The organism is Actinomadura rifamycini DSM 43936 (genome assembly GCF_000425065.1).
GTDB lineage: Bacteria > Actinomycetota > Actinomycetes > Streptosporangiales > Streptosporangiaceae > Spirillospora > Spirillospora rifamycini.
Map to the genome: position 1 here is coordinate 603,803 of NZ_KE384300.1, position 57,467 is coordinate 661,269.

General features: G+C 72.9%; 50 protein-coding genes and 1 tRNA gene (2 of these 51 running past the window's edge). 40 read left to right on the plus strand and 11 right to left on the minus strand.

Annotation, left to right across the window (positions count from 1 at the left end):
• The 3 genes from H505_RS0136230 to H505_RS0136240 form a co-directional block, all read right to left on the minus strand.
• Positions 1-843 carry the 5' portion of a hypothetical protein gene (locus H505_RS0136230; protein WP_245592720.1) on the minus strand. It extends 480 nt beyond the left edge of the window, so 843 of the gene's 1,323 nt are visible here — the first part of the coding sequence; it begins with the start codon at positions 841-843; its stop codon lies beyond the left edge, outside the window.
• Between the two features lie 63 nt (positions 844-906).
• A complete protein-coding gene (locus H505_RS0136235; protein WP_026405865.1) occupies positions 907-2,724 on the minus strand; it encodes an ABC transporter ATP-binding protein in 1,818 nt (605 codons plus the stop codon).
• Positions 2,721-4,613: an ABC transporter ATP-binding protein gene (locus tag H505_RS0136240; protein ID WP_051301539.1), complete on the minus strand. Its 1,893-nt coding sequence runs from the start codon at positions 4,611-4,613 to the stop codon at positions 2,721-2,723. Before H505_RS0136240 ends, H505_RS0136235 begins: the two co-directional genes overlap by 4 nt.
• 186 nt (positions 4,614-4,799) lie before the next feature.
• Here H505_RS0136240 and H505_RS0136245 point away from each other — a divergent pair, with 186 nt between their 5' ends.
• The 19 genes from H505_RS0136245 to H505_RS0136335 all read left to right on the plus strand — a co-directional run bounded on the left by H505_RS0136245 (position 4,800) and on the right by H505_RS0136335 (position 26,068).
• On the plus strand, positions 4,800-5,501 hold the full coding sequence (locus tag H505_RS0136245; protein ID WP_026405867.1) for a TIGR03085 family metal-binding protein: 702 nt from the start codon (positions 4,800-4,802) through the stop codon (positions 5,499-5,501).
• 251 nt (positions 5,502-5,752) lie between these two features.
• Positions 5,753-5,959 carry a cold-shock protein gene (locus H505_RS0136250; RefSeq protein WP_026405868.1) on the plus strand — a complete coding sequence of 69 codons (207 nt, stop codon included), beginning with the start codon at positions 5,753-5,755 and terminating at the stop codon, positions 5,957-5,959.
• A gap of 132 nt (positions 5,960-6,091) precedes the next feature.
• Positions 6,092-6,475: a phosphoribosyl-AMP cyclohydrolase gene (gene hisI / locus H505_RS0136255; protein ID WP_157433255.1), complete on the plus strand. Its 384-nt coding sequence runs from the start codon at positions 6,092-6,094 to the stop codon at positions 6,473-6,475.
• Entirely contained in the window at positions 6,472-7,176 is a 705-nt protein-coding gene (locus tag H505_RS46620) for a TIGR02234 family membrane protein (protein ID WP_064743775.1), read from the plus strand. Before hisI ends, H505_RS46620 begins: the two co-directional genes overlap by 4 nt.
• Positions 7,173-7,886 carry a winged helix-turn-helix domain-containing protein gene (locus H505_RS0136265; protein ID WP_051301540.1) on the plus strand — a complete coding sequence of 238 codons (714 nt, stop codon included), beginning with the start codon at positions 7,173-7,175 and terminating at the stop codon, positions 7,884-7,886. The genes H505_RS46620 and H505_RS0136265 overlap by 4 nt, the downstream gene beginning before the upstream one ends.
• A 90-nt stretch (positions 7,887-7,976) precedes the next feature.
• Positions 7,977-8,411, plus strand: coding sequence for a DUF2752 domain-containing protein (locus H505_RS0136270; RefSeq protein ID WP_026405871.1), 435 nt, complete (start codon positions 7,977-7,979; stop codon positions 8,409-8,411).
• Positions 8,412-8,500: 89 nt separating this feature from the next.
• Positions 8,501-9,307, plus strand: coding sequence for an indole-3-glycerol phosphate synthase TrpC (gene trpC, locus H505_RS0136275; protein WP_026405872.1), 807 nt, complete (start codon positions 8,501-8,503; stop codon positions 9,305-9,307).
• 117 nt (positions 9,308-9,424) lie between these two features.
• Positions 9,425-10,663 carry a tryptophan synthase subunit beta gene (gene trpB / locus H505_RS0136280; RefSeq protein WP_026405873.1) on the plus strand — a complete coding sequence of 413 codons (1,239 nt, stop codon included), beginning with the start codon at positions 9,425-9,427 and terminating at the stop codon, positions 10,661-10,663.
• Complete coding sequence (gene trpA / locus H505_RS0136285; RefSeq protein ID WP_026405874.1) at positions 10,660-11,472, plus strand: tryptophan synthase subunit alpha; 813 nt, start codon at positions 10,660-10,662, stop codon at positions 11,470-11,472. Before trpB ends, trpA begins: the two co-directional genes overlap by 4 nt.
• Before the next feature lie 186 nt (positions 11,473-11,658).
• Entirely contained in the window at positions 11,659-12,153 is a 495-nt protein-coding gene (locus H505_RS0136290; protein WP_051301541.1) for a vitamin K epoxide reductase family protein, read from the plus strand.
• A 133-nt stretch (positions 12,154-12,286) separates the two neighbouring features.
• Positions 12,287-13,138, plus strand: coding sequence for a DsbA family protein (locus tag H505_RS46625; protein ID WP_064743776.1), 852 nt, complete (start codon positions 12,287-12,289; stop codon positions 13,136-13,138).
• 144 nt (positions 13,139-13,282) lie between these two features.
• Positions 13,283-14,134: a DsbA family protein gene (locus H505_RS46630; RefSeq protein ID WP_064743777.1), complete on the plus strand. Its 852-nt coding sequence runs from the start codon at positions 13,283-13,285 to the stop codon at positions 14,132-14,134.
• 41 nt (positions 14,135-14,175) lie between these two features.
• A complete protein-coding gene (gene lgt / locus H505_RS46635; RefSeq protein WP_084551194.1) occupies positions 14,176-15,441 on the plus strand; it encodes a prolipoprotein diacylglyceryl transferase in 1,266 nt (421 codons plus the stop codon).
• A gap of 14 nt (positions 15,442-15,455) precedes the next feature.
• A complete protein-coding gene (locus H505_RS0136310) occupies positions 15,456-16,154 on the plus strand; it encodes a VIT1/CCC1 transporter family protein (RefSeq protein WP_026405876.1) in 699 nt (232 codons plus the stop codon).
• 109 nt (positions 16,155-16,263) lie between these two features.
• The gene (locus H505_RS0136315) at positions 16,264-17,061 is read left to right on the plus strand and encodes a hypothetical protein (protein WP_026405877.1); all 798 of its coding nucleotides are present in this window, start codon (positions 16,264-16,266) and stop codon (positions 17,059-17,061) included.
• 82 nt (positions 17,062-17,143) lie between these two features.
• Positions 17,144-18,643, plus strand: a complete 1,500-nt coding sequence (locus tag H505_RS52595; protein ID WP_157433256.1) for a hypothetical protein — start codon at positions 17,144-17,146, stop codon at positions 18,641-18,643.
• 346 nt (positions 18,644-18,989) lie between these two features.
• A complete protein-coding gene (gltB, locus tag H505_RS0136325; RefSeq protein ID WP_026405879.1) occupies positions 18,990-23,552 on the plus strand; it encodes a glutamate synthase large subunit in 4,563 nt (1,520 codons plus the stop codon).
• 14 nt (positions 23,553-23,566) lie between these two features.
• A complete protein-coding gene (locus H505_RS0136330; protein WP_026405880.1) occupies positions 23,567-25,033 on the plus strand; it encodes a glutamate synthase subunit beta in 1,467 nt (488 codons plus the stop codon).
• Between the two features lie 177 nt (positions 25,034-25,210).
• On the plus strand, positions 25,211-26,068 hold the full coding sequence (locus H505_RS0136335; protein WP_026405881.1) for a hypothetical protein: 858 nt from the start codon (positions 25,211-25,213) through the stop codon (positions 26,066-26,068).
• On the opposite strand, the gene H505_RS0136340 is transcribed toward H505_RS0136335, so the two are convergent.
• The gene (locus H505_RS0136340) at positions 26,065-26,769 is read right to left on the minus strand and encodes a helix-turn-helix transcriptional regulator (RefSeq protein WP_245592721.1); all 705 of its coding nucleotides are present in this window, start codon (positions 26,767-26,769) and stop codon (positions 26,065-26,067) included. The genes H505_RS0136335 and H505_RS0136340 overlap by 4 nt on opposite strands.
• 69 nt (positions 26,770-26,838) lie before the next feature.
• Here H505_RS0136340 and H505_RS0136345 point away from each other — a divergent pair, with 69 nt between their 5' ends.
• Together H505_RS0136345 and pyk are read left to right on the plus strand one after the other, a co-directional pair.
• Positions 26,839-27,399 (plus strand): type 1 glutamine amidotransferase domain-containing protein, encoded by a 561-nt coding sequence (locus tag H505_RS0136345; protein WP_026405883.1) that lies wholly within the window; start codon positions 26,839-26,841, stop codon positions 27,397-27,399.
• A gap of 88 nt (positions 27,400-27,487) precedes the next feature.
• Positions 27,488-28,918 carry a pyruvate kinase gene (gene pyk / locus H505_RS0136350; RefSeq protein ID WP_026405884.1) on the plus strand — a complete coding sequence of 477 codons (1,431 nt, stop codon included), beginning with the start codon at positions 27,488-27,490 and terminating at the stop codon, positions 28,916-28,918.
• 75 nt (positions 28,919-28,993) lie between these two features.
• On the opposite strand, the gene H505_RS0136355 is transcribed toward pyk, so the two are convergent.
• Together H505_RS0136355 and H505_RS0136360 are read right to left on the minus strand one after the other, a co-directional pair.
• Positions 28,994-29,779: a helix-turn-helix domain-containing protein gene (locus tag H505_RS0136355; RefSeq protein WP_026405885.1), complete on the minus strand. Its 786-nt coding sequence runs from the start codon at positions 29,777-29,779 to the stop codon at positions 28,994-28,996.
• Positions 29,780-29,965: 186 nt separating this feature from the next.
• Positions 29,966-30,048 (minus strand) — tRNA-Leu (locus H505_RS0136360).
• A 65-nt stretch (positions 30,049-30,113) separates the two neighbouring features.
• Between H505_RS0136360 and H505_RS0136365 the strand changes: the two genes are divergently transcribed.
• The 6 genes from H505_RS0136365 to H505_RS46645 all read left to right on the plus strand — a co-directional run bounded on the left by H505_RS0136365 (position 30,114) and on the right by H505_RS46645 (position 36,019).
• Positions 30,114-30,740 (plus strand): ANTAR domain-containing response regulator, encoded by a 627-nt coding sequence (locus H505_RS0136365; RefSeq protein ID WP_051301542.1) that lies wholly within the window; start codon positions 30,114-30,116, stop codon positions 30,738-30,740.
• Positions 30,741-31,048: 308 nt separating this feature from the next.
• A complete protein-coding gene (locus H505_RS0136370; RefSeq protein ID WP_026405887.1) occupies positions 31,049-32,206 on the plus strand; it encodes a branched-chain amino acid ABC transporter substrate-binding protein in 1,158 nt (385 codons plus the stop codon).
• A 91-nt stretch (positions 32,207-32,297) separates the two neighbouring features.
• Positions 32,298-33,263: a branched-chain amino acid ABC transporter permease gene (locus H505_RS0136375; RefSeq protein WP_026405888.1), complete on the plus strand. Its 966-nt coding sequence runs from the start codon at positions 32,298-32,300 to the stop codon at positions 33,261-33,263.
• Positions 33,260-34,414 carry a branched-chain amino acid ABC transporter permease gene (locus H505_RS46640; RefSeq protein ID WP_034521383.1) on the plus strand — a complete coding sequence of 385 codons (1,155 nt, stop codon included), beginning with the start codon at positions 33,260-33,262 and terminating at the stop codon, positions 34,412-34,414. Before H505_RS0136375 ends, H505_RS46640 begins: the two co-directional genes overlap by 4 nt.
• A 47-nt stretch (positions 34,415-34,461) precedes the next feature.
• Positions 34,462-35,202, plus strand: coding sequence for an ABC transporter ATP-binding protein (locus tag H505_RS0136385; protein ID WP_051301580.1), 741 nt, complete (start codon positions 34,462-34,464; stop codon positions 35,200-35,202).
• A complete protein-coding gene (locus tag H505_RS46645) occupies positions 35,192-36,019 on the plus strand; it encodes an ABC transporter ATP-binding protein (protein WP_084551196.1) in 828 nt (275 codons plus the stop codon). The genes H505_RS0136385 and H505_RS46645 overlap by 11 nt, the downstream gene beginning before the upstream one ends.
• Before the next feature lie 233 nt (positions 36,020-36,252).
• Here H505_RS46645 and H505_RS46650 read toward each other — a convergent pair whose 3' ends face one another.
• The gene (locus tag H505_RS46650; protein WP_034521680.1) at positions 36,253-36,606 is read right to left on the minus strand and encodes a PaaI family thioesterase; all 354 of its coding nucleotides are present in this window, start codon (positions 36,604-36,606) and stop codon (positions 36,253-36,255) included.
• A 165-nt stretch (positions 36,607-36,771) separates the two neighbouring features.
• Here H505_RS46650 and polA point away from each other — a divergent pair, with 165 nt between their 5' ends.
• The 8 genes from polA to uvrB all read left to right on the plus strand — a co-directional run bounded on the left by polA (position 36,772) and on the right by uvrB (position 49,741).
• Positions 36,772-39,462, plus strand: coding sequence for a DNA polymerase I (gene polA, locus H505_RS0136400; RefSeq protein ID WP_026405890.1), 2,691 nt, complete (start codon positions 36,772-36,774; stop codon positions 39,460-39,462).
• Positions 39,463-39,871: 409 nt separating this feature from the next.
• Positions 39,872-41,005 (plus strand): polysaccharide deacetylase family protein, encoded by a 1,134-nt coding sequence (locus H505_RS0136405; protein WP_026405891.1) that lies wholly within the window; start codon positions 39,872-39,874, stop codon positions 41,003-41,005.
• 363 nt (positions 41,006-41,368) lie between these two features.
• Positions 41,369-42,853: a 30S ribosomal protein S1 gene (rpsA, locus tag H505_RS0136415; RefSeq protein ID WP_026405892.1), complete on the plus strand. Its 1,485-nt coding sequence runs from the start codon at positions 41,369-41,371 to the stop codon at positions 42,851-42,853.
• A gap of 202 nt (positions 42,854-43,055) precedes the next feature.
• Positions 43,056-45,008 carry an endonuclease/exonuclease/phosphatase family protein gene (locus H505_RS0136420; RefSeq protein ID WP_051301544.1) on the plus strand — a complete coding sequence of 651 codons (1,953 nt, stop codon included), beginning with the start codon at positions 43,056-43,058 and terminating at the stop codon, positions 45,006-45,008.
• A gap of 30 nt (positions 45,009-45,038) precedes the next feature.
• On the plus strand, positions 45,039-45,629 hold the full coding sequence (locus tag H505_RS46655; RefSeq protein WP_084551238.1) for a GNAT family N-acetyltransferase: 591 nt from the start codon (positions 45,039-45,041) through the stop codon (positions 45,627-45,629).
• Positions 45,630-45,639: 10 nt separating this feature from the next.
• Positions 45,640-46,242 carry a dephospho-CoA kinase gene (gene coaE / locus H505_RS0136430; RefSeq protein ID WP_026405894.1) on the plus strand — a complete coding sequence of 201 codons (603 nt, stop codon included), beginning with the start codon at positions 45,640-45,642 and terminating at the stop codon, positions 46,240-46,242.
• 114 nt (positions 46,243-46,356) lie between these two features.
• Positions 46,357-47,511, plus strand: a complete 1,155-nt coding sequence (locus H505_RS0136435) for a sensor histidine kinase (protein WP_026405895.1) — start codon at positions 46,357-46,359, stop codon at positions 47,509-47,511.
• Between the two features lie 112 nt (positions 47,512-47,623).
• Positions 47,624-49,741: an excinuclease ABC subunit UvrB gene (gene uvrB / locus H505_RS0136440; RefSeq protein WP_026405896.1), complete on the plus strand. Its 2,118-nt coding sequence runs from the start codon at positions 47,624-47,626 to the stop codon at positions 49,739-49,741.
• Positions 49,742-49,788: 47 nt separating this feature from the next.
• On the opposite strand, the gene H505_RS0136445 is transcribed toward uvrB, so the two are convergent.
• On the minus strand, positions 49,789-50,559 hold the full coding sequence (locus H505_RS0136445; RefSeq protein WP_026405897.1) for an SDR family NAD(P)-dependent oxidoreductase: 771 nt from the start codon (positions 50,557-50,559) through the stop codon (positions 49,789-49,791).
• Between the two features lie 74 nt (positions 50,560-50,633).
• Between H505_RS0136445 and H505_RS0136450 the strand changes: the two genes are divergently transcribed.
• Positions 50,634-51,257 (plus strand): TetR/AcrR family transcriptional regulator, encoded by a 624-nt coding sequence (locus H505_RS0136450; protein WP_026405898.1) that lies wholly within the window; start codon positions 50,634-50,636, stop codon positions 51,255-51,257.
• A 106-nt stretch (positions 51,258-51,363) separates the two neighbouring features.
• Here the strand turns inward: H505_RS0136450 and H505_RS52220 are convergent, their stop codons facing one another.
• A complete protein-coding gene (locus H505_RS52220; RefSeq protein WP_026405899.1) occupies positions 51,364-52,194 on the minus strand; it encodes a GNAT family N-acetyltransferase in 831 nt (276 codons plus the stop codon).
• Between the two features lie 84 nt (positions 52,195-52,278).
• Here H505_RS52220 and H505_RS0136460 point away from each other — a divergent pair, with 84 nt between their 5' ends.
• Entirely contained in the window at positions 52,279-52,776 is a 498-nt protein-coding gene (locus H505_RS0136460; RefSeq protein WP_026405900.1) for a GNAT family N-acetyltransferase, read from the plus strand.
• Here the strand turns inward: H505_RS0136460 and H505_RS0136465 are convergent.
• The gene (locus H505_RS0136465) at positions 52,754-53,353 is read right to left on the minus strand and encodes a DUF4126 domain-containing protein (RefSeq protein WP_026405901.1); all 600 of its coding nucleotides are present in this window, start codon (positions 53,351-53,353) and stop codon (positions 52,754-52,756) included. The two genes, H505_RS0136460 and H505_RS0136465, sit on opposite strands and share 23 nt — an antisense overlap.
• A 96-nt stretch (positions 53,354-53,449) precedes the next feature.
• Between H505_RS0136465 and H505_RS0136470 the strand changes: the two genes are divergently transcribed.
• Both H505_RS0136470 and H505_RS46660 read left to right on the plus strand, forming a co-directional pair.
• Positions 53,450-54,496, plus strand: coding sequence for an SGNH/GDSL hydrolase family protein (locus H505_RS0136470; protein ID WP_026405902.1), 1,047 nt, complete (start codon positions 53,450-53,452; stop codon positions 54,494-54,496).
• A 95-nt stretch (positions 54,497-54,591) separates the two neighbouring features.
• Positions 54,592-55,557, plus strand: a complete 966-nt coding sequence (locus H505_RS46660) for a CapA family protein (RefSeq protein ID WP_034521387.1) — start codon at positions 54,592-54,594, stop codon at positions 55,555-55,557.
• 64 nt (positions 55,558-55,621) lie between these two features.
• Here H505_RS46660 and H505_RS0136480 read toward each other — a convergent pair whose 3' ends face one another.
• Positions 55,622-56,023, minus strand: a complete 402-nt coding sequence (locus tag H505_RS0136480; protein WP_211238628.1) for an NUDIX hydrolase — start codon at positions 56,021-56,023, stop codon at positions 55,622-55,624.
• A gap of 306 nt (positions 56,024-56,329) precedes the next feature.
• Here H505_RS0136480 and H505_RS0136485 point away from each other — a divergent pair, with 306 nt between their 5' ends.
• Positions 56,330-57,467: the 5' portion of a cytochrome P450 gene (locus H505_RS0136485; protein WP_026405904.1), read on the plus strand. 134 nt of this gene lie beyond the right edge of the window; 1,138 of the gene's 1,272 nt are visible here — the first part of the coding sequence; its start codon is at positions 56,330-56,332; its stop codon lies off the right edge, out of view.

Sequence of the window (57,467 nt, forward strand, 5' to 3'; positions counted from 1 at the left end):
CGACAGCGCCCGGCACACCGCGGCGCCGAACCGGCCCGGACGCTCCGGCAGCATCTCCTCGGCGAGGTCGAGCAGCGCGAGCGTCCGCCGCCGCCCCAGCTCGAAGATCGCCGCAATCGTGCCGGGCCCGCGCCGCCGGGCCGCCTCGAGCAGCTCGGCCTCGGTGCGGGCCGCCGGGTCCGGCGCGTCGTCGGCCGGGCCCCGCGCCCCGCCCGCCGGCGCCGGCCGCAGCGGCGGGCCGGCCGCCCGCGCCCGCGCCCGCAGCAGCGCCCGGTTGCGGGCCCGCTCGCGGCTGCGCCCCAGCGCGTCGGCGATCCGCGGCTGCCGCGCCGCCCACGCGTCGATCACCGGGTTCTGCTCCGCCGGCACCAGCTGCTCGAGGTCGCCGTCGTCGCAGCGGGCCGCGACGACCTCGTCCAGCCCGAGCGTCAGCGCGGGGTCGCCCAGCTCGATCAGCTCCACCAGCGCGTCGAACCAGTGCGCGCCCTCCTCGGCGTACCGCCGCAGCGGCGCGGCGGCCTCCCGCCGGCTCAACCGCACCAGGTCCGACAGCACCTGCAACGCGAGCTGGACCCGCCACGGGTCCTCGTCGACATGGTCGGACGGATGGAACAGATGCTCGGCCACCGGCCCCGCCGGAAGCTCCAGATCCACCAGCAACCGGGCGTAGTACAGGCCCCGCGACTCGCATTGCGGGTCCCACCGGGGATCCCTGCGGATGCAGTCGTAGACGTACTCGCCCGAACCGGGCCTGTCCGCCGCGCGGCGCGCGGCCCTGCCGAGTCCTCGCTGCAGCTGTCCGTGCAGCGTCCTCGCCGATTCCATCACGACCTCATTGCTCACCTCAGCAGAATGCGCACTGGACCAGATAACGGGCAAGTGCTTTACCGCAGGTAGTCATGTCCGTCACAGCGCGCGCTGCGCCGCCCAGGACGCGTGCAGGTCGGCGTAGACGCCCGGCCGGGCCACCAGCTCCGCGTGCGGCCCGCGCTGCACGATCCGTCCCGCCTCGAACACGATGACCTCGTCGGCCGCCTCCGCCGTGGACAGCCGGTGCGCGATCGAGATCGCCGTGCGGCCGCGCGTCACGCCGTCCAGGGCGCGCTGGATCCGCACCTCCGTCGCCGGGTCGACCGCCGACGTCGCCTCGTCCAGCACCAGCAGGTCCGGGTCGGCGATGTAGGCGCGGGCCAGCGCGACGAGCTGCCGCTCGCCCGCCGACAGCGACTCGCCGCGCTGCCCGACGGGCGTCTCCAGGCCCTTCGGGAGCCCGTCGAGCCAGTCGGCCAGCCCCAGCTCCGCCACCGCGCGCGCCAGGTCGTCGTCCGTCGCGTCCGGACGCCCGTACCGGATGTTGTCGGCGAGCGACGCGTCGAACAGGAAGCCGTCCTGCGGCACCATCACGATCCGCTCCCGCAGCGACGAGAACCGCACCCGGTCCAGCGGCACCCCGTCCACCAGCACCCGCCCGGACGCCGGGTCCATCAGCCGGGTGAGGAGCTTCGCGAACGTCGTCTTGCCCGACCCGGTCTGCCCGACGACCGCGACGCGGCTGCGCGGCGCGATCGTCGCGTCCACCTCGTGCAGGACGGGCGGCCCGCCGGGGTACGCGAACCCCACGGACTCGAACCGCACCTCGATCGGGCCGCGCGGCAGCGTCTCGCCGTCCTCGCCCGGGTCCGCCACGTCCGGGGCGACGTCGAGCACGCCCAGCACCCGCCGCCACCCGGCGATCGCGTTCTGCGCCTGGTTGAACACCTCGGTCGCGGTCTGCATCGGGCTGACGAACAGCGTCACCAGGAACAGGAACGCCACCAGCTCCCCGGCCGTCAGGTCCCCGGCGACGCCCAGCAGCACCCCGGCCACCACGACCGCCGCCGTCGCGACCGCCGCGACCAGCTCGCTCACCGGGAACGTCAGCGCCACCATCGCCTGCGCCCGCGTCTGCGCGACGCGGTGCGCGTCCACCGTCTCCTCCACGCGCCGCCCGGTGCGCTCCTCCACCGCGTGCGCGCGGATGACCGGCGCGCCCACCACCGACTCGCTCACCGCCGCCAGCAGGTCGCCCATCCGCTCCCGCACCCGCATGTACGCCGCGGAGATGACCCGCTGGAAGCGGCGCAGCGCGAACGCCAGCGGCAGGAACGCCAGCCACACCAGCAGCGCGAGCTGCCACGAGTACACCAGCATCAGGACGCTCGCCACGACCAGCTGCCCGATCGAGACGATGAACATCAGCCCGCCCGACTGCATGAACTGGCTGATCTGGTCGACGTCGCCCGTCACCCGCGACACCAGCGACCCGCGGCGCTCCCCGCTCTGGGTGAGCATCGACAGGTCGTGCACGTGCCGGAACGCCTTCACGCGCAGCGTCGCCAGGCCGCCCTCGGACGTCCTGTACAGCCGCACGTTCATCAGGTACGACGCCACCGCCGTCACCAGCACCGCCACCGCGCACACCAGCACGGCCGTGCGGATGAACCCGATGTCCGGGCCGCCCGGGCCGCCGAGGCCCTTGTCGAGCGTCTGCTGGACGGCGATCGGCACCACCACGCGCCCCGCCGTGGACACCAGCGCCAGCAGCAGCGTCACGGTCAGGCCAGCCGTGAACTCCGGGCTGAGCCGCAGCCCGCGCCGCAGCGTGCTGAGCGCGCCCTCGTCGGTCGCGTCGTCGAGGCCCCGCGGGGCCCCGGCCGCCCTCTCGGGGGTGTTCAGAACCGTCATGCCAGGGCCTCCTCGCCGCCCTCGACGGCGGTGCCGTCCAGGCCCGGCCGCTCGCCTTCGGTCTCGTCGTAGGCGTTCACCAGGTCGCGGTAGCCCTCGGACGTCTCCAGCAGCTCGGCGTGCGCGCCGCGGGCCGTCACCCGGCCGTGCTCCAGGAAGACGACCTCGTCGGCCAGCGCGATCGTCGCCTTGCGGTACGCGACGACGACCACGCTCGAGCCGCCCCCGGCGCCCTCGCCGTCCGCGCCGTGCTCGCGCAGGTTCCGCAGGATGCGCGCCTCGACCTGCGGGTCGACCGCCGACGTCGCGTCGTCCATCACTAGCAGCCGGGGCCGCCGGATCAGCGCGCGCGCCAGCACCAGCCGCTGCCGCTGCCCGCCCGACAGCGTCGCGCCCCGCTCCCCGACCCGCGTGTCGAGGCCGTCGGGCAGCGCCGCCACGAACCCGTCGGCCTGCGCGAGCCGCAGCGCCTCCCAGACCCGCTCGTCCGGCGCGTCCAGCCCGAGCGTCACGTTGCCGCGGACGGTGTCGTCGAACAGGAACGTCTGCTGCGGGACGAGCGCGACCGTCTCGGCGACGCCGCCGCGCCGCACGTCCCGCAGGTCCACGCCGTCCAGCAGGACCGAGCCGTCCGCCGGGTCCACCAGCCGGACGAGCAGCGACGTCAGCGTCGACTTCCCGGACCCGGTCGGCCCCACCACCGCGACGGTGCGGCCCGGCCGGACCGCGAACGACACGTCGTGCAGGACGTGTCGCGGCCCGTTCCCGCTCCCGTTTCCGTTCCCGTTCGCGCCGCCGTCGGCGGGGCCGCTCCCGTTCTCGCCCAGGTCGGCGTGCTCGTCGGTCTCGTACGCGAACCGGACGCCCCGGACCTCCATCGCCGCGGCCGCCGCGCCGGCCCCGCCCGGCGCCTGGTCCCCGTACGGCAGCGACCCGCTCGCGTCCAGCACGCCCCGGACCCGCTCCCAGCCGACGACGCTGCGCGGCACCTCCGCCAGCACCCAGCCGAGCGCCCGGATCGGCCACGACAGCAGCGTGAACAGGTACGCCACGTGCACCAGGTCGCCCGCGGTCATCGCGCCCGCCTCCAGCCGCAGCGACCCGATCAGCAGGACGGCCAGCACGCCCAGGTTCGGCAGCGCCTCCAGCACGGGGTCGAACAGGCCGCGCAGCCGCCCGACGGCGACGTTGGCGTCCCGCAGCTCGCCGGCGGCCGCCGCGAACCGCTCCGTCTCGGCGGCCTCCCGGCCGAGGGTCTTGACCACCAGGCCGCCCTCGAAGCTCTCGTGCGCGACCTCGCTGACCTCGGCGCGCAGCCGCTGCGCGTGCGTCGCCACCGGCGCCAGGCGGCGCTGGTACAGCACGTTGACCAGCGCGATCGCCGGGAAGACCAGGAACCCGACGGCGGCGACCGCGACGTCGGTGAGCAGGATCGACACCGCCGAGATCAGCAGCATGAACACCACGCCGACCGCCATCGGCAGCGGCGCGATCGGCGCCCACGCCGCCTCCACGTCGGCGTTGGCGTTCGACAGGAGCTGCCCCGTCGGGTGCCGGTGGTGCCAGGCCAGCGGCAGCCGCAGGTACTGGCGGGTCACCTCGCGCCGGTACTTCGCCTGCATCCGGTACTGCATCAGCCCCGCGTAGAAGCGGCGCCCGGCCACGCCCAGGGCCTTGAGCGCCGCCACCCCGACGATCGCCGCCGAGGCGGCCGCGAGCGCCCCCGCGGCGGCCCGCCCCTCCTCGAACGCGGGCAGGACGACGTCCTGGGTCACGGTGCCGAGCACCTCGGCCGTCGCCACGGTCATCGCCGCGTACAGGGCGCTGGCGAGCACCGACACCGCGAACACCCGCGGCTCCGCCCGCACGGCGACCCACAGCACGCGCATCCCCTCCCGGAGGACGGACGGGCTGACACGTCTGGACGCAGGCGACACGGCGACTCCTCGATCACGGCGGGCGCCCGGGGATACGCCCCCGCGTGCGGACGGCGGGGGGCTGCGGGCCCGGATATTCCCTACCATGGCGGTACGCCCGTTATTCCCGACCTGTCCGGCGGGGCCTACGATCATCCAATGCGAAGCACCGCGCACGAAGGGCCCGCCCGCCGCGAGCGGCGGCTGCTGGCCGACGCGCTGGCCGCGGCCGGGCCCGGGGCCCCGACCCTCTGCGAGGGCTGGGACGCGCGGGACCTCGCCGCGCACCTGGTCGTCCGGGAGGGGCGCCCGGACGCCGCGGCCGGAATACTGCTTCCCCCGCTGTCCTTCTACGAGGAGCGCGTGCGGAGCCGGGCGGCGGACGTCCCGTTCGACCGGCTCGTCGACCGATTCCGGCACGGTCCGCCGAAGTACTCCCCGTTCGCGCTTCCCGGCATGGAGGAAAACGCCAACGCCGTCGAGTTCTTTGTCCACCATGAGGACGTCCGGCGGGCCGGGGAGGGCGCGGAGCCCCGCGAGATCTCGCCCGATCTCGAGAGAGTCCTCTGGCGACGGATAAGAATTGCCCGCTTTGTCCTAAGAAATGTTCACGTGGAGGTAACGTTCGTGCGGCCCGACGGGCAGGCCGCACGCGTCTCCCGCGGGCCCCGCGGAGCGCGCGCCGGCGCCCCGGGAGCCCCCGGCGGCGCCGCCGGCGCGGGCTCCCGCGGAGTCCGCGTGCACGGCCCGGTCGGCGAACTCGTCCTATGGGCGCTCGGCCGCCGCGACGCCGCCGACGTGCGCCTCGAAGGCGATACGGACTCTGTCAAGACCCTGACCGAGACCGGTTGGAGTCTTTAACGGGCAGGTAACGGCAAGGTTCGCCGAGAGGAGAAACACAGGGCTTGCGGCTCCTCCGCTTTACGCGGAAGCGGTGATACGGTGGGGCGGTCGGTTGCAGTCGTGGTTCTCGATCGTTTGTCAGACGCCCGCGGACTGATGGCAGCGGGCGTTTTGGCTTTTCCGGGACCGTACCGGGGGCGAGGGCGTACCGCAGCGACCGCGCCGGGCCCGCGAGGTGTGGGCCCATGTTTTGCCGCAAGGAGAAAGACATGCCCCAGCAGGGCACCGTGAAGTGGTTCAACGCCGAGAAGGGCTTCGGCTTCATCGCCGTCGACGGCGGCGGGCCGGACGTCTTCGTGCACTACTCGGCGATCCAGACCTCCGGGTACCGCACTCTGGACGAGAACCAGCGCGTCCAGTTCGAGGTGACGCAGGGTAACCGGGGTCCGCAGGCCGACCAGGTCGTCCCCCTGTAACACCCGAAGTCGTACGTCTGGGCCCGTCGCCCCGCTCCCGGGGACGGCGGGTCCTTTCGTGTCCCGACACGCCGCGCGGCGCACGGCGGGGGGCGTGCCGCGCACCGCGCCGCAGCGGGCACAATGGATCCCATGCCGGTTCCACCGTCCAACCTGGACCCCAAGATCGCCGATCGCCTCAAGCGGAGCGACGACGGTCTCGTCCCCGCCATCGCCCAGCAGTACGACACCGGCGAGGTGCTCATGCTGGCCTGGATGGACGACGAGGCCCTCCACCGCACCCTCACCACCGGCCGCTGCACCTACTGGTCGCGCAGCCGCCGGGAGTACTGGGTGAAGGGCGAGAGCTCCGGGCACCAGCAGTGGGTCAAGTCGGTCGCGCTCGACTGCGACGGCGACGCGATCCTCGTGAAGGTCGACCAGGTCGGCGCCGCCTGCCACACCGGAGACCGCACCTGCTGGGACGCCGACGTCCTGGACGCCGTCGTCGGGGAACGTCCCGCCGACGGATCATGACGCCCGCGCGGGAACGCGGGCTCACCGCCCTGCTGTGCGCCGCCGGCGCCGGGCTCGTCCTGCTCGCCGCCGGGCGTACCTGGGCGACCGTCACGGCCGACGGGGCCATCACCCCGTTCGCCCGGGAGCTGACCGGCGGCGACCTCGGCGGCGCGCCCGGCGCCCTCGGCTGGGCCGGTCTCGCCGGCCTCGCCGCCCTGTTCGCCACCCGCGGCCGCGTCCGCGCCGCCGTCGGCGCCCTCATCGCGCTGTTCGGCGTCGGCGTCGGCTACGCGGCCGCGACGTCCGCGCGCGCCTCCCACGTCGCCGCCGAAGCCCTCGACGACAGCGCCCTGCTCAAGCTCGGCGCCGACCCGTCCGTGCACGTCAACGCGTGGTGGACGGTGTCGGTCGCGGGCGGCGTCCTGCTCGTCGCCGCCGGGCTGGTCACGCTGCTGCGCGGCTCCCGCTGGCCCGGCATGTCCGCCCGCTACGAGCGCACCGGCCCCGCCGCGCCCGGGCCGCGCCGCGCACCGGCCGGCGACGACCCGTCCGCCATGTGGAAGTCGCTCGACCGCGGCGAGGACCCCACCGACGCCGACGACGTCGAAGACCCCACCGACGCCGACGACTCCACCGACGCCGACGAAGCCGGACCCGGGGACTCCCCGGCGCCCGTCCGGGACGGCGAAGGCGCGGCCGCCCGGAACGGCGGATCGTGAGCGCGGGCGGCCCGCGGCTCGTCCTGGTCGCCGAGCACGACGCCGCCGTCGCCGAACTCCAGCGCCGCTACCTCGCCCGCGAGGGCCTGCGGGTGCGGATCGAGCCCGACCCCGGCCGCCCCCGCCGCCCCCCCCCCGACCCCGGCCGCGCCCCCGCCGCGGCCGCGCGCGCCCGGCCCGACGCCGTCGTCCTCGACCTGTCCTCCGCCGCCCGCCCCGCCGACCTGTACCGCCGCACCGCCGACGCGGCGGGTCCCGCGCCCGTCGTGGTGACCGGCGGCCCCCCGGGCGGCCTCCGCACCGCCGCGCCCCGGCCGCGGCGCGTCGACCGGCCCTTCGCCCCGCGCGTCCTCGTCGCGGCCGTCACCGACGCCCTGCGCGGCGCCGCCGCCCGGCCGGGCGGCCCGCCCGGCCCGCTGCGCGCCGGACCGCTCGCCCTCGACCCGCGCCGCCGCACCGCCGCCGTCGGCGAACGCCGCGTCGTCCTCACCGGCACCGAGTCCGACCTGCTCGAGTTCCTGATGACCAATCCCGGCCGGGTCTTCACCCGCGAGCAGCTCCTCGACGCCGCCTGGGGGCCGGGCGCGGGCGCCGGGAGCCGCACCGTGGACGTCCACATCGCCCAGCTCCGCGCCAAGCTCGGTGTCGGCGCCCACCACGACGGCCCCATCCGCACCGTCCGCGGCGTCGGTTACGTCCTGGACGCCTGAACCCCGCGGCCCGCGCGGTCGCCGTGCCGGGCGGTCCCCGTGCCGCGCGGTCGCCGTGCCGGGCGGTCCGGGTGCCTCTACGCTGGGCGCATGACCGCGCACGCGCACCCGTCGGCGCCGCCGAGGCGGCGGGTCCGGGCCCTGCTGCCGCACGCCGCCGTGCTCGCCGGGGCGGCCGCCGGCGCGACGCTCGTCGCGTTCGTCGACCCGAACGAGGCGGGCCACTACCCGTCCTGCCCGTTCCTCACGCTGACCGGGCTCTACTGCCCCGGCTGCGGCATGACCCGGATGGTGCACGCCCTGACGCACGGCGACGTGGGCGCCGCCTTCGGGCTCAACCCGCTGATGTTCCTGCTGCTGCCCGTCTTCGGCTACCTGTACGGGCGGTGGGCCGTGCTCAGCGCGCGCGGCCGGCCGATGCGGTCCGCGCTGTTCCGGCCCGTGCCCGTCTTCGCGTTCCTGGGCGTGATCGTCGTGTACTGGGTGCTGCGGAACCTGCCGTTCGCGCAGGCCCTCGCGCCCTGACCGGCACCTGACCGCCCTGCTGCGAGAAGCGTCCGGAGGGGCGGCTACGATCGGTGCACGGATCGACCTGAAATAGGGGGCCTGTCACCTTGAGCGTTTTGGACGAGATCATCGAAGGCGTCCGAGCCGATCTCGCCGACAGGCAGCGCGAGGTCCCGCTCGACGCCCTCAAGGAGAAGGCGTCGACCGCCCCGCCGCCCCGGGACGCGCTGGCCGCGCTGCGCGGCCCCGGCGTCTCGGTGATCGCCGAGGTCAAGCGCAGCAGCCCGTCCAAGGGCGCGCTCGCCGCCATCGCCGACCCCGCCGCGCTGGCCCGCGACTACGCGGCCGGCGGCGCGAAGGTGATCAGCGTGCTGACCGAGCGGCGCCGGTTCGGCGGCAGCCTCGCCGACCTCGCCGAGGTCCGCGCCAACGTCGACGTGTGCGTCCTGCGGAAGGACTTCATCGTCACCTCCTACCAGCTGTGGGAGGCGCGCGCCCACGGCGCCGACATGGCGCTGCTGATCGTCGCCGCCCTCGAGCAGGACGCCCTGGTGTCGCTGATCGAGCGCGCCGAGTCCATCGGGCTCGTCCCGCTCGTCGAGGTCCACACCGAGGAGGAGGCGGAGCGGGCCGCGGCGGCCGGCGCCAAGGTCATCGGCGTCAACGCCCGCGACCTGCGCACCCTGCAGGTCGACCGCGGCGTGTTCGCCCGGGTCGCGCCGCTGCTGCCCAAGGGGGCGGTGAAGGTCGCCGAGTCCGGCGTGCGCGGCCCGCACGACCTGCTGTCCTACGCCTCCTCCGGCGCCGACGCGGTGCTGGTGGGGGAGAGCCTGGTCATCGGCCGCGACCCGCGCGCCGCCGTCGCCGACCTCGTCGCCGCCGGCGCGCACCCCGCGCTCCGGCAGAGCGGCTGACGGCGGACCGGTAGGGTACGGGCATGCAGGTCGAACCGCTGCACGAGCGATGGCGGGGCCGGTCCATCCTCTGCTGACCGGACACCTCCCACACGCCACGACAGGACACGTTCTCTCATGACCACCGATACCGCGGGCGCCGCCGTGCCCGACGCCCTGCCGGACGCGCAGGGCCGCTTCGGGCCCTTCGGCGGGCGGTTCGCCCCCGAGGCGCTGATGGCGGCGCTGGACGAACTCACCCGCGAGTTCGAGACCGCCAAGCACGACCCCGCGTTCACCGCGGAGCTCGACGGGCTCCTCGCGGACTACGCGGGCCGCCCCAGCCTGCTGACCGAGGCGAAGCGGTTCTCCGAGCACGCGGGCGGCGCCCGCGTGCTGCTCAAGCGGGAGGACCTCAACCACACCGGCTCACACAAGATCAACAACGTGCTGGGGCAGGCGCTGCTCACCCGCCGGATGGGCAAGACCCGCATCATCGCCGAGACCGGCGCGGGCCAGCACGGCGTCGCCACCGCCACCGCCGCGGCCCTGCTCGGCCTCGACTGCACCGTCTACATGGGCGAGGTCGACACCGAGCGGCAGGCCCTGAACGTCGCGCGGATGCGGATGCTCGGCGCCGAGGTCGTCCCGGTCGGCACCGGCAGCCGCACCCTCAAGGACGCCGTCAACGAGGCGTTCCGCGACTGGGTCGCCAGCGTCGACCACACCCACTACTGCATCGGCTCCACCATGGGCCCGCACCCGTTCCCGATGATGGTCCGCGAGTTCCACCGGGTCATCGGCGCGGAGGCGCGGCGGCAGTGCCTCGACCTGACCGGCGCGCTCCCGGACGCCGTCGTCGCCTGCGTCGGCGGCGGCTCCAACGCGATCGGCGCGTTCCACGCGTTCGTCCCGGACGAGTCCGTCCGGCTGTACGGGTTCGAGGCCGGCGGCGACGGCGTCGGCACCGGCCGGCACGCCGCGACCCTCACCGGCGGCTCCCTCGGCGTCATCCACGGCATGCGCACCTACCTGCTGCAGGACGACGACGGGCAGACCCTCGAGACCCACTCGATCTCCGCGGGGCTCGACTACCCCGGCGTCGGCCCCGAGCACGCCTGGCTGCACCATTCCGGCCGCGCCGAGTACCGCGAGATCACCGACGCCGAGGCGATGGACGCGTTCGCGCTGCTGTGCCGCACCGAGGGGATCATCCCCGCGATCGAGTCCGCGCACGCGCTCGCCGGCGCCCTCAAGGTCGGCGCCGAGCTCGGCCCGGACGCCACGATCGTCGTCTGCCTGTCCGGGCGCGGCGACAAGGACATGCACACGGCCGCCACCCACTTCGGCCTGATGCCCGAAGGGGAGGGCCGGTGACCGTCAAGACCGCCTACGACCGGGCCAAGGCCGAGGGACGCGCCGCGCTCGTCGGCTACCTGCCCGCCGGGTTCCCCACCTACGAGGGCGCCGTCGACGCCGCGAAGACCATGGTCGACGCCGGCTGCGACGTCATCGAGATCGGCCTGCCCTACACCGACCCGATGATGGACGGCCCCACCATCCAGGACGCCGTCCACCGCGCCCTCGTCGGCGGGATCCGCGTCGCCGACGTGTTCCGCACCGTCGAGGCCGTCGCCGCGACCGGCGCGCCGACGCTCGTCATGACCTACTGGAACCCCGTCGACCGGTACGGCGTGGACGCGTTCGCCCGCGACCTCGCGTCCGCCGGCGGGGCCGGGCTCATCACCCCGGACCTCACCCCCGAGGAGGGCGGCGACTGGCTCGCCGCGTCCGACGCGCACGGCCTCGACCGGGTGTTCCTGGTGGCGCTCAGCTCCACCGACGAGCGCATCGAGACGATCACCAGCGTGTCCCGCGGGTTCGTGTACGCCGCGTCCCTGATGGGCGTCACCGGTGCCCGCGGCGCCGTCGACACCGGCGCGCCGCGCCTCGTCGAGCGCACCCGGACGCTGATCGACAAGGGCGGCGCGGACCTGCCCATCGGGCTCGGGCTCGGGGTGAGCGACGGCGCCCAGGCCGCCGAGGTCGCCGGGTTCGCCGACGGCGTCATCGTCGGCTCGGCGTTCATCCGCCGCCTCCTCGACGCGCCCGACGCCGCCGCCGGCCTCGCGGGCGTCCGCGCCCTCACCGAGGAGCTCGCGGCGGGCGTCCGCCGCGGCGCCTGACCGCCCCGGCCGGAGCACGGCCGGACGCACCACCGGACGTCCCCGGGAACCGCCCGCGCGGCGGCGCCCGGGGACGTTCCGCATCCATCCGGGAACGAACGGGCGGCACCGATCGGTTGATGCTTGTGGGACCGCCGCACTCCCGTAAGGTGAGTTCGCCAGCGGAGGCGGTCCCGGAGGATCACGATGACGCAAGAGATGACGGCGGAGGAGCGCGGCGGCGCGGCGGCGGGAGCGCCGGCGCGCCCGTTGTGGTTCCTGGTGCCGGCCTGGCTGCTGACGATCGCCGGGCTCGGGATCTCCGGCTACCTGACCGTGACGCACTACGACGACGCGGCGCTGGTGTGCTCGGAGTCGTCGACGGTCGACTGCCACGCGGTCACGTCCAGCGAGTACGCGGCCCTGCTCGGCATCCCGATGCCGTTCCTCGGGCTGGCCTTCTTCGTCGGGTTCGCCGCGCTGATCACCCCGTGGGCGCTGCGGTCCGAGTGGCCGCCGCTGCGCTGGGGGCGGATCGCGAGCACGGCGGTCGGCGTGCTGTTCGTCGTCTATCTCGTGACCGTCGAACTCGCGGTGCTGCATAAGATCTGCCTGTGGTGCACCGGTGTGCACGTCATCGCTACCCTGCTCTTCGTCCTCGTTCTGTTCGACGAATTCCGGCGGATCGGTCAGGTCGACTGAGCAGGACGCGCCGGCCGGTCCGGCCGGCGCGAACGGCCGGCGGGACGACCGGCCGAGGCGACCGGCAGGGACGACCGAACCGCCGGGACCGCGCCGCCCCACCCGGCGCGGCCCCCCACGCATAGGAGTGTCAATGAGCAAGGCCGCACGGGAGCGGTCCGCGCGGGAGCGCCTGGCCGCCGAGCGCAAGCGGCAGGCCGCGCGGGCGAAGCAGCGGCGGCTGCTCGCCATCGTCATCGGCTCGGTGGTCGCGGTGGCCGTCGTGGTCGTCGGCACCGTTCTGATCATGGAGCAGCGGGACAAGAACAACACCGCCGTCGCGCACGAGGGCAAGCTCGCCCCGCTGACCCGGCAGGACGACGGCTCGATCGTGATGGCGCAACCGGGCGTGGAGAAGCCGGTCCTGGAGGTCTTCGAAGACTTCCAGTGCCCCATCTGCAAGGACTTCGAGGAGGCCACCGGCGAGACGATCGAGAAGCTCGCGCTCGACGGCAAGGTCAAGGTCGTCTACCGGCCGTTCCACCTGTTCGGCCAGCAGCGGGACCCGATCAAGATCAACTCGCTGCGGTCGGCGAACGCGGCGGCCTGCGCGCCCGCCGACAAGTGGGTCTCCTACCACGACGCGCTGTTCGAGTTCCAGCCGCGCGAGGGCAGCGAGGGCTTCGCGCCCGACGACCTCGTCAAGTGGGGCCGCGACATCGGCATCACGGACGCGAACTGGGAGTCGTGCGTGCGGGACATGAAGCAGGAGGCCAAGGTCCAGCAGATGACGACGTACGCGCTCGAGCAGCGCGGCGTCGAGGGCACCCCGTCGGTGTGGCTGGACGGCAAGCAGCTCGACAACGGCATCGCGATGAACCCCGCGACGCTGCGCGCCACCGTCGACGCCGCCGCCGCTGCCGCCCCCTCGCAGTCGCCGTCCGCGTCCCCGTCGGAGTCGCCGTCCGCCTCGCCCTCCGCGTCCGGCGAGGGCTCCGAGGGCTGACCGCCCGGCCCGCCCGATCGGACGACGCGCGCCGCACGCCCCGCGAACACGGAGCGTGCGGCGCGCGTCGCAGCGTGTGGGGAAGGCTCCCCGTCGGTACGCTCGGACCTGCTTTGACAGTCAGGCCGATCGGGGGATCGAAGCATGGCCGACAATGAGCGTTCCGCGCGCCGCCGGCTCGCGGACGAACGTGCACGGGACGCCGCCAGCGCGAAACGGCGCAGGGCGCTCATGGTGGTGCTCGGCGCCGTCGCGGCGGCCGCCGTCGTGGTCGCCGTCGTGGTCATGGTGACCGGCCGGCAGAGCGGCCCCGACCCCGTCGCCGAGTACGACGGCCCGCTCGCGCCCGCCGCACGCCAGCAGGACGGGTCGGTCGCGATGGCGAAGCAGGGCGTGGCCGCGCCCGTCCTGGAGATCTACGAGGACTTCCAGTGCCCCGCCTGCCGCGCCCTGGAGAACCGCCTCGGCGCGACGGTCAAGGAACTGGCCGCCGAGGGCCGCGTGAAGGTCGTCTACCGGCCGTTCCAGCTCTTCCAGCAGGACCCGCTGATGTCGAACTCGCGCCGCGCCGCGAACGCCGCCGCGTGCGCGCCCGCGGACCGCTGGGTGGCCTACCACGACAAGCTGTTCACCCACCAGCCGCCGGAGGGCGACGAAGGGTTCACCGACGACCAGCTCGTGTCCTGGGCGGCCGAGGTGGGCATCACGGGGCAGGCGTTCGACACCTGCGTCCGGCGGATGCAGAAGATCGAGGAAGTCGAGGACGCCACCGCCGCCGCCGGGCGCGCCGGCGTCGACTCGACCCCGTACCTGGCGCTGAACGGCCGCAAGCTCACCGGTGACGCGCTCACCCCGGAGGGGCTGCGCGACGCCGTCGCCGACGCGCGGGGCGGCACCCCGACACCGACCGGCAGCGCGTCCGGCGACATGTCCGGCAACGCCGCCGGAACGGGACGGGACACCGCCGGAACCGGCAACGCGGCGATGCGGGCATAGCGGGGCACGTGAGGGCGCCGGAGGCGGTAACGTCAACGCTCATGCAGCCGCTCGCCTACATCCCGAGTCCCTCGCAGGGCGTCTGGCACCTCGGGCCCGTCCCGATCCGCGCCTACGCCATCATGATCATCATCGGTATCGTCGTCGCCGTATGGCTGGGCGAGCGGCGCTGGGCGGCCAAGGGCGGCCAGCCCGGCACGGTCATCGACGTGGCGGTCTGGGCCGTGCCGTTCGGCCTGGTGGGCGGCCGGCTCTACCACGTGCTGACCGACTACCAGCGGTACTTCGGCGCGGACGGCGACCCGATGCGGGCCCTGCAGATCTGGGAGGGCGGACTCGGCATCTGGGGCGCGGTGGCGCTCGGCGGGGTCGGCGCCGCCATCGGCTGCCGGACGCGCGGCGTGTCCCCGTTCGCGATGGCCGACGCCGTCGCGCCCGGCATCGCGCTCGCGCAGGCGATCGGCCGCTGGGGCAACTACTGGAACCAGGAACTGTACGGGCGGCCGCTGGACGCCTTCTGGGCGCTGGAGATCGACCAGGACAACCGGCCCCGGCTGGCGGACGGCATCACCCTCGACCCCGAGTACGCCGACATCGCCACCTACCACCCGACGTTCCTCTACGAGTCGCTGTGGTGCCTGGGCGTCGCCGTGCTGGTCATCTGGGCGGGCCGCCGCTTCAAGCTGACCCACGGCCGCGCGTTCGCGCTGTACGTCGCCGGGTACACGGTGGGCCGGTTCTGGATCGAGTCGCTGCGCATCGACGACGCCCACGAGATCCTCGGCATGCGGCTGAACAACTGGACGTCGATCGCCGTGTTCCTGGCGGCCGTCGCCTACATGTACTTCGCCCGCAACCGCACCGGCCCGGAGAATGTCGGCGCCGAGCTCGCCGGGGACGTCCCGGGCGGGGCCCCGGAGAAGCGGGCCGACGGCGCGTCCGCGACGGCCGAGGGCGGGGACGGCGGCGCCGCGGAGCCGGAGAAGCCGGCCGAGCCGGTGGACGACGCGCCCGAGGACGACGCCCCGAAGGACTCGCCGGAGGACGACGCCCCGAAGGACGAGGCGAAGGACGACGCCCCGAAGGACGCCCCGAAGGACGAGGCGCCTCGGGACGACCGTCCCGAGGACGCGGCCCCCGCGGCGGACGGGCCCGAGGACGGCGAGCCCGAGGACGGGAAGCCCGGGGATGGGAAGGCCGAGAACGGGAAGGCCGAGGACGTCGAGGCCGCGGAGGGCGCGGCCGCGGACGAGGCGGCCGCGGACGGCGAGACCGAGGACGCCCGGTCCGTCAAGGACGGCAAGTAGGGGCGGCCTGACCGGTGACGGCGGAGAACCACCACGAGCACCGCGACGTCACCGGCGGCTGGCTGCGGCCCGCCGTGTTCGGCGCCATGGACGGCCTGGTCTCCAACTTCGCGCTGATCGCGGGCATCGCGGGCGGTTCGGGGAGCCCGCGGGTGGTGCTGCTCGCGGGCCTGGCCGGGCTCGCCGCCGGGGCGTTCTCGATGGCGGCCGGGGAGTACATCTCCGTGGCGTCCCAGTCGGAGCTGGCCGAGGCCGAGATCGAGATCGAGCGCATCGAGCTGGCCCGGCACCCGATCTCCGAGCAGCGGGAGCTGGCGCAGGTCTTCGAGGCGCGCGGGGTGGACCCCGAGACCGCCGCCGAGGTCGCGCGGCAGCTGTCGCGCGACCCCGACGACGCCCTCGAGGTGCACGCCAAGGAGGAGATCGGCGTGGTGCCCGGCGAGCTGCCGTCGCCGCTGCTGGCGGCCGGGTCGTCGTTCCTGTCGTTCGCGGTGGGCGCGCTGCTGCCCGTCCTGCCGTACCTGCTGGGCGCGGCGTCGCTGTGGCCCGCCGGGGTGGTCGCGGCGCTGGGGCTGTTCGGCGCCGGGGCGCTGGTGTCGCGGGTGACGTCGCGCGCCTGGTGGTTCGGCGGGCTGCGGCAGCTCGCGTTCGGCGCGGCCGCCGCGGCGATCACCTACGCGGTGGGCGCGCTCATCGGGACCAACGGCGTGTAGTCGGCCGCGCGAAGGCGGCGCCGCCCCCGAAACGTGACCTAGGGCCATCCAGGGGACAAAACCTCCTTTCCGGCCCGCGAGGTGCGCTCCGACCGCTAAGCTCCCGGGCGTGATCGAGGCACGTGACACTGGTTCCCCCGGGACGGCGCGCAAGGGCGGGCGGGACATCCGGCCGGAAGGCGGCGGCAAGTCCGGTTCGAAGCGTCCCGCTCCCAAGCTGCTGTTCGGTGCGGCCGCCGCGCTCGTCGTGGTGGCCGTCGCGGTCGTGGCGGTCGTCCTGGTGACGGGCGGCGGTGAGGAGAAGGCGCCGGCGGTCGCGAAGGTCGCGCCGACGGCCTACACCCCGGACTACAACGGCGCGAGCTTCGCCAAGATCGCTTCGCGGGAGGCCGACCAGCGGGCGGTCACCGAGGCCGAGGCGTTCGGCGGGTCGGCCAAGAGCCTCGCCAGCGGCCCGTACACGTTCACGCAGGCCGGCGCCGAGCTCACCGACTGCAAGAGCGTCACCTGGGGCGACCGCCTCCAGCAGGACCTGGCCGCGCACGGCTGCACGCAGATCGGCCGCGCCGCCTACGTCAGCGCCGACAAGAAGCTGCTCGGCCAGTTCATCGTGGTCAACATGAAGGACAAGGCCGGCGCCGACCAGGTCATGCGGACCCTCGACCCGGCGACGAACGCGGGTTGGATCGTCCCGCTGAACCCCGAGGGCGCCCCCGCCTTCGGGAAGGGGTTCAGCGCCGCCTACGCCCGCAACTACGGCCACTACGCCGTGATCACCTGGGTGCAGCGGGCCGGCGGCGGGCAGCCCGCGTCGCTCAACGAGATGATCGACGTGAGCCTGGCCGTCGAAAAGCCCGCCGACTTCGTGTGGGCGCGGCTCGGCCTGGCCGACGAGGCCGGCCGGTGACGCGGGCCGTGCGGGCGCGCCGGACCCCGATGCGGGCCGGGACGCGCGTGTCACCGGCCCGCGGGCAGTAGTCTGCGCCGTCGTGGAGTCCGATGAGCCAGGCCGCCGCCCCGGCGGCCCCCGCCGCGCCCCGATGAGCCGACCCGCCCGGCGCCAGCCCCCGCCGCGCCGCACGTCCGGACGGACGGGCGCGGCGCCGCGGCGACCCCGCCCGGCGGGCGGCCAGGCCCGCGGCGGCCGTCCCGGCCCCGCGCCCCGGCCGGCCCCCCGCCCGGAGGCGGGCTACGGCGATCCCGGCCACGGCGACTCCGGTCATCCCGATCAGGGCTACGCCAACCCCGGTTACGCCGCTCAGGGCTATGCCGATCAGGGGTACGCCGATCAGGGGTACGCGGACCCCGGCTATGGCAGCCCCGGCTATGGCAACCCCGGCTACGGTGATCCCGGCTACGCGGACTCCGGTTACGCGGGTCCGGGGTACGCCGACCACGGTTACGACGCGGGATACGGGGACCCCGGCGGCTACCAGGAGGGCCCGTACTCGGAGGAGCCGTACCCGGAGGAGCCGCCCCCTGCCGCGCGGCGCCGCGGCGGACGTCCCGGCAACGCACGCACCGGGGGAGGGGCGGGCAAGGCCGGCAAGGGCAAAGGCGCCGCGAAGAACGGCAGGAACGCCAAGGCCGGCAAGGGTGCGAAGGGGGCCGAGAGCGCCAAGGGGCCGAAGGGCCGCAAGCGCGGGCCGGTTCCGCGGTCCGGCGTGCCCGGGGTGCCCGGGGCGTCCGACGGGCCCGGCCCGGACGGGCGTGCGCCGCGCGCCGGTCGTCCGGTGGCGCAGCGGCTCGCGGCGCTCGGGCCGAAGGCGTACTTCGCCGCGGCCGGCGCGCTGGCCGCCGTCGTGCTGCTCGGGTTCGGCGCGCTGGCCGTCGCGAGCGGGGCCGACGGCGACGACGCCCGCGGTGCGACGCTGCCGCCGGTGGGCAACGCGGCCGAGACGGGCCTGTCGCCGACGTCGTACTCGAGTTCGCCGTCGTCCGACGCGTACGGGGGGATCGCCGCCCGCAAGGCGGACGCGAAGCCGCTGACGCTCGGCGAGGCGTTCCCGAAGAGCGCGCGGTCGCTGACCGTCCCCGGGAGCGAGGTCGAGCTGAAGCTGGCGGAGCAGAAGCTGGACGGCGACTGCGCCGCCGCCGTGTGGGGCGCGAGCGTGGCCGCCGATCTGCGCCGGGGCGGCTGCAGCCAGGCCGTCCGCGGCCTGTACGCCGACGCGGACGGCGGTTACGGCATGGCGGTCGCGGTGTTCAACCTGGCGTCGGCGGCGGACGCCGACCGGTTCGTCGCGACGCTCGGCGAGGTGCGCGGCGGCGGGTTCGTCCGGCCGCTGCCGGCCGAGGAGCCCGCGGCGGAGTTCGGCGCGGGATTCGGCATGGCGCGCGGGCTCGCGCAGGGCCACTTCGCGGTCGTGTCGTGGGCGGCGCGGCTGGACGGCAAGGGCGACGCGTCGGACGAGGTGCTGCTGTCGATGCTGATCGAGGGCGGTAAGGCCCCGGCCGTCCTGGCCCGCGCGGCCGGCGCGTCCGGCTGACCCGGCGCGGCGCGGCGGTCCGCGCCGCGGCCCGGCCGTGGAATCGGCGCCGGACGGAACGGAACCGGCCCGCACGGTGGCGCAACGCGCGCTTTCCCGGTTCAAACGTCGTGTTCCGGTGATGATCCTCACCCGGACGCGTGGAACGTCACGCCCGTGAGAAGCCGGTAATCTGGTCTAAACCAGTGAGATGTCGCGTGCCGATCCGCGCTGAGAAGTTTCGCGATCCGCCACAGTCGGGCATGATCCCGGCAGTGATGTAATGTCATCTCACCGCAGCAGGGCCAACGTCGTCCCGGCTAGCACTGACCTCACAAGCAGTGACACGACGACGACGGGAGGGTTGATGGCTGCTGCTGCCCTCACACCGGGCCGCCCCCGCCACCAGGGTCTCTACGACCCGGCCAACGAGCACGACGCCTGCGGTGTCGGAATGGTGGCGGATCTCCACGGCCGCGGAAGCCACGACATCGTTCAGAACGCCCTGACCGTCCTGAAGAACCTCGACCACCGCGGCGCCGTGGGCGCCGAACCGGACGACGGCGACGGGGTCGGCATCATGCTGCAGATCCCGGACGCGTTCTTCCGGGAGGTGTGCGGCTTCGCGCTGCCCGAGGCGGGCGCGTACGCGGCCGGCATCGCGTTCCTGCCGGTCGACGCCGGCGAGCGCGCCGCCGCGGTCGCGCACGTCGAGGCGCTGTGCGTCGAGGAGGGGCTGACCGTCCTCGGCTGGCGGGAGCTGCCGACCGACCCCGCGTTCGCCGGGCCCGCCGCGCGCCGCGCCATGCCGCACTTCGCGCAGCTGTTCCTGCGCGCCGCCGACGGCGGCCCGCACGCCGGCAAGACGGGCGTCGAGCTGGACCGCGTGGTGTTCTGCATGCGCGAGCGCGCCGAGCAGGACGTCCCCGTGTACTTCCCCAGCCTGTCCAGCCGGACGATCGTCTACAAGGGGATGCTGACGACCCCGCAGCTGGAGCCGTTCTTCCCCGACCTGTCGGACCGCCGGTTCACCAGCGCGATCGCGCTCGTCCACTCGCGGTTCTCCACCAACACGTTCCCGGCGTGGGAGCTGGCGCACCCGTTCCGGTTCATCGCGCACAACGGCGAGATCAACACGGTCAAGGGGAACCGGAACTGGATGCGGGCCCGCGAGGCGCTGCTGAAGTCCGACCTGATCCCCGGCGACCTGTCCCGCATCTACCCGGTGATCGACATCGAGGCGTCCGACACCGCCTCGTTCGACGAGTGCCTGGAGCTGCTGCACCTCGGCGGCCGGTCGCTGCCCCACGCCGTCCTGATGATGATCCCCGAGGCGTGGGAGAACCACACCGAGATGGACCCGGACCGCCGGGCCTTCTACGAGTTCCACTCCACCCTCATGGAGGCGTGGGACGGCCCCGCGAGCGTGAGCTTCACCGACGGCACCGTCGTCGGCGCCGTCCTGGACCGCAACGGGCTCCGCCCCGGCCGGTACTGGGTGACCGACGACGGCCTCGTCGTCCTCGCGAGCGAGGCCGGCGTCCTCGACATCCCCGCGAGCAAGGTCGTCCGGAAGGGCCGCCTGCAGCCCGGGAAGATCTTCCTCGTGGACACCGCCGCCGGGCGGATCGTCGAGGACGACGAGGTGAAGGCCGAACTCGCCGCCGAGCACCCCTACGCGCAGTGGCTGCACGAAGGGCTCGTCCGGTTCGAGGAGCTGCCGCGCCGCGAGCGGGAGATCCCGACGCACGACACGCTCGTCAAGCGGCAGCAGACCTTCGGGTACACCCTCGAAGAGCAGCGGATCATCCTCAGCCCGATGGCGAAGACGGGCGCGGAGCCGATCGGCTCGATGGGCACCGACACCCCCATCGCGGTGCTGTCGGAGCGCCCCCGCCTGCTGTTCGACTACTTCAAGCAGCAGTTCGCGCAGGTCACCAACCCGCCGCTGGACGCCATCCGCGAGGAGCTCGTCACCTCGCTGCAGTCCACCCTCGGCCCCGAGGGCAACCTGCTGGAGCCCGGCCCGGACTCGTGCCGCCGGCTCGTGCTGCCCACCCCGATCCTGGACAACGACGAACTCTCCAAGATCATCCACATCGACGACGAAGGGTCCCTGCCGCACCTGCAGGCCCACGTCGTCCACGGCCTCTACGACGTCGCCGGCGGGGGAGAGGCCCTCCAGGCCCGCCTGGAGGAGATCAACGGCGAGGTCAGCCGCGCCATCGGCGCGGGCGCGCGGATCATCGTGCTGTCCGACCGCGGCGCCGACTCCGCCCGCGCCGCGATCCCCTCGCTGCTGCTCACCGGCTCCGTCCACCACCACCTGATCCGGGAGAAGACCCGGACCCGGGTCGGCCTGGTCATCGAGACCGGCGAAGCCCGCGAATGCCACCACATGGCACTGCTCATCGGGTACGGCGCGTCCGCGATCAACCCCTACCTCGCCATCGAGACCGTCGAGGACCTCGTCCGCGGCGGCGTCATCGCCGGCGACGGGCTCACCGGGAACCAGGCCGTCCGCAACCTCGTCAAGGCGTACGGCAAGGGCGTCCTGAAGGTCATGTCGAAGATGGGCGTGTCCACGGTCGCGTCCTACACCGGCGCGCAGATCTTCGAGGCGATCGGGCTCGGCGCCGAGGTCGTCGACCGCTGCTTCACCGGGACCGTCTCCCGGCTCGGCGGCGTCGGCTTCGACACCCTCGCCCGCGAGGCCGCCGAACGGCACCGCCGCGCCTACCCGGCCGGCGGCAACGACCTCGCCCACCGCACCCTCGAGGTCGGCGGCGAGTACCAGTGGCGCCGCGAAGGCGAACCGCACCTGTTCAACCCCGACACGGTGTTCAAGCTCCAGCACGCCACCCGCACCCGCCGCTACGAGATCTTCAAGGAGTACACCTCCAAGGTCGACTCGCAGGCCGAGGAGCTGATGACGCTGCGCGGCCTGTTCCGGCTCAAGGAAGGCGAGCGCCCGCCGGTCCCGATCGAGGAGGTCGAGCCCGTCTCGGACATCGTCAAGCGGTTCTCCACCGGCGCGATGTCCTACGGCTCCATCTCCGCCGAGGCCCACGAGACCCTCGCGATCGCGATGAACCGCCTCGGCGGCAAGTCCAACACCGGCGAGGGCGGCGAGGACCCGGCGCGGTTCACCCCGGACGAGAACGGCGACCTGCGGCGCAGCGCCATCAAGCAGGTCGCGTCCGGCCGGTTCGGCGTCACCTCCGAGTACCTCACCAACGCCGACGACATCCAGATCAAGATGGCGCAGGGCGCCAAGCCCGGCGAGGGCGGCCAGCTGCCCGGCCACAAGGTGTACCCGTGGATCGCCAAGACCCGGCACTCCACGCCCGGCGTCGGCCTCATCTCGCCGCCGCCGCACCACGACATCTACTCGATCGAGGACCTCGCCCAGCTCATCCACGACCTCAAGAACGCCAACCCGTCCGCGCGGGTGCACGTCAAGCTCGTCGCGGAGATGGGCGTCGGCACCGTCGCGGCCGGCGTGTCGAAGGCCCACGCCGACGTCGTCCTGATCTCCGGGCACGACGGCGGCACCGGCGCGTCCCCCCTGACGTCCCTCAAGCACGCCGGGACGCCCTGGGAGCTCGGCCTCGCCGAGACGCAGCAGACGCTGCTGCTCAACGGGCTGCGCGACCGCATCGTCGTGCAGACCGACGGGCAGATGAAGACCGGCCGCGACGTCGTCGTCGCCGCCCTCCTCGGCGCCGAGGAGTACGGCTTCGCCACCGCGCCGCTGGTCGTGTCCGGCTGCATCATGATGCGGGTCTGCCACCTCGACACCTGCCCCGTCGGCGTCGCCACCCAGAACCCCGTGCTGCGGCAGCGGTTCTCCGGCAAGCCCGAATTCGTCGTCAACTTCTTCGAGTTCATCGCCGAAGAAGTCCGCGAATACCTCGCCGCGCTCGGCTTCCGCTCCCTGGACGAGGCGATCGGGCACGTCGAGATGCTCGACACCCACGACGCCGTCGAGCACTGGAAGGCGTCCGGCCTCGACCTGGCCCCGATCCTGCACGCCCCCGAAACCCCCTACGGGGACGCCCTGCGGTGCGTCGGCGAACAGGACCACGGGCTCGAGAAAGCCCTCGACAACACACTGATCCAACTCGCCGAAGGCGCCCTCGCCTACGGCGACAAAGTCACCCTCGACCTGCCGATCCGCAACGTCAACCGCACCGTCGGGACCATGCTCGGCCACGAGCTCACCCGCAAGTGGGGCGGCGCCGGACTGCCCGACGACACCATCGACGTCACCTTCACCGGCTCGGCCGGCAACTCCTTCGGCGCGTTCGTGCCGCGCGGCGTCACCCTCCGCCTCGTCGGCGACGCCAACGACTACGTCGGCAAGGGCCTTTCGGGCGGACGCCTCACCCTGCGCTCACCCGACGACGCCGCGTTCACCGCCGAAGAGCAGATCATCGGCGGCAACGTCATCCTGTACGGCGCGACGTCCGGCGAACTGTTCGCCGCCGGCGTCGTCGGCGAACGGTTCTGCGTCCGCAACTCCGGCGCCACCGCCGTCGTCGAGGGCGTCGGCGACCACGCCTGCGAGTACATGACCGGCGGCCGCGCCGTCATCCTCGGCGGCACCGGCCGCAACCTCGCGGCCGGCATGTCCGGCGGCATCGCCTACGTCCTCGACCTGGTACCCGAACGGGTCAACGGCGAGATGGTCGACCTCGAACCCCTGGACGCCGACGACGTCGCGTTCGTCCGCGGGCTCGTCGAACGGCACCTCGCCGAGACCGGCTCCGCCCTCGCCCGGCGCCTGCTGGACGACTGGGACGCCGTCGCGACCCGCTTCACCAAGATCATGCCGCGCGACTACCGCCGCGTCCTGACCGCCATGGCCGAAGCCGAGGCGCAGGGCCGCGACGTCGACGAGGCCGTCATGGCCGCCGCCCAGAGCTGAGAGGAGGAATCCCCATGGCCGACCCGAAGGGTTTCCTGACCGTCGCGCGGGAGCTCCCGAAGCGCCGCCCGGTCGACGTCCGCATCAAGAGCTGGTCCGAGGTCTACGAGGACTTCGGCACCGACCGGCTCGAGAAGCAGGCCAGCCGCTGCATGGACTGCGGCATCCCGTTCTGCCACCAGGGCTGCCCCCTCGGCAACCTCATCCCCGAGTGGAACGACCTCGTCTACCGCAAGGACTGGCACGAGGCGATCGAGCGGCTCCACGCCACCAACAACTTCCCGGAGTTCACCGGGAGGCTCTGCCCCGCCCCGTGCGAGAGCGCCTGCGTCCTCGGCATCAACCAGGACCCCGTCACCATCAAGCGCGTCGAAGTCGAGATCATCGACCGCGCCTTCGCCGAAGGCTGGGTCCGGCCGCAGCCGCCCGCCGTCAAGACCGGCAAGAAGGTCGCGATCGTCGGGTCCGGACCCGCCGGCCTCGCCGCCGCCCAGCAGCTCACCCGCGCCGGGCACGACGTCACCGTCTACGAGCGCGCCGACCGCGTCGGCGGCCTGCTCCGCTACGGCATCCCCGAATTCAAGATGGAGAAGCGGCACGTCGACCGCCGCATCGCCCAGATGCGCGCCGAAGGCACCGAGTTCCGCACCTCCGTCAACATCGGCGTCGACGTCACCGCCGACGAACTGCGCGCCGGCCACGACGCCGTCGTCCTCGCCGGCGGCGCCACCGCCTGGCGCGACCTGCCCGTCCCCGGACGCGAACTCGGCGGCGTCGTCCAGGCCATGGAGTACCTGCCGCCCGCCAACAAGGTGCAGGAGGGCGACCTCCCCGAGTCGCCCATCGACGCCAAGGGCAAGCACGTCGTCGTCATCGGCGGCGGCGACACCGGCGCCGACTGCATCGGCACCGCGATCCGGCAGGGCGCCGCGTCCGTCACCCAACTCGAGATCATGCCGCGGCCCCCGGCGACCCGCCCGGACGCCCAGCCCTGGCCGACCTACCCGATGCTGTTCAAGATGGAAAGCGCTCACGAGGAACTCGCCGACCGGGACGGCGACCGCCTCTACGCCGTCTCCACCACCGCGTTCCTGGGAGACGACGACGGCAACGTCCGCGCCCTCCGGATCGTCGAGGTGGGCGGCCCCGACACCGGCTTCCAGCCGATCGAGGGCACCGAACGCGAGATCCCCGCACAGCTCGTCACCCTCGCCATGGGCTTCCTCGGCCCGCAGCGCGAGGGCCTCCTCGAGCAGCTCGGCGTCGACCTCGACCAGCGCGGCAACGTCGTCCGCGACAAGGACTACAAGACGTCCGTCGACGGCGTCTACGCCGCCGGCGACATGGGCCGCGGCCAGTCGCTGATCGTCTGGGCGATCGCCGAAGGCCGCGCCGCCGCGCACGGCGTCGACGCGCACCTCACCGGCCGCACGTCGCCGCTGCCCTACCCGATCCCGCCCACGGCCCGTCCCATCGCCTGACCGACCCCCAGAGGCCCCGGAGCACCCGCTCCGGGGCCTCCCCATATCCGAACGGGCCCGCCCGCACGGGCACCACGACGCCCGGCCCGCACCGCGCACGGAACGGCCATGGAGAGAACCCGCCCAAGGCCGTTTCCTACAAGACCCGCCCCCCCGCCCACCTCTACGGTGGGCGCCATGAAGACCCTGACCACCGAAAACATCGAACGCGCATGGGAGTTCATGCTCCTCAACGCCCGCGTCATAGACCGCCACCGCTTCGCCCTGCACTTCCTCGACGGCGCACCCGAACCCGTCCTCGCCGCCCTCCGCCCCTACGAAAACCCCGACGGCGGCTACGGCAACGCCCTCGAACCCGACCTGCGCGGCACCGCCAGCCAACCCGTCCCCGCCCAGCACGCCCTCGAAATCCTCCACGAAGCCGGCGCCGACGACGACCCCGCCGTCACCCGCATCGCCGACCACCTCACCACCATCACCACCCCCGACGGCGGCGTCCCGTTCGTCCTGCCCACCGTCCGCGACGCCCCCCGCGCCCCCTGGTGGCAGACCCCCGACGACCCGCCCGCCGCGATCAACCCCACCGCGAGCCTCGCCGGCCTCCTCCACCGCGCCGGCACCGACCACCCCTGGCTCCGGACCGCCACCGACTTCTGCTGGAACCACCTCGACCGCGCCGACCTCAGGTTCGGCGCCTACGACGTCCTCGCCACCCTCACCTTCCTCGACCACGTCCCCGACCGCGACCGCGCCGAAGCCGCCTTCGACCGCCACCGCGCCGCCCTCGCCGCCGCCGGAAGCGACCACCACACCGCCATCGACTTCGCGCCCCGCCCCGACGGCCTCGGCGCCCGCCTCCACCCCCGCCACGCCATCGACGCCGAACTCGACGCGCTCGCCGCCGCCCAGCACGACGACGGCGGCTGGGACATCGCCTTCCCCGCCTGGACCCCGATCACCCGCCACGAATGGCGCGGCGTCCAAACCGTCGAACGGCTCCTCACCCTGCGGGCTTACGGCCGCCTCGACGCCTAGAGCAGGCCGCGGAGCGGCGTGCCCGCCAGGTCCCGCACCTCGTGCGCGAAATGCGCCTGGTCGGCGAACCCCGCCTCGTACGCCGCCTCCGCCGCCGGCCGCCCCGCCCGCACCAGCCGCAACCCCCGCTGGAACCGCAGCACCCGCTGCAGCACCTTCGGCCCGTACCCGAACGCCGCCAGCGAGCGCCGCCGCAACTGCCGCTCGCTCAACCCCACCGCGTCCGCCACCGCCCCGACCGAACCCCGCTCCAACCCCGACAGCACCGCCGGGACCAACGCGTCCACCGGCCCCGCCGCCCGCTCCTCGACCGCCCGCACCAGCACCGACCACCGCTCCCGCGGCCCCCCGGCCGCCGCCACCGCCTCCGCGAGCCGGTCCGCCTCGGCACCCCACAGCTCCCGCAGCGGCACCCGCACGTCCCGCACCGCGTCCCCCGGCACCCCCAGCACCGGCGGCGCCGCCCCCGGACCGAACCGCACCGCCGCCACCGCGTCGCCCGGCCGCATCACCGCCGGCATCGGCCCCGTGTCCGGACCCGCCACCATGATCTCCGCGCCCCAGCAGATCAGATCCACGCACCCGTCCGGCACCACCCGCTGCACGACCGGCTCCGCCCCCGACGGCAATGACGCCGACCACGCGCACACCAGCCCCGCCGACCCCCGCGCCGGCACCTCCAGATAGTTCGTGGCGTTCACAACACCCTGCATACCACCCCCCACCGACGGGCAGGGCGACAGAAGAACCCCACGAAACCGGAGGTCATCATGGCGACCGACCTGAAGGGCGCGACGATCGCGTTCCTCTGCGCCCCCGAAGGCACCGAACAGGTCGAACTGACCGAACCCTGGACGGCCGTCGAGCAGGCGGGCGGCACGCCTCGCCTCGTCTCCACCCAGACCGGCGAGATCCAGGCGTTCGACCACCTCGACAAGGCGGACACCTTCCCCGTCCACGCCACCGTCGACGACACCGACCACAGCGGCTTCCAAGCCCTCGTCCTGCCCGGAGGCGTCGCCAACCCCGACTTCCTCCGCATGCACCCGAAGGCCGTCCAGTTCGCCAAGTCGTTCTTCGACGCGGGCAAGCCCGTCGCCGTCATCTGCCACGGCCCCTGGACGCTCATCGAAGCCGACGTCGTCCGCGGGCGGACCATCACCTCCTGGCCCAGCCTCCAGACCGACCTGCGCAACGCCGGAGCCACGTGGGTCGACGAAGAGGTGAAAATCTGCGAAGCCGGGCCCAACGTACTGGTGTCCAGCCGCAAGCCCGACGACCTCAAGGCGTTCTGCCAGGCGGCCGTCGACGCGTTCAAGGCCGTGGTCTAGACCTTGTCCTAGACCAATGGGTGAACCCTGGGGGACCGCATCCTGCAGAAATAACCGTACCCACCAGTAACTAAGTACGGTTGTGACCGTGACCCGTCGAGCGAAAATAGTCAGCACCATCGGCCCCGCCTGCTCCAGCACCGAGCAGATCAACGCCCTCGTGGAAGCCGGCATCGACGTCGCCCGGCTCAACATGAGCCACGGCGACCACGCCACCCACGAAGAGGTGTACCACCGCCTCAGGGCCGCCGCCGACGCCACCGGACGCGGCGTCGGCATCCTCGCGGACCTCCAGGGCCCCAAGATCCGGATCGGCCGATTCCCCGACGGCCCCGTCCGCCTCACCCTCGGCGACGAATTCACCATCACCACCGAGGACGTCCCCGGCACCCGCCGCGAAGTCTCCACCACCTACGACGGCCTCCCCGGCGACGTCTCACCCGGCGACACCGTCCTCATCGACGACGGCCGCGTCGCCCTCCGCGTCACCGACGTCGACGGACCCCGCGTCCGCACCACCGTCACCGTCGGCGGCATGGTCTCCGACAACAAGGGCCTCAACCTGCCCGGCGTCCCCGTCAGCGTCCCCGCCCTCACCGACAAGGACGAAGAAGACCTCCGCTGGGCCCTGCGCCTCGGCGTCGACCTCGTCGCCCTCTCCTTCGTCCGCACCCCCGCCGACGCCGACATCTGCTACCAGATCATGGAAGAAGAAGGCGTCCGCGTCCCCCTCATCGGCAAGATCGAGAAGCCGCAGGCCGTCGAACGCCTCCCCGAGATCGTCGCCGCCTTCGACGGCATCATGGTCGCCCGCGGCGACCTCGGCGTCGAACTCCCCCTCGAACAGGTCCCCATCGTCCAGAAGCGCGCCATCGAGCTCTGCCGCGAAAAGGCCCGCCCGGTCATCGTCGCCACCCAGATGCTCGAATCCATGATCTCCGCGCCCCGCCCCACCCGCGCCGAGACCTCCGACGTCGCCAACGCCGTCTTCGAAGGCGCCGACGCCGTCATGCTCTCCGGCGAGACCAGTGTCGGCCAGTACCCCATCGAATCCGTCCAGACGATGAGCCGCATCGTCTGCACCGCCGAAGAAGCCGCACTCCAAGCCACCCACACCCTCGAGCGCATGCCCGAGACCGTCGGCGGCGCCATCGCCCGCGCCGCCGCCGAAGTCGGCGCCATCGTCGGCGCCGAGGCCCTGGCCGCCTTCACCATGTCCGGCGAAACGGCCCGCCGCCTCTCCCGCTACCGCTCGCCCATCCCCCTCCTCGCGTTCACCTCGGTCCCCGCCGTCCGAGGACGCCTCGCGCACGTCTGGGGAGTCGAAACCTTCATCGTCCCCCAGGTCGACCACACCGACGCCATGTTCGGCCAGGTCGAACAGGCCCTCCTCGAACTCGGCCGCGCCCAGAAGGGCGACCGCGTCGTCGTCGTCGCGGGCTCGCCCCCCGGCACGCCCGGCTCGACCAACTCCCTGCGCGTCCACATCATCGGCGACGCCATCTCCACCCAGCACTGACCGACCGCCGGGCGGCGCCGCGCCGCCCGGCACATCACCACCGGATCTCATTTAGAGCTCGCTCCGGCCAACCCGCTAGTACTTCGGCCCCACGAACTCGTCCAACCGCGCCACGGCCTCCCGCCGCGCCACGGACACGTTCTTCCGGTTCATCTGCCGCCACGCGATCCCGAGCCGATCCAGCGCATCCGTAAAGAGCCTCTGGATGTCCATGGATTCGTTGGTGAAGTAGTAGCGCGGGTACTCGTACCACCGCTCCTCGCCCTGGACCGGGCGCCGTACCCGGTTCACGCCGCGGCAGCCGTCCGAGTGAATGAGCCCTCGAATCAACTCTTCGGTGTACTCGTCCACGATCTTCTGCTGCCAATCCGCCAGCTCGATCGTGCGCTCGTGTTTCCGTCCCGGGCCGTGCTGGGGGAAGAGGCATGGCCAGTGTTTCGAGTAAGAGCCCACCACCGTGCACCCCGGCTTCCGACGGCGCCCGACTCGTGAGATCGGCAGTACTGTGCCGACCGCCTTGGCCGCTTCCTCGATCAAGCCGGGGTAGGCGTCGTCGCAGGCGATGTCCAGTCGGTACACCCCTTTCCGGCAGCGGGCGAGATGCCCATCACCGAGGTAGAGGCCGAGCAGGTACGCGTAACACCGCTCATCGAGCTCCCGGCCGAAGCAACGTGGACAGCCCCGCCTGAAGCGGGCGTCTCCACTGGTCGGGTCCGCCGGATCGAGGCGTCTTCGTCTCGTTCCATACCGCCATTTCCGAACCGCCGCGATCGAGACGCCGCAGCGACGAGCCACTTCGCGGTCGGTCCAGCCCGCTCGGGACAGTTCCAGGGCCTGCTGAACGACTTCCTCGGGATACATGCGCCGAGTATCTCGCCGACCACTGACAGTTTTGTTTTTCGCTTATATGTACCGATTTTGGGTGTTTGTGGGGCGGCGGGTTCAGGCGTGGCCGGTTGTTCCGGGCAGTTGGCGCCTCCGGCGTAGCGGAATCCATCCGGACCGACATGGAAAAACCGCCGTCCATGAGAACGGCGGTCGGAGAGGTGCCGGAGGTGGGATTCGAACCCACACGCCCTTTCGGACAAATCCTTTTGAGGGATCAGCGTCTGCCATTTCGCCACTCCGGCAGCTTTATCTGGACATGTCCCTTGTTGTCCAGTTTGCTGCCCCTTGGTGAGGGGCGGCACGTGTCATGGTAGCGCGTCCCGGTAGTCTCGTGCGCGTGACGGAGAGCGCTCGGCGAGTTGTGATCGCAGAAGACGAGGCCCTGATCCGGCTGGACCTCAAGGAGATGCTGCAGGAGGACGGCTACGAGGTCGTGGGCGAGGCCGGGGACGGCGAGGCGGCCGTCCGGCTCGCGTCGGACCTGAAGCCCGATCTCGTGATCCTGGACGTCAAGATGCCGGTGCTCGACGGGATCTCGGCCGCCGAGCGGATCTCGGCCGAGCGGATCGCGCCCGTCGTCATCCTCACCGCGTTCTCGCAGCGGGAGCTGGTGCAGCGCGCCACCGAGGCGGGCGCGATGGCCTACCTGGTGAAGCCGTTCTCGAAGACGGACCTGGCGCCGGCGATCGAGATGGCGGTCAGCCGGTACACCGAGATGCGGGCGCTCGAGGCGGAGGTCGCGGGGCTGCAGGAGCGGCTGGAGACGCGCAAGATCGTCGACCGCGCGAAAGGGCTGCTGCAGGAGGCGCACGGGTGGTCCGAGCCCGAGGCGTTCCGGTGGATCCAGAAGACGTCGATGGACCGGCGGCTCACGATGCGGGCCGTCGCGGAGGCGGTCGTCGCCGGTGCGGGCGGGGAGTCCGCGGAGTCCTGACTCCACTGGCCGTTATCTCGCGCGTTGTCAAGGGCCAATGCGTGTGCGCCGGACCGCCCCCGATCGTTACTCTGCGTCATCATCGCTGTTGGTTGCGCGGATCCCGATGAGCACGGGGGAGTAACGAACGAGTAACCCTTCTATCCGGGGGTGCTGATCTGTGTTGGGTCCTCGGTGTACGACATACCTGGTCCCCAGGTGACCGATATCTCCCCATCCACGGGAACATGTCGCGCCCGGGGCATGACTCGTACCCGATCCCTTCCCGGATCCGGATGGAAAGGCTGGGCACCTTGCGGCGCAACAAGATGAGGGTCGCCGGCGCGGTGGCGATGAGCGCGGTGCTCGCGCTCGGTGCCGTGGCGTGCGGCGACGACGGCGGCGGCTCGGGCGACGGCGACTCGATCACGATCGGGTTCATGGGAGACCTGACCGGGGAGAACTCGGGTCTGGTGATTCCGCCCAAGCAGGGCGCCGAGCTGGCGATCGAGCAGTACAACGCCACCAACCCCGAGGTCAAGATCAACCTCAAGACCTATGACAGCCAGGGGAAGCCGGAGCAGGCGACGACGCTGGCGCTGGGCGCGGTGAAGAACGACAAGATCGTCGGGCTGATCGGTCCGGCTTTCTCGGGTGAGTCCCAGAGCGTGGGGCCCATCCTCGAGGAGGCGAAGATCCCGAGCGTGTCGCCGTCGGCGACGAGCATCACGCTCGCGGAGAAGGGCTGGAAGTACTGGCACCGGGTGGTGGCCGACGACGCGGTGCAGAGCACGGGCGTCGCGACCTTCCTGAGCGGTTCGCTGGGCGCGAAGAAGGTCTTCACGGTCCACGACAACCAGGACTACGGCAAGGGTCTGGCCGACGCGATCGGGTCGGCGGTGAAGGCCAAGGGCGTGACGACGCAGACCGACGCGGTGGACGACAACGCGACGGACTACTCGTCGACGGTCAACAAGATCGTGGACTTCAAGCCGGAGGCGGTGTACTTCGGCGGTTACTACGCGGTGGCCGGGCGTCTGTTCAAGCAGCTGGCGGAGGCCGGCTACGAGGGCAAGATGATGTCGGGCGACGGGTCGCTGGCGACCGAGCTGATCACGGGCACCGGTGAGAAGAACGCGCAGGGTGCGCTGCTGAGCTGCGGCTGCCTGATCGACACCGACGGCAAGACGAACGCGAACGCGAAGAAGTTCGCGGACGACTACAAGGCCAAGTTCGGGTCCGAGGTCGCGATCTACTCGACGGAGGGGTACGACGCGGCGACGGCGTTCGTGGAGGCCGTGAAGGCCGGCAAGACGACGCCGGAGGACATCAACGAGTTCCTGAAGACCGTGAGCTTCGACGGGGTCGGCAAGCCGGTGAAGTTCGACGAGAACGGTGAGCTGGCCGCGCAGGACATCTTCATCTACGAGGTGCAGGGCAAGGCGATCAAGCTCCTCGGCAACGCGAACGAAGCGAAGGTCTCGTAGGGCGTCACCACGCCGTTCGAACGACCTCCTGATGGCGCGGGAGCGGGAGCGCTACAGCGCTCCCGCTCCTTTTCACAAAGGGCGACCAAAGGTGCTCGACGACTTCATCAATCAATTCTGGCCGTCGACCATCGACGGGCTGTCGCTGGGGGCGATCTATGCTCTCCTGGCGCTCGGCTACACGATGGTCTACGGCGTGCTCCGGCTGATCAACTTTGCTCATGCCGACATCTTCATGGCGGGTACGTTCGCGGCACTGTGGACGGTGCGCGGCCTCGGCGTCTCGGATCTGAACGGGATCGCGCTCATCGGCGTGGTGGCGTTGTGCGGGGTGGTGGCCGGCGCCGTGGCCGGCGGCGGCGCGATGCTGCTGGAGGTGGTGGCCTACCGGCCGCTGCGGAAACGGGGGGCGTCGCGGTTGGCGGCGCTCATCTCGGCGATCGGCGCGTCGATCTTCATTCAGCAGCTGTTCGCGACGGTGCTGGTGCCGTGGATCTTCGGGACGTCGAAGGAGGGCGGCAAGCTTCCGGTCAGCGAGCACTTCCGGGAGATGACGACGGTGGTCTCGATCGGTCCGATCGAGATCACGAACGTCGCGCTGATCATCTTCTTCGGCGCCGTGCTGATGATGGTGGCGCTGGACCAGTTCGTGAACCGGACGCGGCTGGGGCGGGGCATCCGTTCGACGGCGCAGGATCCGGAGACCGCGGTGCTGATGGGCGTGAACATCGACCGTGTGGTGTCGGTGACGTTCCTGGTGGGCGGTGTGATGGCGGGTGTGGCGGCCGCGCTGTACTTCCTGCGGTTCGAGCAGACGGAGTACTTCGTGGGCTTCCTGCTGGGCATCAAGGCGTTCACGGCGGCGGTTCTCGGCGGTATCGGGAACATTCGCGGTGCGTTGGTCGGCGGGTTCGTGCTGGGGCTGCTGGAGATGTACGGCTCGAGCATCTTCGGTTCGGAGTGGCGGGACGTGGTGGCGTTCACGCTGCTGATCCTGATTCTGATGTTCCGTCCCACCGGCATCCTCGGTGAGTCTCTCCAGCGGGCGCGCGCATGAACATGACGAAGAAGCTTCCTTCGAAGAGCATCGGCGGCGGTCTGTCCTTGGATCCGCTGCGCGACTGGTGGGCGGGTGCCGCCGGGTGGCAGCGCTGGGGCGTGTACGTCCTGCTGATCATCGGTGCGCTGCTGCTGCCGCATCAGGCGATCGGCAGTTTCATGGCGCCGAGCGGTGCGGACTGGGCGTCGATGCTCAGCGACCAGATCGCGATCTACGTGCTGCTGGCGATCGGTTTGAACGTCGTGGTCGGCATGGCGGGTCTGCTGGACCTGGGGTATGTGGCGTTCTACGCGGTCGGCGGGTACACCATCGCGATCTTCGCGGTGAAGTACAACTGGAGTTTCTGGGAGACGCTGGTTCTGGCGATCGTGTTCGCGGCGGCGTCCGGGGTGATCCTGGGTGCGCCGACGCTGCGGTTGCGGGGCGACTACCTGGCGATCGTGACGCTGGGCTTTGGTGAGATCGTCAAGCGGACGGCGAACAACAGCGACTACGTGAACGGTCCTCGCGGTGTGCAGGGGATCCCGCATCCTCCGACGGTGTCGGAGTGGGAGATCTTCGGTGTGCAGCCGTTGAAGTACGGGATCCTGGATTCGCGGCCGTACTACTACATGCTGGTCTTCTTCATCGTGCTGGCGATCATCTTCGTGCGGCGGCTGGAGAAGTCGCGGGTCGGCCGGGCGTGGACGTCGATCCGGGAGGACGAGGACGCGGCGGAGCTGATGGGCGTGCCGACGTTCCGGTTCAAGCTGGCGGCGTTCGCGATCGGCGCGGCGATCGGCGGCAGCGGCGGTGTGGTGTTCGCGGCGAAGCAGACGTCGATCCTGCCGACGAACTTCGAGTTCCTGGTGTCGGCGCTGATCCTGGCGGCGGTGGTGCTGGGCGGTTCGGGGAGTATTCCGGGCGCGATTCTGGGGGCGTTCGTGGTGGCGTGGCTGCCCGAGCGGTTCCGGTTCCTGGAGGACTACCGGATGCTGATCTTCGGTGCCGCGCTGGTGCTCATGATGATCTTCCGGCCGGAGGGGCTGTGGCCGTCCCGGCAGCGGAAGGCGGAGCTGGCCGAAGGCGGCGGCGGTATGGGCCATATGGGCGCGGAGGTCGGCGAGCAGCAGGCCGGGGCCGGGGCCGCGGCGGAGGTGACGAAGTGAAGGACGCCGGCGAGGGCACGGTGCTGCTGGCACTGCAGGACGTCGTCATGCGGTTCGGCGGTGTCGTGGCCCTGAACAAGGTGAACATCGAGATCCGCAAGGGCGAGATCTTCGCGCTGATCGGTCCGAACGGTGCGGGGAAGACGACGGTGTTCAACGTGACGACCGGGGTGTACCGGCCGTCCGAGGGCGCGGTCGTGTTCGACGGGCAGCGGATCGACGGCAAGAAGCGGTTCACGGTGACGAAGCTGGGCGTGGCGCGCACGTTCCAGAACGTCCGGTTGTTCCACCACATGACGGCCGTGGAGAACGTTCTGGTGGGCGCGGACGCGCATCATCGGACGGGTTTCGTCGGTGCGGCGCTGGGGTTGCCGTGGCACCGCCGTGAGGAGCGGCAGGGCCGGGAGCGGGCCGCCGAGCTGCTGGAGCTGGTGGGGATTTCGCACCGGGCCGGGGAGCTGGCGAAGAACCTGCCGTACGGCGACCAGCGGCGCCTGGAGATCGCGCGGGCGCTGGCGACGAACCCGAAGCTGCTGCTCCTGGACGAGCCCGCGGCCGGGATGAACCCGGCGGAGAAGGTGGCGCTGCAGGAGCTGATCCGCAAAATCCGTGACACCGGGGTGACCGTGCTGCTGATCGAGCACGACATGGGCCTGGTGATGGGGATCAGCGACCGGGTGGCGGTGCTGGACTTCGGTCAGAAGATCGCGGACGGGCTGCCGGCCGAGGTGCAGAACGACCCGCGGGTCATTGAGGCGTATCTGGGGGCTCCGGCCGATGCTTCTTGAGATCGATGACATCCACGTCCACTACGGGAAGATCGCGGCGCTGAAGGGCATCAGCGTGTCGGTCGACCAGGGTGAGATCGTCACGCTGATCGGCGCGAACGGCGCGGGCAAGACGACGACGCTGAAGACGGTGTCGGGGCTGCGGGAGCTGTCGTCCGGTGCGATCCGGTTCGACGGGGCGGACATCGGCAGGATGCCGGGCCACAAGCGTGTGCTGGTGGGCATCGGGCAGGCGCCGGAGGGCCGGGGGATCTTCCCCGGCATGACGGTGGAGGAGAACCTGCTGATGGGCGCGTACGCCCGCAAGGACGATGCGTCGAAGGAGCTCGCGGAGGCGTACGAGCTGTTCCCGCGGCTGGCGGAGCGCAAGTCGCAGGCGGGCGGCACGATGTCGGGCGGCGAGCAGCAGATGCTGGCGATCGGCCGGGCGCTGATGGCGAAGCCGAAGGTGCTGCTGCTGGACGAGCCGTCGATGGGGCTCGCGCCGATGCTGGTGCAGCAGATCTTCTCGATCATCGAGGAGATCAACCGGCGGGGCACGACGGTGCTGCTGGTGGAGCAGAACGCCCAGCAGGCGCTGCAGATCGCGCATCGCGCGTACGTCCTGGAGACGGGGCGCGTGGTGAAGGCGGCGCCTGCGTCGGATCTGCTGGACGATCCGCAGGTCCGTGCGGCGTACCTGGGCGGCGACCTGGGTGAGGACGCGTCCGAGGACGGTGTCGTGAGCGGCGCGGACGGGCCGGGCGCGCCGTCGGGCGGGGAGGACTCGGCCGCGAAAGCCGAGAAGTCCGACAAGCCCGAGAAGTCCGAGGACTGACGGGGCCGCGGGACGCCCGCCGGGACCGGTTCGTCCGGTCCCGGCGGGCGTTCGCGTGCGTGCGCCGCGCGTTCGGGGACGTCCGGACAGACGTTGACCCGGGATCACCTTTGGGGCCGTACGGCCTTCCCCGGCGCGTACGTTGTCTACTCGGTGATCCCGGGCCGTTCCGTGCCACGGTACAGAGGTGCGGCGTCCCGCCGCAAAGGTCCCGCGAAACCCGCGGGGCCCGGTCAGGATCCGGGGGCGTCGCGCAGCATGCAGGTCAGGCGTGCCGTGCAGACGCGGCGGTCCTGGTCGTCGTTGATGACGATGTCGTAGGTGGCGAGGGTGCGGCCGCCGTGGGCGCGGGTCGCGACGCCGGTGACGTGGCCTTCGGTCGCGGACCGGTGGTGGGTGGCGTTGATCTCGATGCCGACGGCGATGCGGCCGGGGCCGGCGTGGAGGGCCGAGCCGACGGAGCCGATGGACTCGGCGAGGACGCAGGACGCGCCGCCGTGCAGGAGGCCGTAGGGCTGGGTGTTGCCCTTGACGGGCATGCGGGCGACGACGCGTTCGGCGGTCGCCTCGATGTACTCGATGCCCATCTGGGTGGCGAGGTCGTTGTGCGCGTCGAGTTCGCCGTGGGGGTCGAGGCCGGCAAGCGGGGCGAACTCGGCGAGGACCTTGGCCTCGTCGGTGGGGGGCACGCCGGGGGTGTCAGTCACTTACGCCTCCACAAAACTGTCGTACGCGCAGACTAGAGTCCTGCTGTGGCGATGACAGCAGCGACCCCTGACAAGCGTGAACGGCTCCTCCTGCTCGACGGGCACTCCCTGGCCTACCGGGCGTTCTTCGCGTTGCCGGTGGAGAACTTCTCCACCACCGACGGGCAGCCGACGAACGCGGTGTACGGCTTCACCTCGATGCTCATCAACGTCCTGCGGGACGAGCAGCCCACCCACATCGCGGTGGCGTTCGACCGGTCGGAGCCGACGTTCCGGCACGAGCAGTACGTGGAGTACAAGGCGGGCCGGCAGAAGACGCCGGACGAGTTCCGCAGCCAGGTGAGCCTGATCTTCGAGGTGCTGGACGCGCTGCGGATCCCGCGGATGTCGGTGGCGGGGTTCGAGGCCGACGACATCATCGCCACGCTGTCGGTGCAGGCGTCCGAGGCCGGGATGGAGACGCTGGTGGTCACCGGCGACCGGGACGCGTTCCAGCTGGTGAACGAGCACGTCACCGTCCTGTACCCGGTGAAGGGCGTGTCGGAGCTCGCCCGGATGGACCCGGCGGCCGTGGAGGCCAAGTACGGGGTGCCGCCGGAGCGGTACCGGGAGCTGGCCGCGCTGGTGGGGGAGAGCAGCGACAACCTGCCGGGCGTGCCGGGCGTCGGCCCGAAGACGGCCGCGAAGTGGCTCGGCAAGTTCGGCGACCTCGACACGCTCGTCGCGCGGGTCGACGAGATCAAGGGCAAGGCGGGCGACAGCCTGCGCGAGCACCTGGCCGGGGTGATCCGCAACCACCAGATCAACCGGCTCGACACGCAGGTCGGGCTGGATCTGACGCCGCCGCAGCTGTCGATGGGCCAGTGGGACCGCGAGGAGATCCACACCCTGTTCGACTCGCTGCAGTTCCGGGTGCTGCGGGAGCGGCTGTACTCGACGCTGCAGGCCGCCGAGCCGGAGGCCGACGAGGGCTTCGACGTGCAGCTGGAGCAGCTGGAGCCGGGGGCGCTGGGCGCCTGGCTGGACGCGAACGCCGGCGGGCGGCTCGGCGTCGCCGTGACCGGGTCGTGGGGCCGCGGCACCGGTGAGATCACCGCGCTCGCGCTCGCGTCCAAGGACGGCCCGGCCGTCCACCTCGACCCGGCGGAGCTGATCGAGGACGACGAGCGCGCCCTCGCCGGCTACCTGGGCGACGCCGCCCGGCCGAAGGCGATGCACGAGGCGAAGGGGCCGATGCTGGCGCTGGCGGCGCGCGGCATCGCGCTGGCGGGGCTCACCAGCGACACCGCCCTCGCCGCGTACCTGGCGCTGCCGGGGCAGCGCACGTTCGACCTCGCCGACCTCGCCCTGCGGTACCTGCACCGGGAGCTGCGCGGCGAGGCCGAGGACTCGGGGCAGCTCACGCTGGACGGGTCCGGTGAGGAGGAGGCCGCGGAGGCGCTCGCCGTCCGGGCGCGGGCGGTCGCCGAACTCGCCGACGTCCTGGACGCCGACCTGGAGAAGCGCGGCGCGACCCGGCTGCTGCACGAGGTCGAGCTCCCGCTCGTCGGCGTCCTGGCCGGGATGGAGCGGGCGGGCATCGCCGTGGACGCCGACCACCTCGCGGGCCTGTCGGCGACGCTGGGCGGGCAGGTCAAGCAGCAGGAGCAGGAGGCGCACAACGCGGTGGGCCGGGAGTTCAACCTGGGCTCCCCGAAGCAGGTGCAGCAGGTGCTGTTCGACGAGCTGAACCTGCCCAAGACCAAGCGCACCAAGACCGGCTACACCACCGACTCCGAGGCGCTCACCAACCTGCTGGAGAAGGAGGGCCACCCGGTCCTGGAGCACATCCTGCGGTGGCGGGAGGTCGCGAAGCTGAAGAGCATCGTCGACTCCCTCATCCCGATGGCCGACGACGCGGGCCGCATCCACACGACGTTCAACCAGATGGTCGCGGCGACCGGGCGGCTGTCGTCCACCGACCCGAACCTGCAGAACATCCCGATCCGCACCGAGGAGGGGCGCCGGATCCGCGAGGCGTTCGTCGTCGGCGGCGGCTACGAGACGCTGCTGACCGCCGACTACTCGCAGATCGAGCTGCGGATCATGGCGCACCTGTCGGAGGACGAGGCGCTCCTGGAGGCGTTCGGGTCCGGCGCCGACTTCCACACCATCACCGCGTCCCGCGTGTTCGGCCTGCCGCCCGAGCAGATCGACTCCGAGCTGCGCGCCCGGATCAAGGCGATGAACTACGGGCTGGCGTACGGGCTGTCGGCGTACGGGCTGTCGCAGCAGCTCCGGATCGCCCCCGACGAGGCGCGGGGGCTGATGGAGGAGTACTTCGAGCAGTTCGGCGGCGTCCGCGACTACCTGCGCGACGTGGTGGCCCGCGCCCGCCGCGACGGCTACACCGAGACGATCCTGGGCCGCCGCCGCTACCTGCCGGACCTGAACTCCGACAACCGGCAGCGCCGCGAGATGGCCGAGCGGATGGCCCTCAACGCCCCGATCCAGGGGTCGGCCGCCGACATCGTCAAGGTCGCGAGCCTCAACGTCGACCGCGCGCTGCGCTCCGACGGCCTGGCGTCCCGCGTGCTGCTGCAGGTGCACGACGAGCTGGTCCTGGAGGTCGCGCCGGGCGAGCTCGACCGCGTCAAGGAGCTCGTCGGCGACCAGATGGCGGGCGCCTACGAGCTCCGCGCCCCGCTGGAGGTCTCCATGGGCACCGGCCGCACGTGGCAGGACGCCGCGCACTGACCCGTCCGCCCGTCCCGTCCCGTCCCGTCCCGGACGCCGGACGCGCCGCACCGTCGCGCGCGTCCGGCGTTCGCGGTTTCCGGTGCGCCGGAGAAGTCCTGGAATGCCGCCCGTCCGAGGGATGGATGCGCAGGTCGGAGCCGGGTTGGGGGTACCCCGGTGATCGACGCGCGGCGGCGAGTTGATCTTATGGGGGAGGTCGCCGCGCGGGCCGCAAGGCGCGGGCGGCGGCGTGTCCGGGACGCCTGGTGACGTCGTGTCATTTACCCGTGCGTTCCGGAATTGGCGGGATGAGGGCCGGGGCGCGGGTGCTCCGTGGGGATCGAGCGGGTACGAGATGTGGTGTCCGTAGATCGTCCGGGGTTCTACGCTGTCCCTGGTCCTGTTCGGGTCGACCGGCGGGGGGAACATGCCGCTCCTTCACAAGATCGCAGGAGTCGTGGTCGTCTGCGCCGTCGTCCTCGGGCTGGTGCTGCCCGGAGCGCGGCGGGGCGACGATGGGAACGAGGCCCGGCGGGCCGGCGCGGCGGAGGCCGAACCGGTCGACGCGGAGAAGGCGATGCGGCCGGGCCCCGGGGCGACGCCCGCGCCGTCGGCGGGCGGCGCGAGCGCGGCGCCGAGCGTGTCGGCGACGGCGCCGATCCCGGCGGCGGCGCCCGCCGCCGCGGCGGCGAAGGCCAACGAGCTGGGCCAGGTGCCGGTGCTGATGTACCACCGGATCCTCGACAAGGCCGAGCAGTCGCTGGACCGGTCGACCAAGGAGCTGTACGACGAGCTGACGCGGCTCGCCAAGGGCGGGTACACGCCCGTCACCGCGACCGAGTTCGCGAGCGGGCGGATCGACGTGCCGGCCGGCCGTCACCCGGTCGTCCTGACGTTCGACGACAGCACGCCGGGGCACTTCGCGCTCGACGCGAACGGCGCCCCGAAGCCGAACACGGCCGTCGGCATCATCCAGCGGGTCGCGCAGGAGAACCCCGGGTTCCGCGCGACCGCGACCTTCTACCTGAACAAGGACATGTTCGGCCTGAAGGGCGCCGACGCGTCGACGGGGCTGCAGTGGCTGCGGCAGCACGGGTACGACCTCGGCAACCACACGCTCACGCACCCCAACCTCGGCGGGCTGTCGGCCGGCGCGGTGCGCGAGGAGGTCGGCGGGCTGGAGGACGAGGTCGTCAAGCTCACCGGCGCGCACACCGGGACGCTCGCCTACCCGTTCGGGGTCGCGCCCGAGAAGGAGGAGTGGGCGCGCGAGGAGCGGGGCCGGTACGCGTTCCAGGGGATGTTCCTGGCGGGCTGGCGGCCCGCGCCGTCCCCCTTCGGCGAGGAGTTCGACCGGTGGGCGATCCCGCGGGTGCGGTCGGAGGGCAAGATCAAGGAGAACGACTGCAAGAAGTACTGCTCGACGGCGTGGCTGGAGTACCTTGACCAGCACCCGCAGGAGCGGTACACGTCCGACGGGGACCCCCGCACGGTGACGGTCCCGCGCGGCCTGCAGGACGCGCTCGACCCGCAGTACCGGGGCATGGCGCGGGTCTACTGATCGGTCCGCTCCCGGCCGGGACGCCACCGGGGCGCCACCGGGGCGCCACCGGGGCGCCACCGGGGCGCGATCGGGAGCGGTGCCGCGAGCGGTGCCGCCGGCCGGGCAGGGAGCGGCGCAGGACACGGGGCGGCGGGGGCCGGATTGACCCGGGGGGTTTCGGTCCCATATCCTGATCGCTGCGCTGTGGGCTTGCGCGTGCTTCGGACGGAGCAGGCTCGCGCTCGGTCAGGTCGGCGACAACGGTTCGGTTCACAGGCGCGGGGCGACCCGCGTTCCTTTCCGGTCTTCGGCAGGGCAGACCAAAGCCCGCCGCGCAACAACCCATACGACTTCCATGTCCGTACCGGAGCCAGCCGACACATGACGAGCAGCACCGAGGCCACCTCGACCACCCCGCAGGTAGCGGTCAACGACATCGGGTCCGAGGAAGCCTTCCTCGCGGCGATCGACGAGACCATCAAGTACTTCAACGACGGCGACATTGTCGAAGGCACTGTCGTCAAGGTCGATCGTGACGAGGTCCTCCTCGACATCGGCTACAAGACCGAGGGCGTCATCCCGTCCCGGGAACTCTCGATCAAGCACGACGTCGACCCGAACGAGGTCGTCGCCGTCGGTGATCACGTCGAGGCCCTCGTCCTCCAGAAGGAGGACAAGGAAGGTCGGCTGATCCTGTCCAAGAAGCGCGCCCAGTACGAGCGCGCCTGGGGCACGATCGAGAAGATCAAGGACGAGGACGGCATCGTCACCGGTACCGTCATCGAGGTCGTCAAGGGCGGCCTCATCCTCGACATCGGGCTGCGCGGCTTCCTGCCGGCCTCCCTCGTCGAGATGCGCCGCGTCCGCGACCTCCAGCCCTACGTGGGCCGCGAGCTCGAGGCCAAGATCATCGAGCTGGACAAGAACCGCAACAACGTGGTCCTGTCCCGCCGCGCCTGGCTCGAGCAGACGCAGAGCGAGGTCCGCCAGACCTTCCTCAACACCCTGCAGAAGGGCCAGGTCCGCAAGGGCGTCGTCTCGTCGATCGTCAACTTCGGCGCGTTCGTCGACCTCGGCGGCGTCGACGGCCTGGTGCACGTCTCCGAGCTGTCCTGGAAGCACATCGACCACCCGTCCGAGGTCGTCGAGGTCGGCCAGGAAGTCACGGTCGAGGTCCTGGACGTCGACATGGAGCGCGAGCGCGTCTCCCTGTCGCTCAAGGCCACGCAGGAAGACCCCTGGCAGCAGTTCGCCCGCACCCACCAGATCGGCCAGGTCGTGCCGGGCCGCGTCACCAAGCTGGTGCCGTTCGGCGCGTTCGTCCGGGTCGAGGAGGGTATCGAGGGCCTCGTCCACATCTCCGAGCTGGCCGAGCGCCACGTGGAGATCCCCGAGCAGGTCGTCCAGGTCGGCGACGAGATCTTCGTGAAGATCATCGACATCGACCTCGACCGGCGCCGCATCAGCCTGTCGCTCAAGCAGGCCAACGAGGGCGCCGCCGGGATGGACGAAGAGGACTTCGACCCCACCCTGTACGGGATGCCGGCCGAGTACGACGAGCAGGGCAACTACAAGTACCCCGAGGGCTTCGACGCCGACACGGGCGAGTGGCTGCCGGGCTTCGACGAGCAGCGCGAGACCTGGGAGCGGCAGTACGCCGAGGCCCGCTCCCGCTTCGACGCCCACCGCCGGCAGATCGAGGAGGCCCGCAAGGCCGAGGCGGAGGCCGACACGGCGCCCGCCCCGACCGGTGGCGGCGGCGACACCTCCTACTCCGGCGGCGGCGAGAGCGAGAGCGGCGGTGGCGCCCTGGCCACCGACGAGGCGCTCGCCGCGCTGCGGGAGAAGCTCTCCGGCGGGCAGTGACGCCGCGTCGGCCGCGGGCCGACTCCACCGCGGCCGGTCCCGCCCCGGACCGGCCCCGGTGACGGCCGCCGCGCGCACGGGCGCGCGGCCGCCGATGCCCCTTTGACACGGCCGGGGGCCGATCTTCACGGATCGGCCCCCGGCCGTGATCTCGTTGCCCCGACCCCTCAGACACGCTCGTCCCCCTGGAGCACTCGAACAAGTGGCCAGCACAGAGGCAGAATCCAAGACGGGCGGCCCGGCGGCGTCCGGCCCGTCGATCGTCCCGCCCGGCCCGGCCCGGCTCGCGCTCATCGCGATCACGGTGGCGGTGCTGGCGCAGACCCTGCGCTTCTCGCTCCCGCAGCTCGACAACTTCGCCGACAGCGCCGGCATGGGCGTCGCCGGCGCCGCCGTGCTGATCGTCTACCTGGCCGGGTTCGCCGCGCCGCTGATCCGCCGCGCCGCCGGGCCGCGCGGCCTGCTGCTCGCCGGCGTCGGCGGGCTGCTCGCCGTCCGGCTCCTCGCCCAGCTCATCGACCCCCGCACCTGGCTGGTGTTCATCGGCGCCGCGATCGGCATGATCGCGGTGGCGGCGCTCTACGAGGGCGCCCGCGGCCTGTCCGGAGTCGGGTTCGCCACCGCGACCGTCGCCGGGCTGTCGGCCGACGCCGCCGTCCGGATGTGCTTCGCCACCTGGGACCCGGTGTGGCGGTCCGGAATCGGCCCGTGGATCGCGTGCCTGACGTTCGTCGGACTCGGCGCGGCAGCCCTGTACCGGGAGCTGCGGTCCGGGCCGGTGACGGCCCCCGGCGTCTCCTGGCGGGACGCCCTGGGCGCCGCGGCGTTCGGGCCGTTCATCGCGCTGCAGGTGCTCGTGCTGTCCAGCCCCGCGTTCGTCGCGTCGTCCGGCTGGCGCTCCCTGACGGCGGCGCACATCACGATCGTCGCCGGGCAGGGGCTCGCGCTGGCGTTCCTCGCCTCCGGCCTCGCGGTCCGGGCGGTGCCGGGCGGCGTGTGCGTGCTCGGCGGGACCGTGCTCGGCGTCGGCGTCGGCGCGGTCGCCGGCACGTACGCGGTCTCCGGGATCGAGGTCGTCCCGATCGTCATCCTCGGGCAGGTGCTGTCGGCGTGGCTGCTGGCCGTCGCGTGCCGGTCGCCGCTGCGCCGCGCCGGGACGGGCGGCTCGGTGCTGCGGATCGACGTCGGCGCGGCCCTCGGCGGCTTCCTCATCGCGGTGATCCTCGTCCCGTACCAGGTCAGCGCGCTGCTGCCGATGCCGTTCCCGAACAACCTGCTGCCCGGCGCCGCCGGGATCGCGCTGGGCGCGCTCGCGGCGATCACCGCCGCCCGCGGCGGCCCGCTGCCCGCGCGGGCCCCGCTGCGGGCGCTCACCGCCGGGGCCGCGTCCCTCGCGCTGCTGGCCGGCACGCTCGTGTTCACCGTCGCCGTGCCGGACGGGACGGCGCAGGCGGCGCCCGGCGAGGGCCGGGTCCGGATCATGACCTACAACGTCCACGACGCGGTCAACCAGGACGGGCGGCTCGACCCCGAGGGCATCGCCGACACCATCGAGCAGCAGAAACCGCAGGTCGTCCTGCTGCAGGAGGCCGGGCGGGGCTCGCTGCTGTCCGGCACCGCCGACGTCGGGGTGTGGCTGTCGCGGCGCCTCGGCATGAAGCTGATCTGGGGGCCCGCCGCCGACGGCCAGTTCGGCAACGCGATCCTCACGTCCCTGCCGGTCGTCAGCTCCGGGACCGCCCGCATGCCGAAGGGCGACTGGTCGCAGATCCGCGGGTACGTGTGGGCGCGGCTCGGCGTCGGGGAGACCACGATCGACGTGTGGTCCACGCACCTCGAAGGCGGCGACGGCAACGGCGACGTGCGCGCCATGCAGATCGCGGCGCTGCTGCGCGCGTGGGGCGGCGCGCCCCGCACGGTGATCGGCGGCGACTTCAACACCGGCCCCGGCAGCCCCGAGCTGTCGCGGATGACGCGCGGCACCGACCTGCGCACGGCCGTGATCGGCGCCGACCCGGCCCCGACCACTCCGGACGGCGAGCGGCACGACTGGATCTTCGGTTCGGACGGCATCCTGTTCTCCGACTACGACGTGCCGAAGTCCGACGCGTCCGACCACTACCCGGTCGCGGTGACCGTCCGGATCCAGCGGTAGCGGCGCGGGCGGGCCGCTAGGGTCGTGCGCATGAGCGACACGACGGCCGGTGCCGGGACGGCCGGCACCGGGGCGGTCCGCATCGAGGCGGCCGGCGTCCGGGACGCCGGGGAGATCCTGACCGTCCAGCGGGCCGCCTACACGACCGAGGCGCAGCTGTACGGCGACCCGTTCATCCCGCCGCTCGTGGAGTCGCCCGACCAGGTCCGCGCGGCCCTGCGGGAGACCGGCGGGCTGGTGCTGAAAGCGGTGCTGGACGGGCGCCTCGCCGGCGCCGTCCGCGCCCGGTTCAACGGCCGGACGTGCCTGGTCGGGCGCCTCGTCGTGGCGCCCGACCTGCAGGGCCGCGGGATCGGGCGGCGGCTCCTGCGGGCCGTCGAGGACGCCGCGGCCGGCCGCGCCGACGCGTGCGTGCTGTTCACCGGCCACCTCAGCGACGGGAACCTGCGGCTGTACCGGCGGGCGGGCTACCGGGAGACGCACCGGGAGCGGGTCGCCGCGCACCTCACCCACGTCCACATGCGCAAGACCCTCGAACCCCCGGCGGCGGCGCCCGCGGACCCGATGGCGCCCGCGGAACCGGCAGGGACCGCCGAACCCGCCGAACCGGCCGGGGCCTAGGGTTCGTTCCATGCTGAAAGTGGGACTCACCGGCGGAATCGGGTCGGGCAAGAGCGAGGTGTCGGCGCGGCTGAGCGGGCACGGCGCGGTGGTGATCGACGCCGACCGGATCGCGCGGGAGGTCGTGGAGCCCGGCACCCCCGGCCTGGCCGCGGTCGTCCGCGAGTTCGGCGACGGCGTGCTGCTGCCGTCGGGCGGGCTCGACCGCGCGAAGGTCGGGTCGATCGTGTTCAACGACGCCGACCGCCTCGCCGCGCTCAACGCGATCGTCCACCCCCTGGTGGGGGAGCGGATGCAGGAGCTCATGGACGCCGCGCCCGCCGACGCCGTCGTCGTCTACGACGTCCCGCTGCTCGTCGAGAACGGGCTCAAGGACATGTACGACGTCGTCGTGGTCGTCGACGCCCCCGAGGAGGCGCAGCTCGACCGGCTGACGTCCCGCCGCGGCATGACCGAGGCCGACGCGCGCGCCCGCATGGCGAACCAGGCGTCGCGGGACGAGCGCCGCGCCGTCGCCGACCACGTCATCGACAACTCGGGCGATCTCGGGAAGCTGCACGCGCAGGTCGACGCCCTCTGGGAGGCCCTCGCCGCCCGCGCCGCGCGGACCTGACCCGCGCCGGTTCCGCCCCCGGCGGACCGTCCGGACAGTGGCCGGATCGGGCGATGTGTCACCTTCGTCACGGGCGGCCGGTGGCACGCGGCGCGCCGCTATAGGCTCGTCGCTATGCACCCCGGGGGATGGTGGCGGACGGCGTGGGCGACGCGGCGTTCGCGCGCGCTCGACGTCCTCATCGCCGTGTCGGCGGCCGCCGCCGACGCCGTGCTCCTGTGGTTCACGCCGCAGCAGGACTTCTGGCTCCCGCCGTGGGCGGTGTCGGCGGCCAGCGTGGTCATGGGGCTCGCACTGATCGTCCGGCGGCTGCATCCGGTGGGGCTGGCGGTGTTCGCGGTGGCGTTCGGCACGGTCACCGGCGGCGGCGCCCTCGGCTTCGTCGTCATGCTGTACTCGCTGGCCGCCTACGCGATCTCCCGGCGGACGGTCGTGTCGGTCGCGGTCGCCGGGTACGTCCTGTCCGTCGTGTTCCCCGGCCCGGCGTCCGAGAACGACTCCATCGGCGTCCGCGCGATCTACGCGGTCGCGTTCATCGCCGTCCCGGTGCTGCTGGGCCTCTACATGGGCGCGCGCAAGCAGCTGCTGGTGTCGCTGCAGGAGCGGGCGGCCCGGCTGGAGCGCGAACGCCACCTCCTCGCGGAGCGCGCGCGGGGCGAGGAACGCACCCGTATCGCGCGGGAGATGCACGACGTGGTCGCCAACCGGATCAGCGTCATGGTGGTGCACGCGGGGGCGCTGCGCGCGATCGCCGCCCGCGACCCCGCGCGCGCCGCCGAGACCGCCACCGTGATCGGCGACATGGGCCGCCAGGCGCTGGACGAGCTGCGGCACGTCATCGGGGTCCTGCGGCAGGGCGAGGAGGTCCTCCCGCAGGAGAACGCGACGCTGGAGCACGTCCGGGAGCTGGTGGGGCAGTCGGGCGCCGCGGGGCTGCGGGTGGACCTGGCGGTGCGGGGCGAGGAGCGGCCGATGCCGCCCGCCGTGGGCCGCACGGTGTACCGGCTCGTCCAGGAGGCGCTGACGAACGTCCACAAGCACGCGGGCGCCGCCGACACCCGGGTGGCGCTCGTCCTGCAGCCGGAGGCCGTCGAGGTGGAGGTCGTCAACGGCGTCCCGACGGCGGCGCCCGAGCACGCGCTGCCGAGCGGCGGGAACGGCCTGGTGGGGATGCGGGAGCGGGTCACCGCCCTCGGCGGCGGGTTCGAGGCCGGGCCGTCGGACGGCGGCTGGGCGGTCCGCGCCCGGCTGCCGTTGCCCGCGTCGTAAGCGGCCGGGCCGGGACGGCGGCGCACGGGGAGCGGCGCACGCCTCCGCCCGCTCGGCTGCCGAATGTCGGACCCCCTGAATACAGTGGGGAGGAGACCAGGGGAGGGGACGAATGCGGCCTGTCACGGATCTGCGACGCCGTGTGGCGCCGTTCGAGGTCGTCACCGAGATGACGCCGTCGGGCGACCAGCCGCAGGCGATCGCCGAGCTCGCCGGGCGCGTCGACCGCGGCGACAAGGACGCGGTGCTGCTCGGCGCGACCGGCACCGGCAAGACCGCCACGATCGCGTGGCTGATCGAGAAGCTGCAGCGGCCCGTGCTCGTCATGCAGCCGAACAAGACCCTCGCCGCCCAGTTCGCCAACGAGCTGCGCGAGATGCTGCCCGGCAACGCCGTCGAGTACTTCGTGTCGTACTACGACTACTACCAGCCCGAGGCGTACATCCCGCAGACCGACACCTACATCGAGAAGGACTCCTCGATCAACGACGAGGTCGACCGGCTGCGGCACTCGGCGACGAACTCGCTGCTGACGCGGCGCGACACCGTCGTCGTCGCGTCCGTGTCGTGCATCTACGGCCTCGGCACCCCGCAGGAGTACGTCGACCGGATGGTGCGGCTCCACGTCGGGCAGGAGATCGACCGGGACGAGCTGCTGCGCAGGCTCGTGGAGATGCAGTACTCGCGCAACGATCTCGCGTTCACCCGGGGCACGTTCCGGGTGCGGGGCGACACCATCGAGATCATCCCGCAGTACGAGGAGCTCGCCGTCCGGATCGAGATGTTCGGCGACGAGATCGAGAAGCTCGCCACCCTGCACCCGCTGACCGGCGAGGTCATCACCGAGGACGAGGAGCTGTACGTCTTCCCCGCCTCCCACTACGTCGCCGGTCCGGAGCGGATGGAGCGGGCGATCCGCGACATCGAGGCCGAGCTCGAGACGACCCTCGCCGAGATGGAGCGGCAGGGCAAGATGCTCGAGGCGCAGCGGCTGCGGATGCGCACCACCTACGACATCGAGATGATGCGGCAGGTCGGCACCTGCTCCGGCATCGAGAACTACTCGCGGCACATCGACGGCCGCGGCGCCGGCACGGCGCCCAACACCCTCCTCGACTACTTCCCCGAGGACTTCCTGCTCGTCATCGACGAGTCGCACCAGACCGTCCCGCAGATCGGCGCGATGTACGAGGGCGACGCGTCCCGCAAGCGGATGCTGGTCGAGCACGGCTTCCGGCTGCCGTCCGCGATGGACAACCGCCCGCTGAAGTGGGAGGAGTTCCTCGAGCGGATCGGGCAGACGGTGTACCTGTCGGCGACGCCCGGCCCCTACGAGATGGGACGCGTGCAGGGCGACGTCGTCGAGCAGGTCATCCGCCCCACCGGGCTGATCGACCCCGAGATCGTCGTGAAGCCGACGAAGGGGCAGATCGACGACCTCGTCCACGAGATCCGCGAGCGGACCGAGCGCGACGAGCGCGTCCTGGTCACCACGCTCACCAAGAAGATGGCCGAGGACCTCACCGACTACCTGCTCGAACTCGGCATTCAGGTCCGCTACCTGCACAGCGAGGTCGACACGCTGCGCCGCATCGAGCTGCTCCGCGAGCTGCGCGCCGGCGACTTCGATGTGCTGGTCGGCATCAACCTGCTCCGCGAGGGCCTCGACCTGCCGGAGGTGTCGCTCGTCGCGATCCTGGACGCCGACAAGGAGGGCTTCCTCCGCTCCGAGACGTCCCTCATCCAGACGATCGGCCGCGCCGCGCGGAACGTGTCCGGGCAGGTCCACATGTACGCCGACACGGTCACCCCGTCGATGGAGCGGGCGATCGACGAGACCGACCGGCGGCGCGCCAAGCAGCAGGCGTACAACGAGGAGCACGGCATCGAGCCGCAGGCGCTGCGCAAGCGGATCGCCGACATCCTCGACTCCCTCGCCCGCGAGGACGCCGACACCGAGACGCTCATCGGCGGGGCGGGCCGGCAGCAGTCCCGCGGCAAGGCGCCCGTCCCCGGCCTGGCGTCCCGCACCGGGGACGTCGGCCGGCACGCCGCCGACCTGGTGGGGGAGCGGCCCCGCGAGGAGCTCGAGGGCCTCATCGAGCAGATGACCGAGCAGATGCACCAGGCCGCCGCCGACCTGCAGTTCGAGCTCGCCGCCCGGCTCCGCGACGAGATCAAGGAGCTGAAGCGGGAGCTGCGCGAGATGAAGGAGGCCGGCGTCAGCTGACCCGGCCCGGACGGGCCCGCAGGTGGTGCGGGCCCGTCCGGTGCGCGTCACATGTGGGTGCCGCCGTCGATGCGCAGCTCGGTGCCGGTGACGAACGCGCCGTCGTCGGACGCCAGCATCGCGACCACGCCCGCGACCGTCTCGGGCCCCGCGAACCCCTTGCCGATGGCCGGCGCCAGCTTCGCGAACAGGCCCATGTCGGCGTCCTCCGGCAGCCCGGGGCCGCGCCCGGTCGTCATGCCGCTGCTGATCGAGCCGGGCGCCACCGCCACGGCCCGCAGCCCCTGCTTGGCGTACTCGCTCGCCAGCACATGGGTGAACGACTGGATCCCGCCCTTGGACGCCGCGTACGCCGCCATGTACGGGTGCGCGAAGCTCGCGGACGTCGAGCTGAAGTTCACCACCACGCCCCGGCCGGACTCCAGCAGCGCGGGCAGCGCCTCCCGCGTCACCAGGAACGTCCCGGTGAGGTTCACCCGCAGGACGGTGTTCCAGAACTCGAGGGTCGTCTCGTGCGTGTGCGCCGAGCGCAGGATCCCGGCGGCGTTGACGAGCGCGTCCAGCCCGCCCAGCCCCCGCACGGCGTCCGCGACGCCCGCCCGGACCGCGTCCTCGTCCGCGACGTCCATGACCGCCGTCGTGAGCCGGTCCGCGTGACCGGCCGATCCGGCGCGCTCCGCCGTCTCGGTGAGCCCCTCCTCGTTCACGTCGAACGCCGCGACGCGCCCGCCCTCGGCGAGGATCCGCAGCACGGTGGCCTGCCCGATGCCCGAACCCGCACCCGTGATGATCACCCGGCGACCGTCGAACCGCTCCATGTCGTCCTCCCTCTGCATTTCATGCCCATATGGCACAACGTGCCACGTAGGTACTTTATGCCTAGAGTGGTGGCGTGAACCTGACCGAGCGCCGCAAGGCCGCCACCGAGCTGGAGATCGCGCGCGCCGCCGCGTCCCTGTTCGCCGAGCGCGGCTCGGGCGGGACGACCGTCGAGGCCATCGCCGACCGCGCCGGCCTCTCGCTGCGCACCTTCTACCGCTACTTCCCCACGAAGCAGGACGCCGTCGCGCCGCTGCTGTCGACCGGCGCCCAGCGCTGGCTGGACCTGCTCGCCGCGACGCCGCCCGAGGTCCCCCTCGCCCGCGCCCTGGAGAGTGCGGCCGAACGGGCGCTCACCGCCGCCGACGCGGAGCCCGCCGAGCCCTTCGGATGGACGCGCGGCCTGCTGCGCGCCGCCGACGGCGACCCGGCGCTCCGCGCGGTGTGGCTCCGCGTGAACGACGAGACCGAGCGCCGCCTCGTCCCCATCCTCGCCAACCGCGCAGACGGGGGCGACGGGGACGACCGCCTCGACGCGCGGGTCGCCGCTGCGGCGGCGACCGCCGCCATCCGGATCGCGGTCGAGACGTGGGCGCGCGGCGATGGTCCGCCGGTCGGCCCGGGTTCCCCCGCCGACCTCGGCGTCCGCTGCATGCGGCGGCTCACCGCCGGCCTGCACCCGGCCGCCCCGTCCTGAAGCGCCGCGCCCCCGTGCTCGGTGCCGCGGACCCCGGCGCGGTGCGGCGCGGTGCGACGGCCGGAGCGCCCGGGAACACCGTGCGCGAGCTCTGCGCGGTCGCGGGTCAGGCGGGGGTGAAGGACATGATGGTGCGGTCTTCGACGGGGCGGTAGCCCAGCCGCCGGTAGATGGCGTTGCTCGTCGGGTTGGCGAGGTCGGTGAACAGGACGACCTCGCGCGCGCCGGCGTCGAGGGCGGAGCGGGTCACGGCGGCGGTGACGGCGGCGCCGTAGCCGTTGCGGCGGTGCTCCGGCGGCGTGTAGACGGGCGCGACGCGGGCCATGCCGGCGGCGATGCGGGTGCGCGCGGCCATCGACACCGGCGTCCCGTCGCGTTCCCACAGGGCGAGGCCGCCGGTGGCGATGCGGTCGTCGAGGGTGGCGAGGTTCGCGCGGCCGTGCTGCTCGTCCAGCTCGCTGAACGCGACGAACCACGCGCCGGCGACGCCGCGGTCGGCGGCGGTCGCGATGCGGGCCGCGCCGGGCGGCGCCGGGTCGGGGGCGGTGAGCGTGCCGAGCCGGTAGAGGCGCTGCCGCATCGCGACGCGGGCCGAGCCGCCCGTCCGGTGCCGCCACGCGTCGGCGAACGCGTCGGCGACGTCCGGGGCGGCGTGCACGCCGCCGACGGGCCCGGGGAGGACGCCCGCGAGTTCGCGGGCCGCGTCCGGCGGGCAGCCGAGCAGCGGCGGGCGCGGCGGCGTCCACATCGCGATGCCCGCGACGCGGCCGCCGCGGGTCCAGGAGGCGAACAGGACGTCTTTGCGGTCGCCCGGTTCCTGGGCGCGCATGGTCGCGGTGGCCGTGAGTGCCACCGTGTGGACGGCCGGGTCGGCGTGCATGAACGGTCCGGCGGCGGTGAGGAAAGCGTCGAGGTCGCGCGTCAGCGTCCAGCCCATCGCCCCAGTCTGGACGACGCCGGACGGCCCGCGCATCCGGATATCCGGTCGTCCGGCGGCGCCCGGCCCCCCTACGATCGCGCCATGGATGTCGAGGTGCGGACGGCGCGCGACGGCGACCTGGCGGCCCTCCCGGAGATCGAGCGGGGCGCGGACGGGGTGTTCCGGGCGGTCGGCATCGTGTTCCCGCCCGGCCCCACCGTGATCGAGGAGCTGATCGGGACGGACGCCGAGATCGTCGTCGCGGGCGACCCGCCGGTGGGGTTCGCCGCGGTCCGCGGTGTCGACGGCGCGGCCCACCTGGAGCAGATCGCGGTCCGCGCCGACCTCACCGGCCGGGGCATCGGCGTGCCGCTGCTGCGGGCCGTCCTGGCGCGGGCGGCGGACGCCGGGTCGCCGGGCGTGAGCCTGCTGACGTTCCGGGACGTCCCGTGGAACATGCCCTGGTACGAGCGGCACGGGTTCGCCGAGCTGCCCGAGGAGCGGTGGGGGCGTGGCCTGCGGGCGCACTGGGACGCCGAGATCGAGGCGGGCCTGCACCGGCTGGGCCCGCGCGTGGTCATGTGGGCGCCGCTCCGCTGACGCGGCGCCGCATCCGCCGCAGCAGCCGGTAGACCGTCCATACCGCCAGCAGCAGGAGGAGCAGCGCCACGATCGGGGCGAGGATCGCCAGCACGCTCATGCCGAGCGACGCGGTGTCCTCCGCGGTGCTGACGACCGGGGCGCCGAAGCCGAACGTGCCGCCGTCGATCACCGGTCGCACCGACGCCTTGACGGCGTGCACCGCGAGCGCGGCCACGATGCCGAGCACCCAGCCGATCCACGCGTGCTCCTGCATGAACGACGACGTCTCGATCCGCGCGTCCAGCCGCTCCGCCGCGTCCGTGGCGGCGAACACGGCCCCGCCCGCCGCCGGACGGACGAGCGTCTGCACGGCGTCGTTGACCGTGTCGACCGCCGGGATCTTGTCCAGGACGACCTCGGCGGCGAGCAGCACCGCGAGCCCGGCCAGGACCCAGCCGTTCGTCAGCCACCCGAACTCGGCGGGCAGCCGGACGAGGTCGGTGAAGCGGGCCAGGAGCCCGACGACGAGCACCGGGATGTAGGCGTTCAACCCGGCGGCGGTCGACAGGCCGAGGCCGGTCAGGGTCGCGAGCATCGTCCAAGGCCCCCGTATCGTTGTTCTCCTAGGACGTGGGCGCCCCCCATCCGGGTTCCGGGCGGAGGCGTCCGGCACAGGAGGACAGGGGGGACGATGACGAGCCCGGGGGCGTGGCTGCGAGGTCTGCGAGGACGGCTCGGCGACCGGACGCTCTCCGCGGCCGCGCTGGTCGCGCTGCTGGCCCTGGCGGTCGTCCCGCTGGTGGCGCTGCCGGCGGTGCGGTGCGAGGTGTTCGGGAGCGGCTGCCGCGAGCCGGCACCGGACGTCCGCGCCGACCCGGTCGTGGCGGCGAAGCCGTCGGTCACTCCCGTCCAGGCGGCCGTGCGGGGCGGGTACGCGGCGCTCGGCGACTCCTACTCGTCCGGCCTCGGCGCCGAGGCCACCGTCGCCGACCGCAACCCGCTGAACCGCTGCCACCGGACGTCCGAGGCGTACTACCACGGGGTCGCGGCGGCGTTCGAGTTCGCCGGGGGCAGCGCGTTCTGGGCGTGCTCGGGGGCGACCACCGACGACGTCCTGGACGGCAAGGGCGGCGAGCCCCCGCAGATCGGCCGGATCGGCGCCGGCACCAGCCTGGTGACGATCAGCATCGGCGGGAACGACGTCGGCTTCTCCAAGATCCTCGCGGGCTGCGTGGTGAAGCTGCCGTGGAGCGACGCCTGCACGAAGCAGGGCGTCGACATCGCCGCGCGGATGGCCGAGCTGCGGCAGGAGCTGCCCGCCCTGATCGACCGGCTGCGGGAGCGGGCGCCGCGGGCCCGGATCGTCCTGATGGGCTACCCGAAGGCGTTCTCCGAGGTGGACGGCGCGGCCGGCGACAACATCACCGTCGGCGACCAGCGGTGGCTGAACGCCCGCACCTACGAGCTGGGGAAGCTGATCGAGCAGGCGGCCGCCGAGGCCGACGCGGAGATCGCGGCGGCGGGCGCGCCCGGCAGCGTCGAGTTCGTGGACGCCTACAGCGCGTTCGCCGGCCACGAGGCGGGCAGCCGCGACCCGTACATGAACGGGCTCACCGTCGACCTGTCGGCGTTCAAGGCCGAGCCGCGCAGCTTCCACCCGACCGCGAAGGGCCACGACGCCCTCGCCCGCCTGTTCGCCGAGCAGATCGAGAAGGGGCCCGGCCGGCCCCTCACCTGAGCGGAGCGGACGTGCGCCGCGCCGGGGCGAACCCGCGCCCTCGACGTGACGGCCCCCGGCGCAACGGGCATGAAGGGACCGAACGGGAGGTTCCGATGTCCGTCACGCTGGCCCTCGCCGGAGACACGATGCTGGGGCGCGGCGTCGCCGAACGCGTCGCCGCCGACCCGGGCGGCCTGTTCTCCGCCGAGGTGCGGGACGCCGTCGCCGGGGCCGACCTCGCCGTCCTGAACCTCGAATGCTGCGTCTCCGACCGGGGGCGGCGATGGGACCCGGCGCACAAGGCGTTCCACTTCCGCGCGCCGCCGGCCGCCGCCGAGGTCCTCGCCGGGCTGGGCGTCGACTGCGTCACGCTCGCGAACAACCACGCCCTCGACTACGGCCCCGACGCCCTCGCCGACACCCTCGGCCACCTCGCCGCCGCGGGCGTCCGGACCGTCGGCGCCGGACGGGACCGCGACGAGGCCCGCGCACCGGCCGTCCTGGAGGCGGGCGGCCTGCGCCTGGCGGTCGTCGGCGTCACCGACCACCCCGCCGACTTCGCCGCCGCGCCCGGCCGGCCGGGCGTCGCCCACGCCGACCTGGGGGCCGGCGTGCCCGGGTGGCTCCTCGACCTCGTGCGCGACCTGCGCGCGTCCCACGACGCCGTCCTCGTCACCCCGCACTGGGGCCCGAACATGACGTCCGAGCCGCTCCCGTACGTCCGGCGGGCCGCCGGGGCGTTGCTGGAGGCGGGCGCGACGCTGGTCGCCGGGCACTCCGCCCACGTGTTCCACGGCGTCGCCGGCCCGGTCCTGTTCGACCTCGGCGACTTCATCGACGACTACGCCGTGGACGGGCTCCTCCGCAACGACCTGGGGCTGCTCTTCCGCGTCGCCCTGGACGGGCGCGGCCCGTCCGGTGTCGAGGCGATCCCGCTCCGCCTCGACTTCGCCCGCACCCGCCTCGCCGACGGCGCCGACCGCGCCTGGATCGCGGGCCGCCTCGCCGAAGCCTGCGCGGCGTTCGGCACCCGGGTCGCGGCGCGCGGCGCGCACGGGCCGCTGACCATCGCGCCCTGACGCCCGCGCGATGTTCCGGGCGGGGCCGCGCCGCCCGCGCGAGGCCCCGGGCCGGCGGGGCGGGTCAGCGCAGGTCGCCGGCCTCGTGCAGCCGGTCGAAGATGATCTGGTCGACGGGGGAGACCCGGTCGCGGTCGCGGTAGGACAGCCAGCCGACCTCCTCGATCTCGTTGCACGGGACGGGCGTGCCCCGGTGGTCGGCGGTGTAGCACGTCATCCGGACGGTGACGCCGGACGCGTGCCCGTGCGCCTGCGCCCGGAACGTCCCGAAGTGCCGGACGCTGTCGGGCTCGATGGCGACGGCGAGTTCCTCCCCGATCTCGCGGACGAGGGTGTCGAGGTCGGTCTCGCCGCGCTCGCGCTTGCCGCCCGGGAGGTAGTAGACGTCCTTGCCGCGCGATCGGGTGCTGAGCACCCTGCCGTCCTCCAGATGGATCCACGCGATCTTGTCAATGGTTTTGATCAACCGGGTTCCCCCGTCGGTTCGCCGTCGTTCGTCCCCCGCGTCCATCATCGCAATTCTCACGCCCCGGCGCCTTCGAGTTCCGTGCGGCGGCCGCCCCTGATCGCGTCGCGGTCGGACGTCCCGGACGGCACGGCGCGCGCCGGCGCGGGCCACCGGCCTGCCCGCCTTACTCCCGCGATGGCGTTTTGACTCTTTCGGTTAACGTAACCTGACCGCAAAGCAACCCCCTGACCAGCGCAAACCCGTGCTCGGCAATGGACGGCGCCGCTGAGCAGCTCCCCGGCAGACCCCTTGACGGAGGCCCCCTTGTGCGACTTCGACGAGCCTGACCTCTTCACGGACGAGTCCCTCATCGACGACCCCCACCCGTACTACGACCGCCTTCGGGGGGAGTGCCCGGTCCGGATCGAGCCCCACCACGGCGTCGCCGCGGTGACCGGCTACGACGAGGCCGTCGAGGTGTTCCGGGACCCCGCGGGCTACTCGTCGGTCAACGCGGTGACCGGGCCGTTCCCGAGCCTGCCGTTCGAGCCGGAGGGCGACGACATCGGGGCGCTCATCGAGAAGTACCGCGACCGGTTCCCGATGAACGAGCACCTGGTGACCCTGGACCGGCCGCAGCACACCGCGCACCGGGCGCTGCTGCGCAAGCTGCTGACCCCGCGGCGGCTGCAGGAGAACGAGGCGTTCATGCGGCGCCTGGCCGACCGCCAGATCGACGAGTTCTTCGACCGGGGCCGCTGCGAGCTGATGGGCGACTACGCCAAGCCGTTCTCGCTGCTCGTCATCGCGGACCTGCTGGGCGTCCCGGAGGAGGACCACCGGAGCTTCCGGGCGCAGCTCGCGAGCGGGTCGGCGCCGCTGGAGAACGGCGAGGTGCCCATCGCCAACCCGCTGGAGTTCCTGGAGGAGCGCTTCACCGCCTACGTCGAGGACCGCCGCCGCGAGCCCCGCGAGGACGTCCTGACCTCGCTGGCCACCGCCCGCTTCCCCGACGGCACGCTGCCGGAGGTGGCCGACGTGGTCCGGGTGGCCTGCTTCCTGTTCGCGGCCGGGCAGGACACCACGGCCCGGCTGCTCACCTCCGCGTTCCGCATCCTCGTCGACCGGCCCGACCTGCAGCGGCTCCTGCGGGACGAGCGCGACCGCGTCCCCGCGTTCGTCGAGGAGACGCTGCGGATGGAGAGCCCGGTCAAGAGCGGCTTCCGCCTCGCCCGGACGCCCGGGACGCTCGGCGGCGTCGACGTCGCCCCCGGGACCACGGTCATGGTGCTCAACGGCGCGGTGAACCGCGACCCCGCCCGGTTCGAGTGCCCGCACGAGTTCCGCGTCGACCGCCCCAACGTGCGCGAGCACCTGGCGTTCGGACGCGGCGTGCACACCTGCCCGGGCGGCCCGCTCGCCCGCATCGAGGCACGCGTCAGCATCGAGCGGTTCCTGGACC

What these genes read in the sequence shown, in the direction of transcription:
- H505_RS0136385 (WP_051301580.1), top strand. Translation starts at nt 34,462, where the DNA reads ATGCGGTTCGGCGGTGTCGTGGCCCTGAACAAGGTGAACATCGAGATC.
- H505_RS0136245 (WP_026405867.1), top strand. Translation starts at nt 4,800, where the DNA reads ATGCGAAGCACCGCGCACGAAGGGCCCGCCCGCCGCGAGCGGCGGCTG.
- coaE (WP_026405894.1), top strand. Translation starts at nt 45,640, where the DNA reads ATGCTGAAAGTGGGACTCACCGGCGGAATCGGGTCGGGCAAGAGCGAG.
- H505_RS0136470 (WP_026405902.1), top strand. Translation starts at nt 53,450, where the DNA reads ATGACGAGCCCGGGGGCGTGGCTGCGAGGTCTGCGAGGACGGCTCGGC.
- uvrB (WP_026405896.1), top strand. Translation starts at nt 47,624, where the DNA reads ATGCGGCCTGTCACGGATCTGCGACGCCGTGTGGCGCCGTTCGAGGTC.
- H505_RS0136460 (WP_026405900.1), top strand. Translation starts at nt 52,279, where the DNA reads ATGGATGTCGAGGTGCGGACGGCGCGCGACGGCGACCTGGCGGCCCTC.
- H505_RS0136335 (WP_026405881.1), top strand. Translation starts at nt 25,211, where the DNA reads ATGAAGACCCTGACCACCGAAAACATCGAACGCGCATGGGAGTTCATG.
- H505_RS0136365 (WP_051301542.1), top strand. Translation starts at nt 30,114, where the DNA reads ATGGTAGCGCGTCCCGGTAGTCTCGTGCGCGTGACGGAGAGCGCTCGG.
- H505_RS0136445 (WP_026405897.1), bottom strand. Translation starts at nt 50,559, where the DNA reads ATGGAGCGGTTCGACGGTCGCCGGGTGATCATCACGGGTGCGGGTTCG.
- H505_RS46630 (WP_064743777.1), top strand. Translation starts at nt 13,283, where the DNA reads ATGGCCGACAATGAGCGTTCCGCGCGCCGCCGGCTCGCGGACGAACGT.
- H505_RS0136330 (WP_026405880.1), top strand. Translation starts at nt 23,567, where the DNA reads ATGGCCGACCCGAAGGGTTTCCTGACCGTCGCGCGGGAGCTCCCGAAG.
- hisI (WP_157433255.1), top strand. Translation starts at nt 6,092, where the DNA reads ATGCCGGTTCCACCGTCCAACCTGGACCCCAAGATCGCCGATCGCCTC.
- H505_RS46655 (WP_084551238.1), top strand. Translation starts at nt 45,039, where the DNA reads ATGAGCGACACGACGGCCGGTGCCGGGACGGCCGGCACCGGGGCGGTC.
- H505_RS46640 (WP_034521383.1), top strand. Translation starts at nt 33,260, where the DNA reads ATGAACATGACGAAGAAGCTTCCTTCGAAGAGCATCGGCGGCGGTCTG.
- H505_RS0136290 (WP_051301541.1), top strand. Translation starts at nt 11,659, where the DNA reads ATGACGCAAGAGATGACGGCGGAGGAGCGCGGCGGCGCGGCGGCGGGA.
- H505_RS0136465 (WP_026405901.1), bottom strand. Translation starts at nt 53,353, where the DNA reads ATGCTCGCGACCCTGACCGGCCTCGGCCTGTCGACCGCCGCCGGGTTG.
- H505_RS0136405 (WP_026405891.1), top strand. Translation starts at nt 39,872, where the DNA reads ATGCCGCTCCTTCACAAGATCGCAGGAGTCGTGGTCGTCTGCGCCGTC.
- H505_RS0136240 (WP_051301539.1), bottom strand. Translation starts at nt 4,613, where the DNA reads ATGCGCGTGCTGTGGGTCGCCGTGCGGGCGGAGCCGCGGGTGTTCGCG.
- rpsA (WP_026405892.1), top strand. Translation starts at nt 41,369, where the DNA reads ATGACGAGCAGCACCGAGGCCACCTCGACCACCCCGCAGGTAGCGGTC.
- H505_RS0136235 (WP_026405865.1), bottom strand. Translation starts at nt 2,724, where the DNA reads ATGACGGTTCTGAACACCCCCGAGAGGGCGGCCGGGGCCCCGCGGGGC.
- H505_RS0136250 (WP_026405868.1), top strand. Translation starts at nt 5,753, where the DNA reads ATGCCCCAGCAGGGCACCGTGAAGTGGTTCAACGCCGAGAAGGGCTTC.
- H505_RS0136435 (WP_026405895.1), top strand. Translation starts at nt 46,357, where the DNA reads ATGCACCCCGGGGGATGGTGGCGGACGGCGTGGGCGACGCGGCGTTCG.
- H505_RS0136345 (WP_026405883.1), top strand. Translation starts at nt 26,839, where the DNA reads ATGGCGACCGACCTGAAGGGCGCGACGATCGCGTTCCTCTGCGCCCCC.
- lgt (WP_084551194.1), top strand. Translation starts at nt 14,176, where the DNA reads ATGCAGCCGCTCGCCTACATCCCGAGTCCCTCGCAGGGCGTCTGGCAC.
- H505_RS46620 (WP_064743775.1), top strand. Translation starts at nt 6,472, where the DNA reads ATGACGCCCGCGCGGGAACGCGGGCTCACCGCCCTGCTGTGCGCCGCC.
- H505_RS46650 (WP_034521680.1), bottom strand. Translation starts at nt 36,606, where the DNA reads ATGGGCATCGAGTACATCGAGGCGACCGCCGAACGCGTCGTCGCCCGC.
- gltB (WP_026405879.1), top strand. Translation starts at nt 18,990, where the DNA reads ATGGCTGCTGCTGCCCTCACACCGGGCCGCCCCCGCCACCAGGGTCTC.
- H505_RS46645 (WP_084551196.1), top strand. Translation starts at nt 35,192, where the DNA reads ATGCTTCTTGAGATCGATGACATCCACGTCCACTACGGGAAGATCGCG.
- H505_RS0136270 (WP_026405871.1), top strand. Translation starts at nt 7,977, where the DNA reads ATGACCGCGCACGCGCACCCGTCGGCGCCGCCGAGGCGGCGGGTCCGG.
- H505_RS52220 (WP_026405899.1), bottom strand. Translation starts at nt 52,194, where the DNA reads ATGGGCTGGACGCTGACGCGCGACCTCGACGCTTTCCTCACCGCCGCC.
- H505_RS46660 (WP_034521387.1), top strand. Translation starts at nt 54,592, where the DNA reads ATGTCCGTCACGCTGGCCCTCGCCGGAGACACGATGCTGGGGCGCGGC.
- H505_RS0136370 (WP_026405887.1), top strand. Translation starts at nt 31,049, where the DNA reads ATGAGGGTCGCCGGCGCGGTGGCGATGAGCGCGGTGCTCGCGCTCGGT.
- trpB (WP_026405873.1), top strand. Translation starts at nt 9,425, where the DNA reads ATGACCACCGATACCGCGGGCGCCGCCGTGCCCGACGCCCTGCCGGAC.
- H505_RS0136355 (WP_026405885.1), bottom strand. Translation starts at nt 29,779, where the DNA reads ATGTATCCCGAGGAAGTCGTTCAGCAGGCCCTGGAACTGTCCCGAGCG.
- H505_RS46625 (WP_064743776.1), top strand. Translation starts at nt 12,287, where the DNA reads ATGAGCAAGGCCGCACGGGAGCGGTCCGCGCGGGAGCGCCTGGCCGCC.